Consider the following 56,035-nt stretch of genomic DNA (forward strand, 5'->3'; position numbering starts at 1 on the left):
CGCCTCGGTTTACGTTAGAATTCGCCCCTGATTGCGCCGCCGGCCGCAGCGACGGTTCCCCTATCGTCGCCAAAGTATGTAAGAGACAGAATGAACAAGAAACAAAAGATCATCAAGAAACTGGCAAAGCGCGCCAAAGCCAGACAGAACAAGGTCGAGGTCACCAGTGTCGGTGTCTCAGGCAAAGAGCGCTACATCTCCAAGGCCGAGCGGGCGCGTTTAGCCGCGCAGGCCGACGCTGCGGAAGTCAACGCTGCGGAAGCCAATGCCCCTGAAACCGAAGCCGCGGAAAGCCCGGGCACAGAAGCCGTTCCGGCAACTGCCACAGGCGACAACCAAGCCTGATATCCCCGCTCCGAGTCCCGGAGTGTTTGCCAAGTTGAACCCGGCCCTGTCCGGGTTCAGTCTTATTTATCCCCATATGCTTCATCATGCCCAGAGCACTCTCGGTAGTGCTTGCGATAGCGCTCTCAGCATCAGGGCTCGCCGCTCCGCTACTTCTCAGGCTCCTGCGGCCGGCTGAAGCCTACCAGCTCGGGGACGGAATCATCCAGGGCTTCCTCCGCCAACTGCGCCATCTGAGTGCATGACGAAGACAGGGGATTGGGGCTTATCGGACTCATCTCGGCTTCCGCCTCGGCCCCGCCAGGCTCTGAGCCGAGCATGACGCCGGGGGCAAGCGTACTGACCCGCTCAACCAAGCGATAGGCCATCATCACGGCGAGGACGCCGAACAGCACTGATCCCAGCACCTGGCCGATCAAGACCCCGTGGACGCCGCCCCATAGCGCACCGAAATACACGAATGGTATGGTCCCCAGCGTCGCCTTGCCCACATTGAAGAAACTGGAATACTTCGCCTTACCCAGGTTGTTGAAGGAAGCGTTGGCGACGAACAGTATGCCGGAAAAGATGAAGAATACCGCTATGTAGCTGCAGAAAAACAACACCAGCTCGGCACTGTCCCCCTTAAGATCGAATACCCGAATGACTTGAGACTTGAGGGCGAACAACAACAGGGACACCAGCAAGACATAAAAAGTGCAGAACTGGATGGCTCGGGTCAGGCTTTCGCGCACCCTGGCATATTCCCCGGCGCCATAGTTCTGCCCCACTATGGGGCCTATGGCACCGGATAAGGCGAATATCATCCCGAAACAGACGGGAATGAGGCGGCCAAGCACGGCCCAGCCCGCTACATAGGCGTCGCCGAAGTCGGCGATGGCGCGGGTCACCACGGCATTGCCTATGGGGGTCGCGACATTGGTCAGCATGGCCGGCGCGGCAATGGCAAATACCGGCCGGAGATCTTGCTTGAACGCCTGCCAATCGAAGCGGCCGAACAACTTATGCTTGAAGATGATCCCCCGGCCGGCCACCAGCAACACAGCCAGCCGCGCCAGCACGGACGCCAGCGCCGCACCTTCGATCCCCATGGCAAACATGAAGATTAAGATGGGATCGAAGATCGCATTGACCCCGCCACCCGTCAGGGTCGAGAACATGGATAACTTGGCATCGCCGACGGCCCGCAGCGCCCCGCCCAGCGCCATTGCCAGGCAGATCAGAGGCAATGAGGGCACCAGTATGTAGAGATAATCGGCGGCAAGCTCGGCCGTATGTCCCGTCGCCCCGACCAGGGAGACCAATTCGGGAATGAAGCAGGTCACCAGGGTCGCTACCAGCAAGCTGACCACCAGGGTCACCACGGCGCTGTTGAGCAGCAACCGCCTGGCGAGCTTGAGATCTTTGGCCCCTATAGCACGGGAAACCAGGGCGCCCAAGGCGATGGACAGACCTATGCCTATCGAAGTGGTGAAAAAGGAGATGCTGCCGGCATAGCCCACCGCCGCCGCCAACTCCTGCTCCCCCAATAGACTGAGGAAGAAGATATCCAGCAGGTCGACCACAAACAGCGCCGAGATGCCGACGGCGGCCGTCGAACTCATCACCAAAATATGGTTCAGTATGGGTCCCTGTACAAACTTAGCCTTGGTCATGGTTATCCTTGTTTCCAAATGAGTTTTCAGATGAGTTTCCAGATGAGATTCGGTCCAGGTGGCCATCGCCTTCTCAGGCATCCGACTCCAGTTCGCTGCCACAATGATTGCAGTATAATGCATTGTTTTCATGGCCTATCTTCAAACAATTACTGCAACGTCGCAGGTCACGGCTGCGATTCATTTCCTGGGAAATTTCCACCGTCAATATCCCTGTGGGGATAGCTATGATGGAATAGCCGAGCAACATGGTAAAGGCGGCGATCGCCTGACCCAGGTTGGTCTTGGGGGTGATATCGCCATAACCTACTGTGGTGATGGTCACCACAGTCCAGTAGATAGACTTGGGGATGGAGCTGAAGCCATTCACTGGCCCTTCGACCACATACATGATGGCGCCGAGCACCATGATGATCAGGCTGACGGAAAAGAAGAAGATGAACACCTTACGCCCCGACTGCAATATCGCCTTGAGCAAAACATTGCCTTCACTCAGGTAGCGCAACAACTTGAGCACCCGGAAGATACGGAATAAACGCAATACCCTGATAACCAAGGTGACGTTGGCGCCGGGAATAAAGATCGCCAGGTAGCTGGGCAATATGGACAAGAGATCCACCACCCCATAGAAACTGCGGGCATACGCCAGCGGCTTGGTCGAGCTATAGAGGCGCAAGCCATATTCCAGGGTAAAGATGACGGTGAACACCCACTCAAGCCCCCGGATCAGCTGGCTATACTCCTGATTGATACTGCGTATGGTATCGAGAAACACCAGGGCGACACTCAAGACGATACATAAGATGAGGGCTAAATCGAAATAGCGCCCGGCCGGAGTATCTGTGCCGAATATCACTACCCTGAGCCTATGCCTAAGGCCATGGTCATCATTGTTTTCTTTGGACATATATCAGCTAACTTCCATTATCAAGCATTCACGGGACCACTGGCTGGCAGTCGTCAGGGTGCCAGTCTGCCATGCATTGGCACCCGGCTCAAAAATAATCTAGTCAACAAGGCTTATAATTTCGGGTATCATCCCGGCAACATGGCGCGTCACCCATGCGCATCTATATGCTTGAATCACTGCTTAAACCACTTGCCGACTGTTTGAGGGAATTATGCGTTTTACTTTGTTATCGGCCGCCGTCTTGCTGAGCCAGCTATTGTCTTTGCCACTGCAAGCCTCATCGTCCCCCGCCGCAGTGAAAGTCGATCTGGTGGTGGTCACCAAATCCGAGAATAGCCTGGTGTTGTTGCGTAACGGGGAGATAGTCAAAAAATATCACATCGCCATGGGGGACACGCCAGCCGGCCATAAGCTCAAGGAAGGCGATCAACGCACTCCCCAGGGGCGCTATCTATTAGACTACAAAAAGTCCGACAGCGCCTTTTATAAGTCCATCCACATATCCTATCCCAATGAAGAAGACAAGCTGCGGGCCCAGGCACTGGGGTTAAGCCCAGGCGGCATGATCATGATCCATGGCCAGAATCCCAGATCTTCCCTGCCGGCGGAAGAGGCACAGAGATACAACTGGACCAATGGCTGTATCGCAGTCACCAACAAGGAAATGGATGAGATCTGGCAGGCCATAGACGCAGGCACCCCGATAGAGATCTGGCCCTGAGCCCCTCGCCCGCATTGGCACTATAGCCTTAGCAGCATTAGCACAAGCAGGATTAACGAGACACACAATGACAGCACTCCCCCTCAGTCTTGACGCCCTGGATGCCGGCTGGCCGGCATTCGTCCAGGCCACACAAGAGTTCATCGCCCGTTTGGGACTGACCCAGCTGCAGCTGGAATGCGATCACGTGGCCCTCAGGGTCAACAGTGTCGCCGCCGCCGATGCCCTGCGCCTCGCCTTTAGCCGCCGGGGACAGGTTATTTCCGAGGCCAAGATCAACGGCAGGCCCATATTGATCATTAAGCTGGATGAGCCACTGCAGCTGGGCCCCATGTCTGTCGAGTGCATAGAGCTGCCCTACCCTGGCGACAAACACTACCCCAAGGAAGGCTGGGAACACATAGAGCTGGTGCTGCCATCACAGGCCAGGGACTGCCAGACCCTGGCAGCCGAACTGCTCGCACGCGTGCCCGCTTTGACCCCGGTGCTCGCCGGCGGCACGGACATAGAAGTTAAGCTCAGCTCCCCCAAGGGAGCTGGCGAACGCCTCGCCAACCCGACCATAGCCTTCAAGGCCGGGCCCCTGTGTATCAAGCTGCACCCCCACTCAATCCAGGCCATAGTCGCCAGCGAAGCCCAGGCACAAACACAGACACAGACACAGACCGAGCTGTATAGGCCGGGCTAGCTAAACAGCTGAGGCGGCGCCATCCCGTATCTCCCATGTCCGCGACCGAATAGGCTTGCCCATTCGGTTTTTTCGGGCGATAAATAGGCTTAAGTAACACAGGATTAGGGAGAGGTCAGCGATGAAACAGATGAAGCATGAGCCGCAGCTGCTGAAATTGGCACTGGAGATAGGTGTAGGTTACGCCAAGAAACGCGGTTTCGCCGACTTCGACAAGGGGGTGTCACCGAAAGACAAGGTCGAATGTATCTACCGCTTATTGGTCAACGACAACTTGATCCAGCCTCTGGCCAAAGACAAGGAAGACGGCCCCAACATGAAACATAAACTCATACTCTGGATCAGCCGGCAATTGCCGACCGAACACCCACTGCTGAACGATTAACGCCGCCGATCAGCGCTCAGCCTTGGCGCTGGTCTTGCGCCGCTTGGCGGCCAGTACCTGGTCCATGGCGGGCACCAGGCTGCCGGCATCGAGGCGCATCTGGTACCAATTGAGCCGCCAGTCAAGATGTGGCCCGGTGGCCCGACCGGTGGACCCCACTTCGGCCACCGCCTGGCCTTGCTTCACAGCATCACCCGCCTTGAGGTACAGCTTGCTCAGATGCAGGAAGCTGGAGCTCACCCCATAGCCATGATCTATGATCACTGTGCCACCCGAGTAAAACATGTCGGGCACCGCCAGGCTTATCACCCCATCGGCGGGAGCCACCACCACAGTGCCTGTCTTGGCCGCCACGTCGACGCCGAAGTGCGGATTGCCGGGGACGCCATTATAGACTCTCTGGCTGCCGTAGACCCCGGAGACTCTGCCCGTCAGTGGCCAGATGAAGTCACTCAAGAATGCCGTCTGCGCCGAGTCTGTGGCCCTTGCGGCCTTGACCGCGGCGCTGTCTTTGGCTGCCCGCGCCAATGCCTTGGGGTCCGGCTGCATTATCTGCTTGCTGATCCCTTTCACCTGCTGAATATCGTACTGCCGCTTGGCGACTTTGAGGGGTTTAATCTCGGTCAGCCCGTCCGGGTACACCAGGCTAAGGCTCTGCTCCGCCTCGGCATCGCGATCGAAACCGAAGGCAAACTGCCCCCCGGGTGTCACCCTGAGTGGCTCGCCGTTGAGGCTGACCCGAGTTCCCGCCGGCGCCGCCGCCCGGATCAAAGCGCCCTGGCGAAACTCGCCCTGAAAACTCACCTCGGCCATCACATCCACGGCGGTAACGCCACTCAGCAGCCCGGTTGCCAGAGGGATCCAACTCAACAAATGCCGCACATTTGCCTCCTTAAAGCTCATTAACAAAAAGCCTGAGCTATGCTCAGGCCTGAATACTGGTGCTAGCCATGACTGGCGATGGCCCCCTTGCCGACACCCTCGAAGGCAATCACCTTGAAGTGACTGCCGGGCACTTTGGCCGCCAGGGTGCTGGCCATGAAGTCGGCCAGCAATTCGACCGTAGTGTCATGGGGAATGAGATCACAATTACCCTTGGGCATGGCGAGCTGAAAATCCCCCTGGGGCGCCTGGTAATGGAAGCCGTAGTGACTGTCATCGCTGATCTGGGTCTGAGGCGACAGGGTCAGCTCGGTGACAGACACAAGATCTTCCTCACTGCCCAGATAAATATCCTGCCAGCGTCTGGCCCAGTACTCATCCCAGAAGAGGGCCGCCTCGCCGTTTTCAAACACGGTCACAGGGCTGCGATGCCCATGGGCGATGCGCTGACAATTGCCGTCATGTTTACGCAGCCCGTGGCTGTAATGGTAATAAGGAGTATCCAACTGTTCGTTGCGCAGGGTCAGGTAGATGCCTTCGACATTGGCGGGCAGAACCTCACGCAGCGCCTGTTGCAGGAACAGATTCACGCTGGCAAAGTCTATCACTTCGCTCGGCACCAGGGCGAAAGCCTGGGCGGGACAAGCCAGGTGGATCCCCCCCTGCTCGCTGTCGAAATCCATCCAGACTCTGTCGCCCTGCTGCTGCCAGCGCACCTGGTTACAGGCGGTGGGCACCAATAAACGGTGATCGGCCACCGCATCTATGGTTTGCTTTATGGTGCGCTTCACCTTGGCGAAATCGAGCACCATATTCTGCTCGTCCAGACCACCATCGAGCAACACATCTATTATCCAACTTTCCCCTACCATGCCGCGCTGCGGACACAGGTAGGAAAAGTCCAATACGGTTAAATCTTTGACAAACAGTTGCATGTAAACTCCCAGGCGGAAAAACAGTCCACCTCTTGACCCAAAATGGTTCCTGCCGGCAGTGGCCGGTGGAACCCAGATGCCCGTAAGCACGGATACTCATGTAGTGTCGGACATTCTAATCAATTGTGCCCATATCGGCGAGGAATGATTCGCCCATGACCATTATTCCGCTGGTTTTATCGGCCCGGCGCCGCGGCCCATGAAACAAAAAGCGCATCCGGGGATGCGCTTGGCAGCTCAAGACGGTGGCCCAGGCTTGGCGCTTAGGCCTGAGGCTTAAGCCAGGCGCTCATTCTGTGACGCTTGGCTCAGGATGTAATCCAGCGCCCCCGTGATGGCGGCCACCTGGGCGTCGTTGCATTCGCGCTCGCTCACCCTGGGGCTATCCGGGTACACCTCTGTGGTGGTGCCATAGGTGCAATGGGTCAGGCTGCTGCAGAGTCCCAGCGTCTTCACCGGATAGTTGATCACCCCCGGCTGCGACAGGGGTTCGCCGATGATCTTGCCGGCGGCGTCGGCCGGGGCTATGTGGGTCACGGCACTCACGGCGGCTATGATGGCTTCCTGGAACGCCGGCTGCGGATTCTCACTGTCCCCCACCAGGTAGAAGCCGTCCGGCACTGTGTCTGCCACATAGTCCTGACCGTCACGGGCCGCCAGTGCCGGTCTGAACTCCTGCTCGTCCGAGTCTGTGGTTTCATGCAGATCTATGTGCGCCAGGATGTCACACTCCAGGGATGCAACCAGACGCATCAAGGCAGCCGACTCTTCGGCCGGACTCTGGGCGTAGAAGGAGCGATTGGGATCCACGGCATTGGGGTTCCAGCGATTGATGGTTTCATAACCCCAGGGGCTGACGCAGGGGGCCACCAGGATATTGAAGTGTTCAGCGTAATTTTCGGCCTGGGTATCGAGGAACTTGATCGCCCCCTGCACCCCGCTGGTCTCATAGCCATGCACTCCGCCGGTGATCAGGATTGTGGGCTTGTTGCTGTCCCATCCCAGGGTTTTCAGCGCCAGCAGCGGATAGCGCGCGGCATCATAGGACAGAGCGCCGTATTGCAGCCGCTCGAAGCGCGTCCCGAGCGATTCAAGCTTGTCGAGCACTTCTTCCCGGTAGGAGCGCTTGATGCCGGCTCTCGCCAGCCAAGTCGCCTTCTCTACGTCTCCCCAAGGTTCGCCTGGGGTGCCTATGGGATAAGAATTTGAACTTTGCATGAGTCTGCCTTTTGTCATTATTGATTCAGATTGGGGCCAAAAATAGCGGCTATTGCCTGGCCGTGCAAGTGAGCGAATAGCCGTGTGAGTGAGCCAAGTAACACCCGCATCCCCGTCCGAGGCCGGAAAGCATAGATCGTTGCCATGACCCATGGCAACGGTACCAGTCAAAGAGATAAGGCAAAGAGGCTAATCAAGGATACCAGGCAAAGGGAGCAGGCAAAAGATAAGGCCAAAATAGCCACTTCACGCCCTGGGGTTGCAGGCCCAGGCTTATCCTGCCCTATATAACCTCAAACTTCCTATGGCCTCGAATTTCCCACAGCCCAGGTTTTGGTTAGCCCTTAGCCAAACCATAGCTCTTACTGAAGGCTTGCAGACCACTGGCGGTAAATAGCATGGCCCTGGAGTCGAGTGCCCTCTCTGCCCAGCCCTTCGCCAGAATATCCTCGAGGATCCAATTGCCCAAGACCCCGGCGAGATGGCTGCGCCTCTCGCTCCAATCCAGGCATGACTTGCACAGCGGGCGCCGACGCTTGCCCTGGCGCCCCTTGAGTTCCTCGATATCCAGCCCCAAGGCGGCGAAAAAGGCCCTGCCATCGGGCGTCAAGCGGGTTTCATCCTGCTCCCGGGTGAGCAGGTTTTGCGCCCCCAGGGCATCATAGAGCGCCACCCCAAGTTCGCCGGCCAAATGGTCGTAACAGACCCGTGCCCGTCTGAGCCCGGGATCCGCCGGCCCATGGACACTCTTGGGATTAAGGCTGCCGGCGCTGATATTGAGCAAGCTTTCCAGCAGCTCGGCGACTTGCGGACTCTGCAGCTGAAAATATTTATGCCGCCCCTGCTTGCGGACCCGCAGCAGCTCGCCCTCCACCAGCTTGCTCAGGTGACTGCTGGCGGTTTGCGCCGTGATATCGGCTTCCACTGCCAGTTCTGTCGCCGTCAGCGCCTGGCCTCCCAGCAGGGCGACCAAGATGCGGGAGCGGGCGGTGTCGCCGATAAGGGCGGCGATAAAGGCGATGTTGGGTTCCATGTATTGTCTTCTATCCTGGGGGCGACTCGATTTACGGGCTCTCGCCTGCAGCCGATACGGTTCGATGGCCGTCGAAGCATAGGTTTTTCCGGCCGTTACTATGCCTAGAAGCTACCTAAAGGCGTCAATGAATACAAGCCAATGAATACAAGCAATGGAGACCTGCGAGATGAAAATCACCTGTTTTATCGAATACCAACTCAACCCCTTTAAGATCGAGCAGTTTCGGGAGTATGCCGAAAACTGGGGCGAACTCATTCCCGCCTGCGGCGGCGAACTGCTCGGCTACTTCCTGCCCCATGAGGGCACCAATGACAGGGCATTTGGCCTGATTAGTTTCGACAGCCTGGCCGACTATGAAACATACCGCCACAGGTTGCAAACGACCGAGGCCGGCAAGGCTAACTTCATGCTGGCCAAACAGGGGGAGTTCATCGTCTCGGAGAAACGCAGCTTCCTGACCCCGGTCCCCAATACCTATCAACGCCCGGCGCAGGAGGCATGATGCTAGCGGTTATCTTTGAAGTGACACCCAAAAATGCCACTAAGGAGGCGTACCTGGCGCTCGCGACCGAGTTGAAGGCGACCCTGGTGGAGATGCCCGGCTTCATCTCCATAGAGAGGTTTCAGAGCCTGGCGGATCCTGAACGCCTGCTGTCGCTGTCATTCTGGGAAGATGAGACCGCGGTGCGCGCCTGGCGCGAACAGCTATGCCATCGCCATGCCCAAACCCAGGGCCGCGAACACATCTTCGCCGACTATCGGCTGAGGGTCGCAGAAGTGGTCCGTGATTACGGCATGTTTGACCGGGCTCAGGTGCCGCAATCCTCGCCGCAATCCTCGCCGCAATCATGCCCTGACAGCATTTGCTGACACCATTTCCTGATACCATTTCCTAACACCTGGAGCCGCTGACATGGAACTGCTCGACTACCTCGATCGCCATTTTTACACCCTACAGCAACTGCTGGAGATCACCCAGGTCACGGAGCAGGCGCTGCGACGTTACCAAAACCAGGGCGCCATGCCGCTATGCTCCTACCGGCTGCGGCTGGATATCGGCTGCGATTCCTTCTTCGGCCCCCACAGGGAACAAGATGAGATAGAGTACTACGCCAGGGGCTATGCCGCCTGGCTGGCGCTGCTGCACTCGCTGGAGACTCACCCGGTGCAGGCAAGCAGAGCCGCGGCTGGCGCAAACGGTTACCCGATATTTTATCGGCGTTACCGCGATGCCATGGAACGGCTGCAGGCCCATGGCCAGTTATGCCACAATTTGACCTCGGGCCCGACGCTGGATGCACATATTGAGCGGGAATGGACGCATTTCCTGGCGGGGACCTATGGCCTCTGCACCAGGTCAGGCCTGCCGGAAGATATCGCGGCCAAGGAACTCGCCATCTCGGCCATCAACGCCATGACCACAGAAGACGAACTGGATAGTGAACTGGATGAGCAGCAGCGACTTAAGCTGACCAGGGCAGTGAACCTGTTGGATGAGGTCAGCGCCGGGTTTGCGCCACACGAAAGACAGCGCAGCTCCCGACATAGGTTGGTGGATGAGATGCGCCGCCGCTATCGTTTGCAGGCCCAGGACGCATGAGCCGGCAGCCTGTTACCTCACTCCCCGCTCACCCCCCGCCCGCTAGCCGGCGGGCGCTTGCTTCGGCGCTTGAGTTTCCGCGGCCACTCTCAGACTTATCGGCTGATCCTCTGCCGGCAGCTCTATGTAGATCACGCTGCCAGGGCCACACTGATTGCCGACTATCATGGCGGCTATGGGGTTCTCCAGCTGCCTTTCTATCTCGCGCCTCAGTGGCCGGGCACCGTAGGCGGGCTCGAAACCGTCCTTGGCCAATTTGGCGATGACGGCCTCGGCAATCACCAGGCGTATGCCTATGGCCTGCATCTGCTGACACAGGCTCTTGAGCAAGAGCCTGGCTATCTGCTGTACATCCTCCCGGGTCAGGTAATGGAACACTATGATGTCGTCGAGGCGGTTGAGAAATTCGGGTTTGAAAAACTTCTTCACCTCCTGCATCACCGAGTGGCGTGCCGTTTCATAATCGGGATCTTTACTGAAGATGAAGCCCACCGGCGGCCTGTCGGTGATCAGCGCCTCCGACCCCAGGTTGGAGGTGCCTATCAGCAAGGTGTTGCGAAAGGACACGGTACGGCCCTGGGCGTCGGTCAGACGCCCGTCTTCGAGGATTTGCAGCAGTATGTTGAACACATCCGGATGAGCCTTCTCCAGTTCGTCCAGCAAAATAATGCTGTAGGGATTGCGGCGTACCTTCTCCGTCAGCTGGCCGCCCTCACCGTAACCCACGTAACCCGGCGGGGCGCCTATCATCTTGGACACCTCATGGCGCTCCATGTATTCGGACATGTCCAGGCGAATGATCTTGCTCTCGTCATCGAGCATGAATTCCGCCAAGGCCTTGGCCAGCTCCGTCTTGCCTACGCCCGTGGGGCCGAGAAACAGGAAGGAGCCTATGGGCCTATGGCCACGGTCTATGCCGGTGCGATTGCGGCGTATGGCATTGGCCACCGCCGACACTGCATCCTGCTGCCCGACGATGCGCTGATGCAGTTTGTCTTCCATATGCGACAGCTTGTCGCTCTCTGACTCTGCCAGCCGGGCGACGGGGATCCCCGTCAGGCGGGAAACCACCCGCGCTATGTCTTCGGCCGTCACCCACCTGTCTTCGGCGCTCCTGTCGTTCAGCAGCTGATTGCGCTCCGCATCCAGCTGCTGTTCCAGATTGATGATCTGCGTCTGCAGCGCGGCGACCCGCTCAAACTCCTGCGCATTGAAGGCATCTTGCTTATCGGCCAGCAGTGACTGACGTTGACGTTCCAATTCCTGCATCGGCCTGGACAGGGCCAACAGGTGCAACCTGCGGTCGGCCCCCGCCTCATCCATCAGATCCACCGCCTTGTCCGGCAAGTGACGGTCGGTAATATAACGCTCCGACAATCTGGCGGCGGCCTCCAGCGCCTGGGGCCGATAATGGATATCATGGTGACTCTCAAACTTGGGGGCCAGGCCCTCGAGGATGGCGATGGTTTCCTCGACGCTGGGTTCGCGCACCATTATGGGCTGAAAGCGCCGCTCCAGCGCCTTATCGGCCTCGACATACCTGTGATACTCCTCCAGGGTGTCGGCCCCTATGACCTGCAGCGCCCCTTGAGCCAAGGCACTCTTGAGCAGCGCCGGCGCATCCAGGCCGCCGGCACCGGCACCTGCGCCAACCACGGTATGCAACTCGTCGATGAAGAGGATGATCTGCCCCTGAGAGGCTATGACGGCATCGCGTACCCCCTTGATGCGCTCCTCGAACTCGCCGCGCATGCTGGCACCCGCGATGATTTCCGCCAGATCCAGCGACAGCACACGCTTACCCCTGAGGATGTCGGGCACCCTGGCCTCGGCGATGCGCTGGGCCAGCCCCTCGACTATCACTGTCTTGCCGACCCCGGGTTCGCCTATCAGCACAGGGTTGTTTTTCTTGCGCCGCGACAGGGTCTGGATCACCCTGGCGATTTCATCTTCCCTGCCTATGACGGGATCCAACTCGCCGCTGCGAGCCATCTTGGTCAGATCCTGGGTATATTCATCCAGCGGATCCTTGCGCCCCTCGGCATCCTGGGCGTCGAGCGTCTTACCGTTTCTAAGCTGGATCAACACCTTGCGCAACGGTTCGGCCTTAATGCCATGATTGCTCAGGTGGATGGCGACGGCACCGGCACGCTCGTGACAGAGTCCCAGCAGCAGGGCGCCTGTGCCCGTGAAGGCATCGCCGAGTTTTTTGGCCTCTTTCAGTGCGATACGAAAGACTTCTTCGACCTCGGGAGAGGCGACGACCTGGTTGGCCTGTTGTTGCAGCGGCAGCTGCTCCAGGGAGAGGTAGATGTCCTGGGTGAGATCCCTCAGGGCTTGCTGGGGATTGTCCAGCACTTGCTGCAACATCTGCACAGCTTCCGAGTCCGGCAAGGAGATCAGCCCCAGCAGCAGATGTTCGGGGGTGAGCACATTCTGGTGGGCGCTGGCCAGTTCGGCGATGGCAACATTCAGGCTCTTGTGCACTTCCTGGCTGCATTGGCGGATATATTGCTGAAACACCTTCTGCCCCCTGCGACGGTCAAAGATATTCCTGATTATAGTCCATTCGCCCCAGCCGGGATGGTCAACCCGGGCGCTGCAACGCATTCAATTCAGTGCGCCTATGTCCGGCTTGAGGCCCTGAGTCGCTTCGATCACCCTTTGCCCCTCCAACGCTTCGCCGAAGCTCGCGAGCCTATGGGGTCGACCTGCCATCATACTGGCCACTTCAGTCAGTTGCAGCGCCACAGAGCCGGCTTCGGCATCGAACACCACGGGCCGCCAGCCGGCCTCGTTGCCGAACATGAGCCTATGCCATTCAGCTTGGCGACAGCTTTGATAGCTTGAGGTAACCCAAGGTTAAGACGGAGTGAAGAAAGTCGCCAGGCTGCAACGCCCGTGTTGCATGCCTGGGTGCACCGGCCCCCGAACGGGCCTTTATTTGCTGCGCCAACTGGCGAGCCATTGCCAGCTGGATGGCGACTGTATTAGTCTCTGCCCGATTGCGGTTTCCGCTGTCGCAAGGGTGAACCCAAGCCCATTGCGCTTTTTAAGTCGTTCCGTCAGTGCCTCAGCCTTCCCGCTCTTTGTTTCATGGCACCGAATGGCGGAACTCATTTCGACTCCAATGTTTAGAGGAAGTAACATGAAAATCATACCCACAGGCATCGCAGCACTCCTGCTCATCTGCACTCTCACCGCCTGCAACGACAAGCAGGCCGAAGAAACGGGTGTCATAAAGACCAGTGCCGAGATGCAGGCAATGGACAAGACCATGGATGACGTCGCCACAGAGGCGGATGACAAGCCGAACAAGACGCTGGAATTGAGCGACCAGGCCCTGGAAGAGATGGGCGATAAGCTGGATGCGGCGGCGACCGAATTGGGCAACAAGGTTGAGGATGCATGCAAAGAAGTGCAAGCCGGCCTGAAAACAGCAACGCCCAAGTGCTGACAGGGCTGAGCCGGTAAAGGCAAAGCCTGAGCCGCTGCCTAAGTCCTGCTGATATGACTGTCAGGCACACAAAAAAAGCGCTTCATAGCGCTTTTTTTGTGTCTGCGGGTTGTTAGCCAACAGGGCCCGAGGCTATTCGCCCTTGAGACGACGGTCGAGCTGATCCTTGAGGTTGGCCGGCACGCCCTTGATCATTATGGTGTCGGACACAGGATCATAGATCACCCGCTGGCCCAGATGACCGCCGTCGAAACTCAGGGTCACGCCGCCGCCCGTGCCGGAGAACTTCTTCAACTGCCTCAGGGTCGACTTGTCGGCGGGAAACTCCTCGTCCAGCTCGTAGGCGCCGCCGCGGGCGAAGTCATAGAAGGAATCCATGCCCTGATCCGCCAGCTCGTCGGCCAGATCTTTGATCTCTATGTCGGCGCCGCTGTCGAAACGCTCGCTGCAATACTCGAATACCTTGTCACGGCATTGCTGACGCTCGTCCTTGGTCAGCTCGCTGCCGGCGACGAAGTCTTCCACCGCATTCATCAGTGTCTTGTTCTGTGCCTTGGTGTTGACCCCTTCGACACAGCCCATGAAGTCGAGGAAGAAATCGGCGACCTTGCGACCGGCGCGGCCACGGATGAAGGAAATATACTTGCGAGAGTCCTTATCGGCCTGCCATTCGGTCAGATCGATACGCGCCGCCAGCTGGATGTTGTTCAGGTCCAGGTGGTTATTCTGCGACAGCTCCATGTCATCCAGTACCGTCATCGACGATTTGGCGTTCAGCAGCGCCACGAACAGATAATCGCTGGTCATGGAGGTGTAGCAGGACATCAGCAGGAATCCGCCCTGGCTGAAATCGTATTTCGCCAGCTCATCCTGCAGCAGCTTGCTGGCGCGGCCGGAAAACTCGACGAACCCCAGCTCACCCTCACGGTACTGCCCCAGGGCATCCGCAAACGCCGGGTTGGCTTCGCCATCGTCGCCGGCAATGCCAAAGTAACCGAAGCCCTTGCCCGCCTTGCCGGTATAGGTCTGGTGCAGCTCTTCGAGCATGGTCTCGACAGCCTGACTGTTCAGCAGAGGTTGAGGACGCAAACGGCAGCGCAGCTGGCCTTGGCTGTCCTGGGAAATCTCGTGAATAATTGCTTGTTCGATGTTAATACTCATAAGCCCTGATAGTGATACTGGAATAAATCCGCTATTATATGCCGCTAATCCATTCCAAAGTGAAACATTTTTTGATCATGGCTATCCAATCCAAATACTCTAATACCCAAGTAGAATCCCTGATCGCCGAATTGCTGGCGGTACTGGAAAAACATCAGTCACCGACCGATCTCAGCCTCATGGTATTGGGCAATTGCATTTCCCACCTGTTGCAGACCAAGGTACCGGATGCCTCGCGTCAGGCGGTCGCCGAGCAGTTTGCCAAGGCGTTGGCGCAATCGGTTAAGACCAAGTAACTCGGTCAAGATCAAGCAACGGGGATGGCATCGGGGCGATGTTGACGCATTAATCCGCCGCGGCATGTGCAGCGGCATTGGTATATTGCAAAAAAGCACTTAAGATACCTAAGTCTTTCAGGAATAAACGGATCCATATGGTCGAGCGCAAAAAGCAGATGGGACGGGACAAGGTTTCACGCCTGGTCAACTGGGGTCATTGGTTTGCCTTCTTCAATGGGCTGCTGGCCATGATAGTGGGCAGCCGCTACCTGGCCAGCGTCGGCTACCCGGAGACCTGGATAGGCTGGGGCTACCTGGCCATCAGCACCATAGGTCAGTTCAGCTTCCTGGCCTTCATGGTCTACCTGGTGTGTTTATTCCCCATTACCTTGCTCTTGCCCTATTCCAAGATTTTGCGCGGCTTTGCCGCCCTGGTCGCGACCCTGGGGCTATGTCTGCTCCTGTATGACACCATAGTCTATGACGACTATGGGTTGCACCTTAGCCCCTTCGCCTTCGATCTGGCCTGGGCCGATCTCAATGCCCTGTTGCAGAGCACTTCTTACATAGTCACGCCACTGGCGATCATCACCCTGGAACTGACGCTGGCCAATGCCCTGTGGAAGCGCATAGAAAAACTCCAAAAATACCACCTGGGCAATAAGGTGGTCGCCTTCATCGGCGTCTGCTTCATCAGCAGCCACCTGGTGCATATCTGGGCCGATGCCGCCGACATCACAGAGATCACCGGCTTCGACGAGACGTATCCCCTGTCCTACCCGGCCACGGCACGCTCCTTCATGGAAAGCCATGGCATAGAAGGCACAGGGCCGCGCCGCTCCAAAGCCGCCCTCAGGAGCACGCTCAATTATCCGGCCCAGCCGCTGCAATGCCAGAGCGACAGCCTACCCAATGTCCTGCTCATCAGCATAGACAGCCTGAGGGCGGACATGCTCGACGCCAAGACCATGCCGTTTCTGAGCCGGTACAGCGCCCAAAACCTGTCCTTCGGCCAGCACTACAGCGGCGGCAACCAATTCAAGACAGGCATCTTCTCCCTGCTCTACGGTTTGCAGGGCAGCTATGGCGATGCCGTGGGCCTGAGTGAAACCAGCCCGGTGCTGACCCAGACCCTGGCCGCCCAGGGCTACCGGCTTGGCCTCTTCAGCACCCAGACGAATCTGGAGCTGGTGAGCCCCAAGGCCACCTTCAAGGACTTCAGCATAGAAACGGCCAGCGAGACCAACGGCAGTGCCGAGGCTGACATCCAGTCGGTACAGCATTTTCAGGCATGGCATGCGGCCCAGTCTGCGCCTTGGTTCGCCCTGCTCAACCTCAAGGCGCCGGACAACTATGACACCCCGGTCGGTTTCCTCGGCATAGAAACCGTCAGGGCGGCGAGCACGCTCAAGCCGGCCGAAAAAGTCCTGTTTAACCAATATCGCCAGTCGCTCAACTTCATCGACCAGCAGCTGCAAGCCACCCTTGCCGGCGTGTCACCCGACACCCTGGTGATCATCACAGGGGTCAGCGGCAAGCTATTCACCAGCAACCTGACCGAAGCCAGCCGGGACATGTCCCCCGCCAGCGTCAGAGTGCCCATGATAATCCACTGGCCCAACATGGGCAGCGGCAACAAGGTGAAGTACCGCACCAGTCATTACGGTCTGGTGCCTACCCTGATGAGCCAAGTGTTGGGCTGTACCAACCAGAGCACGGACTACAGCGCCGGCCGCAGCCTGCTGCAACCCAGCAAGGAAAACTGGGTCTACATAGGCGACAGCCGCATCTTCGCCATCTATCAGGAAAATGAAATAACCGTGATAGACAGGCATGGCAAGTACCGCATCTTCGATGAACACTATGAGAAACACCTGCATAAGAAGATGAGTGCTCCCGAGCTTATCCAGGTGATGCGTGAAGGCCGCAGGCTCTACAACCATTAATTGGTGTTAAGGTGGGCAGCAGGCGCGGGGCCGATTTTTCAGCCCCAGCTTGAGCATAAGCATGAGCCCAGGCTCCCCACAGGCGCGGCTCAGGGGGTGCCAACAAAATCAGATTAGAAACTAAGCAGTTAAACACCAAGTGATGACATATCGCTTGCAGAAGCCCCGAGGGCTTGATAAAGTTCTGCCTCGTTGAGACATACCCCACATGAGTGTCTCGATACAGGTTAATCCCAGTCTAAGCGCTGTATTGACCAAAACAATTTCGGTATGTAGCGCAGCCCGGTAGCGCACTGTCATGGGGTGTCAGGGGTCGGAGGTTCGAATCCTCTCATACCGACCAAATTAAACGAGAAAGCCCGTAGTTCTTAGTGACTTACGGGCTTTTTTGTATCTGAAAGTCCTTCGTGTGAACGGCTTGAGTGTAGCGCGCCGCGCGGTTTGGTAATTCGCGCCGCCAGGTATGGGAAGTTTTGGATTTCCCAAACCAGCCGACTCCTTCTTCGCTGCTGGGGTTATATCCCCTTTCTTTAATTGCCTTAAATACGCCTTCTGCCAAACAAGAGCCTCAATGCCGCGCAGGGCAGGACGCCAGAGAGCGGCCCTGGCTCCCGTTCGCCGCATATCGCTATGCAAAGCGACAGACAATAAATGATTGCTTGCCCTGCTGCCCCAATGACACGCCAGCTCTTGATCTCAAATGAATCGTCCCTGAGGGCTCGACGACGGCAACATGCCTCCATGCACAAAAGCCAGCTCACCTTCTGCCAGACAGGAGTCTCAATGCCGCGCAGGGCAGGACGTCCGAGAGCAGCCCTGGCTCCCGTTCGCTGCATATCGCTACGCGATGCTCACCCTGCCGCCAAGGGTCTTTGGTGCAACAATGCCAATCCAGAAGTGAACCCTCAGTCTTCAGCCCACTTCAAAACATTAGTCTCAAGGCGAGTTAGCAAGGGCTATCAGTCCGAAACTGAGTATACAGTGCGACAACGCCTAAGTCGGCGAGACATTGGGCGTTGTAATCCTGCAGGCTCAGTTTCGGGCTGATGAGCTGCTTATAACGGTACATGGCCGTTTCCGACAGTGAGCGTTGGTGATAGTCATTGTCTTTCTTCCATTGCTGTAGCACATTACTTTTCAGCGCCTTGACGGCCTCATTTCTTGGGTGACCTTCTTCCCAGTAACCCGCATTTTTCCTGGGCGGGATAGTGGGCTTGCTGCCTTTGCGTTGCAGCAGTTTATGACAGGCTTGGGTGTCATAAGCGCCATCGGCTGACACTTACACTTTCTGCACAGGGAGTCTTGCGTCTCAGTGGATTCAATAAGGTAGGCAGGACCTCATTTTTTACCCGTCGAGAGTGGCCACACTTTCCAAGCTGACCTCGGCAGCTATCACTTCATGCGTAGCGGCATCCACCGCCAGATGCAGTTTACGCCAGGTACGGCGCTTTTCCTTGCCGTGCTTACGGGTTTTCCACTCGCCTTCGCCGTATACTTTCAGGCCCGTGGCATCGACAACCAAGTGAGCAATCGCACCACGGCTGGGATTGCGGTAGTTAATCTCGACAGTCTTGGCGCGCTTGCTGATGCAGCTGTAACCGGGTGACGCCAGGGGAACGTTCATTAAGCCAAATACCGAGTTGATGAAACCTTCCAGTGCCCGCAAGGGGAGATTGAACAGGCCTTTGAGCATCAATGCGGTTTCAATCGCCTATCCAGCTAGTGAAGAATGCTGTACTGAAATCCCCGACCTCGACCACCATGATGTTCGGTGCAGCACCAGTGGCTCATAGCCTGCTCGTCTATCTAAAAAGTCAGTGAGCCTCGTTTGGTCAAGGCACTGTTATATTTCGGCCAATTGGTGATGCGATGCTTGGATTTGCCCATCTTGTATCGGTTCCTGTGTGCTATTCACAGGATCTGATCGCATCAGGAGCAGAAGGTTCACCTATTTAGGCAACAACGCCGTTTGCCATGTAAAAAGTATGCACCCCAACCTTTTACAACACAATGTTGATTGTATAGAATAAATATCAACAAAACATTCTTAACTGAGATGTGTATGGATCTTATTGATGGGCTCAAAGCATTCGTGGCAACTGCACAGACAGGTTCTTTTACAGACGCAGCCGAGCAACTAGGGATATCTAATCGGTTAACGTCTAAATATGTTGGTCAACTTGAAGAAAAGTTAGGTGTACTGCTACTACAAAGGACAACACGAAAAGTTGGGGTAACGCCCAGTGGACAAGAGTTATTAGCAAAAGCGCCCGCAATACTCGATGAACTGGATGAGCTTCTTGGCGCTATGTCAGATGATTCTCAAGGCTTAACAGGCGTTTTAAGAATAGCTGCACCTGTTACATTTGGGGAAATGTTTATTAGTGATATTTTAAGTCGCTTTTCTACACTGCACCCCAAGCTTTCTATTGATTTGCGCTTAAGTGATGAACATGTAGATCTTGCTAAGGAAGGCTTTGATTTAGCATTTAGAATTGGAGAGCCTGAAATAGTAACTTTGAAGGCACGAAAGCTTGGGGAAGTTACGAGCTTATTGGTTGCCAGTGCAGACTACCTCTCAAAGAATAAAGCACCTGAAACGCCATTGGACTTGAAAATGCATCAATGTATTGTTGACACCAATAGAAGAGATGCGAGTCGTTGGTCTTTTTACAAAAATGGCGAAGAGTACACATTTGCGCCAAGCAGAAATTTGTTGGTGAACAGTGCGCGAATAGCAAAAGAATGGGCGCTTAATGGACGAGGCATAGCGTTGTGTCCAAGTTTTGTTTTACAGGAAGAAATTGAATCAAAAATGTTAATACCGCTTCTTAGCGATTATTCAATGAAAACCCACCCACTCTATGTTGTCTATTTATCACATAACATTGTTCCTAAAAAAGTAAGAACATTAATTGATTTTGCTATTGAGGACTTTCGCAAAAAGTAGTGTTCCTGCATATTAGTAGAGATATATTGATGTAACAGCATGATTTAATCATAGACTTCTCCAGAGGTAAAACTAAACTAACTAACGAGATAAAAACCAAAAAAACATTAACGTCATAATATGAAGTAAATTAATAAAAAGTGCCTAAATAAGCCTTTAAGATTATTTAGCTATTACAATTTAGACCCACTAAACTTTTAAACTAACCTCTGTCGATCATGCATGATTGCCATTATTCACTGACTCAACTAATTCAGAAATATAGGATGGACCAATTGGCCTTATACCTGCTGGATTGAGATCTTTAATTGAATAGTAGCCTGCAACAATATGGTCGATATTTACGGTATTGATAACGCCTGGTAATTTCAACACTCTTTCCATAAAAGCGGTCAGATTAGGGTAATCGACAATTTGCTTAATGTTTGTTTTAAACAATCCATGATACGCAACATCAAACCTTATTAAAGTAACAAAAGTACGAATATCGGTTTCCGTTAATTGATCACCAACAAGGTAACTTTTTCCTTCTAAACGAGACTCTAAAGCATCCAGCATTTCAAAAACCTCGCGTGTCGCTTCTTCATATGACGATTGTTCTTTGGTAAAACCAGCTTTATAAACTCCATTATTCAATTTGTCATATATCTGAGCATTTAATTCGTTAATTTCTGATGACAATGCTTCAGGAAACAGTCTAATTTTTGATGGAGCAATATTCTCAAATGCTGTATCTAGCATCCTTAGTATATCCGCACTCTCATTGTTTACCATCATGCTCTGTTTCATATCCCAAAGTACGGGAACCGTAGCGCGACCTGTATAAGTTGCATCGGCTCTGGTATATAACTCATGTAAATATTTTGAATCGAACAATGGGTCAGCATTTGCATTTGGATAATTCCCAAATGCCCAACCTTGAGTTGTTAGTTCAGGGTTGACGACAGTCACTTCAATAATATCTTGTAAGCCTTTTAGCTCTCTAGCCATCAACGTTCTAGATGCCCAAGGGCAAATCAGAGCTACATAAAGCCTGTACCTTCCCGGTTCTGCTTTAAAACCACCAATGCCTGTTGGTCCCGGTTCACCATCAGGTGTTATCCAATTTCGAAACCCAGATGTTTGACGAACAAATCGTCCTTGGTCATCGGACTTTTGCAAAGGTTTCCAATCCTCATTCCATTTACCACTAACTAACATTGTTTAATCCTCATATATTCTATGTGCTGTGAAAAATGAATGAGCGCATAGAGAGTGAACCAAGGTCTATACCTTCAGTGGTATAGAAAAGTTCATCTTTACTATTTGATGCACCTGCAATAGTGATTGCTGGAATGTAATGTTCTAATGTCGGGTTTGACATGTTCATGAGTCTACCCATTGAGTGGATATCAAGAAGTGAACTAAAGTTTCTTTCGTCTAGCTTTTGCTTTACGAAATCATCAAACTCAATTGCCCAATCATACGCTTTACCATCAAACCTTAACGCTCGTAAGTTATGAACAATATTACCAGAACCTAAAATCAGTACTCCTCTGTCACGCAATTCCGATAACTCTTTGCCGATGTTAAAGTGCCATTGCATATCTTTGGTTAAATCTATAGACAGCTGAAATACGGGCACATCAGCTTCTGGAAAAAGTGAATCCAAAACAGACCAAGCTCCATGATCAAGGCCCCAGCTCTCATCAGTTTTAACATTGAAATCTGTCAGAATTCCTGAAACTTCTTTTGCTAAGATAGGATGCCCATTGGCAGGATATTGTTGCTTATTAAGTTGTTCAGGAAATCCATAAAAATCATGAATTGTTTTTGGTACAGAGGATACATCAACAAGCGTTGTCCCTTTTGTCATCCAGTGAGCTGAAATTACCAATATTGCCTGAGGTTTAGGTAGCGAACGACCTAAGTTTTTCCAACTCTGGCTGTATTTATTGTCTTCAATTGCGTTCATTGGACTACCATGCCCCAAGAATAACGTAGGCATTCTTCCAGATAATTTAAGGCGCGACTTTAGTTCTTGAAGAGAAGATTTAAGACTCATAAAATACCAACATTAATCAAACAAATATAAAGGGGTGCTACCTTAAGCAGCCCCCCCCCTGGTTATGCATACTTTCCCAGCAATTTGTTCAGCATTGGAAGTTTTAGAGCGTAAGCACCGTTTCCCAATAGGATTAGTGAAGCTTGTGCTATTACCCAAAATAGGGGATATTCCCATCCTCCACCTTGATTAGCGAACATCCAACCGTTGCTACTATGTGCCCACACAGCGCCCAGCAATACTGGTAAAAGAGCAAGTGAAACAGCCCTGGTTGCAACCCCCAAGATTAAGGCCAATCCTCCACCCAACTCTGCAAAAATCGTCAAATAAGCGACAATTGCAGGAAGGCCAAGACTTTCAAAGTAACCAACTGTGCCCGGAATGGTGAAGACTAAAACTTTCGTTAATCCATGCGCCAAAAATAGGACGCCAGTGGCGATTCTAAGCCACAGTGCTGCATAGGGTGCTGTCTTTAATTCAATCATGGGAATATCCTTCTACTTCACTATGACTATCTAGCTAACCAAGCAGGAGCAATTTGAGTGCCTTGCCCGGCCATATAACCGAAGTAAATGTTGAGATAGGCAAGTGGCTCGATGTAACGTGCATTGATAAGGCCGCCAGCATCGACGGCATCAAAGCCTGCTTCTTTTGCTACAGCCATTACTGTAGCTTTTGCGCCTTCATCATCAGCCGCTACAAAAGCTGGCACCGCGCGACCATTGAAATCTAAACCTTGGTCATAAACTTGAGCAAAAACAGTATTAAATGCCTTTACTACTTTTGCATTTGGCATTAATTTTTGAATTTCTTCTGCTGCTGAAGAATCAAAGCCTACTGTGATACCAGAAAAATCCTCCTTTAGAGGATTTGTAACATCAATGACTACTTTGTCGCTGAAATCTACTGCTGAAGCCAACTCGTTTACGGCACCGTATGGAATGGCTAACATGATAATTTCAGCATTCTTCACTGCTGTTGCAATGTCACTCACTTGAACACGAATGCCATCTTTATCTAATTTCTCTGCGAGACTACGTGCCCCTTCGATATCACGTGACGCAACAACGATACCATGTGAAGTTGCACCAAATGTTCTTGCTAAACCTGAACCAATATTTCCTGAACCAATAATTGCGATATTCATTACTTTTCTCCGACTATGTAAAAATTTATTTAATTGGCGTTTGCCATGTAAAAAGTATGCGCCCCAACCTTTTACAATACAACGTTGATTATATTGAATGTATATCAACAAAACGTTCTTAATGAGGGCGTATATGGATCTTATTGATGGGCTTAAAGCATTCGTGGCAACTGCACAGACTGAATTGCTAGCGGTAAACCAGGCACTTCCCTGTCATTTTGAATGGACGTTACAATATCCACCAATGAAGGACCGCTACTTCTGCAAGCCGCTCTTTCCGGTAGCTGCCAGAAGCGGACCTCTGCAGGCGGCTTTGAGCAGATACATTTCAGCCTGAAGAAGATAATTAAAATCGTTACATCCTGTGCGCTGCAAACCGACTTTCGGGCAAGCCGGAAAATACTGTTGTTTCGGCCTTCAACAACGCACCGTCATGCCGGGATGGCGCGGAGAGGCCCACATTCGCACTGGTGCAATACAGGGTTGTGAATGCCTCACCCGCCAGCGTTGGGCAGGTGGTCTGAATACCTGGGGATGGAAGGATGCAGTCTATTGTTCCGTCCGGGCAATAACGCACAATGCGACTTCCTCCCCATTCTGCATTCCATAAGTAGCCCTGTGAGTCCACGCAGGAACCGTCTGGCGCACCCTTTCCTTCCGTTTCGGTGAACACGCGCTGATTTTCGAAGGAAGGATAATCGCAGCAGAAAATACGCCCTTGCATCGAGTCGCAGTAATACATAGTGCCACCATCCGGGCTGAAACAGATGCTATTAGGGATAGCCACTTCGGGTAGGGGCAGCGTCTCAACTTCCAACGAGGCGGCATTCAGTCGGTGAAATTGGCCGATGGTTTGTACTGAGTCTCCGTCATCCATGGTGCCAAAGACAAAATTGCCTGAGCGATCGCAGCGGCCATCACCTATCCGTGTTCCGGCTGTCCCCGGAGATGACACCACTTCGGTAAAAATGCGAGTATTAAGGTCATAGAAGCCGAGACGGGATGCCAGCCCCATCAGCAGAACTCCTGGCTTTTCGGTGAGTGCGAATGATCCGAGGCGTTCAGGCAGAGACCAGCGCATCACGACGTCATTATCTTCCTCAAAGGCGAGCAGTGCGCTGCCTTCAATGTCCGTCCAGTACAGCCTGCGTGTTCTTTCGCACCACAAGGGGCACTCTCCCAGCCTATTCCTGACATCTACTGCAATTGAAAACATGTTAATCCTCCGGGGGATGAAAGTACGTGTTGCGTTTTTAAGAGATGCTTACGGACGTCACTCTGGGGCAGACGTCCGTAAGGGTCAGGGATCAGAATTCCACTCTGTCAGTGCAGAAAGCGCTCAGTCAGCCTGTCGCCGAACAGCATGATGGCGAGCCCGGCCAGCATGACCAGCATTCCACCCAGCTTCAGCATCGAAACCGGGCGCTTGATGGCACCCAGCAGACCAAAATGGTCAATCATTTGTGACGAGAGTAACTGCCCGACAATCGCCAGCCCGAGCAGGGCTGAAAAACCGATCTTCGGTGCGAGCACGACATAGCTGAACAGCGCACAGGCCCCTATCAGGCCGCCCGCCAGACTCCACAGCGGTTGCGACGGAATGGCCACAAGCGAGGTGATTAATCCGCCGCGCAGCAGCGAGAAAATCCCCAAACTGAATGCCCCGGCCGCGAAGGAAAACAACGCGGCGGTGACCGAGTCTCCCCCCAGCCCTCTTGCCAGTTGGCTGTTCAATGTCGTCTGCAGGGTGATCCCGAGACCTGCGGCAAAAGCGATTAGGTAATATATCGTGCTCATGGGTTTCATACCTGTCAGTGTGCCTGCTCCAGCGGCAGGAAGGCGTCAGCAAACATGTCAGGCTCATATCCGGCGGCAGCAAACAGATGCTCACGCGATTCATCGATGGCGGCGCGAAGACGCGTGCTGTCCACGCCCAGGACTTTGCCGTTCTGCTTGACGATGCGCCCGCCGATCATGACGGTATCTATGTTGCTGCGCTCTGTCGCATGCACCACAGTGCCAAAAGCGTTGCCCGACGGGTAGAGGTTGATGTCGCCGGCGTTAATCAGAATAAGGTCGGCCTGTTTACCCGGTGTCAGGCTACCAATCTTGTCCTGCAGTCCTGCGCAGGCCGCGCCATCGACGGTTGCCGCTTTAAGCAGCTGCGCCGCCGGAAGTGTGGTCAGTGCATGGGAAGCATCGCAGCATTGCTGCCGGTGCATGCCCATCACCCGCTGCAGGTAAAAGGCCACGCGCATTTCCATAAACATGTCAGTGCTGTAAGACGTTTCGTTGTCGACGCTGAGGCCGGGGTTGATGCCATGACGGTGCGCAGCCTGCATGGCAAACATCCCGTCTTCGATGCCGTAGTGCGCATCGGAGCGCGGGCAGACGTTCACCCGGACGCCCGCTTCCCGCAGGATCTTCCATCCCTCATCTGGCAGCGCCGTGCAGTGATTGAAAATATTGTCCTGGCCGAGAAGGCCGTGCCGATGCAGCGATTCAAGTTCAGATGCCATCAGAGAACCAAAGAATTCGGTGACGATCGGCAGGCCCAACCTGCGGGCCTCGGCCCACAGCTCTGGCTCCAGCTGAGCCATGACCGCAAGAGAAACAAGGCTGTCAGGGTTATCCTTGAAATACTTTTCCTGCAGGCGTTGCCAGTTACCCGGCCAGTGAGCCTTGTCCCATTCTCCGGATACCGGTGCGCCCGAGGCATGTATGGCGCGAATGCCCGTATCCAGCAGCGCCTCGACGGCAGCATCTGAATGCGCAGCGGAGCGGCTGTTATGGGAATTGTCGATGATGGTGGTGATACCCGCGTCCATAGCCCCCAGGGCAGTCAGCAGGTTACCGATATAGATATCGGCAGGGCGATAGAATTTGGCGAAAGAGAAGTGCGTGGCGTTGCTGTAGTCGTCCAGACAGGTGGCATTGGGGTTGATGCGGCGCAGTTGTCCTTCCCATGCGTGGCGATGAGAATCCACCATCCCCGGCATGGCAATCATGTTAGTGGCATCAATGACATGGGCACCCTGTGCGTCCAGGTTCTGACCCACGGCGGTAATGATTGAACCAGTGATAAGAATATCACCGCGTTCAATATTACCTACACTCTCATCCATGCTCAGTATCGTTGCGCCACGAATCAGGGTGACATGGGAATTTACCTTCTGATTATTAACAATATTTCTTACGTAATCTGTCATTCCAACACCTCTTTCTTAACCAACAGCAAGAAAGATACGCCACTCTATTAGAGTGAAAAAGACACTAAAAGCGTTTTTACTATTCATAACTTTCGAATAATAAAATTAACTCGCACTTGTTGCCCGCTGGGGGGGGGCCCTGCGAGACACCAGAAACGTTGATGAACAGAAGATTTTCGAAGGAAATACAACAGCCCTAAAGAGGGCTTTCTTTTATAACGACTTAAGAAAAGATAGTCATAAGATGATCGCTGAAACGCTTGATTTCATTTTCTACATCCGGCGCTTTGACCACATCATTTGTGATAAAGGTGGTCAGTGCTTCCATCCCCAAAAACTGATTGGCTTTATGAAAATGTAGGTATACCCCGTCTACCCCCTGACCTTCAAAGAATTGTTCCGGATCATTAAATGCCTCTAAGGGTGCATTCCATGTAAGCGAGAGCATGTATTTTTTATCTTGAAGAAGGCCGCCTGAACCATATTTTTTTGACGTATCAACGCGTGTGCGGCCATCACTTGCATACAGAGATCCATGACCCGCTGTAAACACCTCATCGATCCATTTTTTTACTGTCCATGGTTCACCCATCCACCATCCTGGCATCTGATAAATCAATACATCGCTGTTAAGGATTTTCGCTATCTCGCTCTGAGGATCAAAATCACTGTCAGCGTTCGTAACCGATACCGTGTGTCCAAGCTTGGTTAAAACCTCTCGTGCTGTGTTGACATAGAGCGTGTTTAACTCTCCTTTGGCAAATTCAAAACTTTTGGCACCATTGATAATAAGAATGTTACTCATAAAATTACTTCCTCTAACTGAACCATTGTTTCTTGCTTAATCGACAGCAAAAACGATACACCACTCGATTAGCGTGAAAAAGATGCTTAAAGTGTTTTCATAATTCATAATCTACGAATAATGATGTTAAGCAGATTTATCGACTGGGAAGAAGGACTATGGATCGTATTCAGGCTATGCAAATCTTTATGCGAGTCGCAGAAGCAGGAAGTTTTGTGCGCGCGGCGGAAACGCTTTCACTGCCGTCATCGACGGTAACCAGCACCATTAAAAGCCTTGAAAAATACCTGAAGGTGCGCCTGCTGAACAGGACCACCCGGCGGGTAAGCCTTACCCCAGAGGGACTACAGTATCTTGAGCAATGCCGAGAAATACTCTCCCTCATCGAGCATGCAGAATCCAGTCTGACAGATTCTGTCATGCGGCCACAGGGGCGTTTGCGGGTTGACATGCCTAGCGGGATCGCTCATTTCATCGTCATGCCAAACCTGAAAGACTTTTGCCAACGTTACCCAGATATCTATTTGATGATTGGCGTGAATGATCGACAGATTGATCTCGTTCAGGAGGGCGTGGACTGTGTGATTCGATCAGGGGAGCTGAATAACTCCACCCTTGTTGCCCGACCACTGGGCCGGTTTCGTTGGGCAACCTGTGCATCGCCTGACTACCTCAGGGAATATGGTGTTCCGCAGTCACCTGAAGAATTGACTCAGCACAAGGCGATCCACTATTTTTCAAGCCAAACAAAGCGTGCGAACGAAATGCACTTTGTCCGCGGTTCCGAAACATTCTCGGTTCCTGTAAGTGGAGAAGTTGCCGTTAATGAAACAGGGCTCTACATCAAAATGTGTCTGGAAGGTTTCGGATTGGTGCAGCTTACTGAGCATATTGTGTCAGAGCACCTGCGAGAAGGAAGGTTAATCGAGGTTCTGGCTGATTGGCAGCCGCCGTCAGTGCCGGTAACTTTGCTTTATCCGCATCAGCGCTTCCTTTCTCCTGCCGTGCGCGCGTTTGCTGACTGGATCTCTGAGATTATCTAAAAATATACTCCTGTGCTGTGAATGTCCGCTTCTCGCTGTGAGTTCAATTCAGATAAACCCACGGGCAATGATCTCCTAACCTGGGATCATTGTCTTGGATGATGGCACGCCACTGAACTACTGAATGGTGGCATAGACCCTATTCGATCCCTGCTCCGGGCATCATCTTCTGCCTAGTACAGCACCTGTCTGTGAAGGATGTCTGTCAGAAGCAGCGTAAAAAGTTGATGCGGCGGCTTCATTGATTGTGTTCAACCAGCAGATATGCAGGCCAACCTATGAGAGATGGCCTTGCGATGGTTTTAGGCATTAATCATCCTCAAACTCAAATTTCCATAACTTGAAATTTTTTGAATTATTGGACGTTACCGCTGAAACCGGCTAGCCACTGCTGTGCCTGACACTCTTATGGCCGGGAGAGGTGATACTCGTAGAATGCGACTTGACTATCTATAGCTGACGGCTCGGTGGCTGACGGCTCAACGGCTGGCCGCTCAACAAACCCCAGTTTACGCAACAAGTTGGAGGAAGCCTGATTCGTTTTATCGACACCGCCGATCAACTTGCTCCACTCTTGCGCTTGCATCGCCAGTGCTATTAGCCCCCTTATCAGCTCGCTGGCTAAACCTTGGCCCCAATAGGCTTCACCCAGGAGGTAACCTATGTGGGCATCATGCTCATCTTCAATGTAGACGAATAAGAAACCAAGAATGGAGCCGCTGTCCTTATCTTGGACGGCAAATAAACGGCTCTCGGACAGCATGAGTTCAAGCCAGCGCTCGGCATCGGCAAGCGACGCGATACCCTGAAAATATGGCGGCAGGTTTTCGACCACGGCAGGCGTCAGCAGCTCAGTCACCCGCTGCAGAAGTGCATTAAGCTCAAAGGGTTCCGCATCGCGGGCGATTTCCAACACCCTTAATCTCGCTGTTTGATACCTTGAAAGCATGTTTACCCACCCACTCCGACAAAAATCCCGACACGCCATCATCTGCCATCCGGCACCCGGCCCAAGACGGCAGATTATGACGGTAGATTATGACGGTTTAGTCACGGGTTAGAAAGCGCGGCCATCGACAAAGTCCCGCTTGATCGAAGACAGGTCGATATCCTGAAGACACCTGACGTTAATTGCCGCCATCTCGACCCCGTTATTCGTTCCAAATCCAAATGGCGCGCTACCACATGTGGAACAGAAATGGTGCTTTATTTCGTGTTTATTGAAGGTATAGGTAGACAATGAATTGTCTTCCGCTTTGACAGAAACATCGGCTCGGGGGACAAACCACAATAGATAGCCTTTGCTGCTGCAGTGAGAACAATTGCACTCCAGCACCGACTCAAAGTCTCCCTCTACTTCAAAGCTAATTTTTCCGCAATGACAACGTCCTGTATGGCTCATATTCACTCCTCATCCGCTCATCTTTCGTCTTGGTACGCCTGGCTTTATGGTACGCATGATTTTATGGTACGCCTGCGCTTTTACTTCATAAAAACAGCAGAAATGAGCATAGCTAGTTGATTGTATTTTATCAACTTACCAAATTCAGAGCGGATCCCCCCTAACAGCGCTGGTTTCAAGCTTAAGCAGCCTCACTCGCCAGCGAGGCTTCGTATCGCAAAGCTACAGCAAGTACACAGATCCCTGGGACCGGCGTTCACGCCTAGCCCTTGCCTTGGGTGCGGTTGCGGTTGGGCCTGGCGTTCTTCTCTATGAAGGCGATGATCATCTGCGCCACGTCCTTGCCGGTGGCGGTTTCTATGCCCTGCAGCCCGGGGGAGGAGTTGACTTCCATCACCACAGGGCCCGTGTTTGAGCGCAGCAAGTCGACGCCACACATGTTGAGCCCCATGATGTTGGCCGCCGCCACGGCGGTGGCCCGCTCCACCGGGGTCAACTTGACTATCTCGGCCGTGCCGCCGCGGTGCAGGTTGGATCTGAACTCACCTTTCTGGGCCTGACGTTTCATGGCCGCCACCACCCTGTCCCCCACCACCAGGCAACGTATGTCGGCGCCGCCGGCTTCTTTTATGTATTGCTGCACCAGAATGTTGGCATTGAGCCCCATGAAAGCCTCGATCACGCTCTCGGCCGCCTTGATGGTTTCCCCCAGCACCACCCCTATCCCCTGGGTGCCTTCCAGCAGCTTGATCACCACAGGCGCGCCGCCCACAGTGTCTATCAGTTCGCGGATATTATCCGGGCGATTGGCGAAACCGGTTCGCGGCAAGCCTATGCCCTTGCGCGACAGCAACTGCAGGGAGCGCAGCTTATCCCGGGAGCGGCTGATGGCCACGGATTCGTTGATGCTGTAAGTGCCCATCATCTCGAACTGGCGCACCACGGCCGTGCCGTAGAAAGTGACAGAGGCGCCTATGCGCGGGATCACGGCATCGTAGCGCTCCAGGTCCCTGCCCTTATAACGCAACGCCGGGTGGCTGCTGGCGATGTCTATGTCACAGTGCAGGGTATTGATAACCTCTATCTCGTGTCCCCGTTCCTTACCCGCCTGCAGGAGGCGCGAGGTGGAATAGAGGTTTTTGTTGCGGGAAAGAATAGCAATCTTCATCTTGTTAATCCTGGTTGATGGGCCTGGGCCTGCTATGCCTCAGGCCACTAGCCGCGCGGCAACATGTCGGACAATAACAAGGCGATACCAAGGAACGACAGAAAACCGGCGATATCTGTAATAGTAGTCAAGACTATGGATGATGACTGCGCCGGATCCAGGCCAAACTTCTTCAGCATGATGGGCACTATGGCGCCGGCGCTGCAGGCGATGGCCAGGGACAGCACCATGGCGATGGCGATCACCAACGCCAGGCCGAAGGAATGGCTCCAGAAATAGACGGCTATCGAGCAGGTGACGGCGATGGCGAGTCCATTCAACAGCCCGGCAAACAACTCCTTGAGCAAGACCCTGAGCCAGTGGCGGGTGCTGATCTCCCTCAGGGTAAGGCCACGCATGGTGACCGCCAGGGCCTGGGCACCGGCATTGCCCGACTGCCCCGCCGCCACCGGCAGCAATATGGCCAGGGCGGTGATTTGCGAGATGAGTCCTTCGAAGGAGCCGACGACAGCGGCGGCGAAGGCGGTCAGGAGGTTGATCTGTAACCAGGGCTGGCGCTTGCGCACCGCAAACCAACTGCTGGACAGGGCCCGTTCCTCCTTGCTGGCACCCACCATGGTTTGCATGTCACTGGTCAGATCTTCCTTGGTGCTTTGATAGACATCGAAGAAATGTATCACGCCCAGGATCTGCTCATGGAGATCCAGCACAGGAATGGCGCTGCATCTATGGCCTTCGAACACTTCTATCACCCGCTCCTTGCTGTCGAGTGCGTTCAGCACCGCCTTGAGCGGTTCGGCGATGACCCCCAGCTGCTCGCCGGCATCGGCGGCGAGCAGCTGCGCCAGGCCTATCTCCCCCACCAGCGCCAGGTTGCTGTCTTGCACATAGATGACCTCCTGGCCCGGCAATTTACGCTGCCTGAGCTGCCTGAGGGCATCGGCGACGCTCAGTTCATCGTAGAAGACATTGACCCTGGTGGTCATCAGCCGCGCCGCGGTGTCCTCCGGGTAACCGAGCAGCTCGGTAAATTCCTGGGCCAATCCCGGCTCGGATTGGGCCAGCCGGGCCATCAGGGCGGTTCGGGTGTCCATGGGCAAACGGCTGAGCAAGGCGATGGCGATATGGGTATCGAGCCGGGTGATGAGGGTCAGGGCGAAATCGAGCGGGAAATGCACGAAGATGCTGTCCGCCGTCCCCGCAGGCAGGAAGCGCCACAGGGCCATGACCACCCCGGGCGCCTGGCTCTGCAACAATTCGGCTCCTTCGATGGCCGGAATGCGCGCCAGGTGCCGGGCGCTCCTGGCGGGGTAGCGGGTGAAGAAATCCTGGTTCAGGCTGAGTGAGGTTTCAGCCAGCTGTTGTTGTTCGAGTGACATACACGCCTCGGCATTCGCTATCTGTGCTGCCACCCGGGGTGACAGGGTGAGACTCGCCTCAGTTGAGCGACTCCCGTGTCTTGGATGATGAAAACAGCTCGGCCAGGGATACCAGGGTATCGCCGTACAGCTCGAGTAATTCGGCCGGGATGGCGTCGGCCCGGGTGTCGGCCCGCTGTTGGCGGCGGACCAGGTTACGCAAATGATGGTGATGCAAGACGCCGATAAACTCCTGCCTGCGGTTGATCACCGCCACTGTGTCCTGGCCTTGCCAGATATCCAGCGCCAGGGCGGTCTGCAGTTCGGTCGCGGCGTTGAGTCTGGGGCCCGGCTTGGACATGATGCCGGCGATGAGGGTCATCGGCGGATGGCGGAACAAGTCGCCTATGCCGACCCTGCCCTCCAGTCGCCTGGAGGCATTGACCAGATACAGCCACTGGAGGTAGGCGTAGTTGCGCCGCTTCAGCCGCAGCAGGGCCTCGGCTATGCTCATCTTGCTGTCGAGCATCAGCACGTCGGTTTCCACCAGGGCACCCACTGTATATTCAGGGTAATTGAGCAGCATCTTGCAGAGGGCCTGCTTGCCCTGGGGCAAGAATGGCAGCAGATGCCGCCTGGCATCCCCGGGCAAATACCTGAAGATAGCGGCCACATCTGTCAAGCTAAGCTCTTGTATCAGTTTGCTGTTTTGTCCATCTGTCAGTAGCGGCAGAATTTTTGCCGCAAAATCGGGCAGCATGGCTTGCAGCACTCTGGCCGCAACCCCGGTCGGGGCCTGTTGCAACAGCAAGCCCCCTTGCCCTGCGGGCAACAGCTCCAGTTGACGGGCGGCGGCCTGGGGTTCGATCGTCATATAATGAATGCTGAGCCTAAGATTGGCAGAGTTCATCTTGCCTCCCGTGCGGCGGCTCCAGCGCCGTCCCCAAGCCCGCAAAGACCTCGCCCACAAAGGTCATGGCCAGGAGCGGACCACATGGCGGCGCCACTATTGAGTCTCCTCGTCAGCCACTATGCTGGCCTGGGCCTCCAGGCACAGCTTGGCCGGCACCACTGCCCGTCCCTGGCTGGTATCCAGGATCAACATGGTGGCGGAGATCTCGACCAACTCGCCGCGGATGCCGGCGATGGCGATGCATTCCCCCAGACGAAAATGTTTCCTGGCCTGCTTGGCACCCACCAGGTTCTTCACCAGTTCGGCGCAGCCTAAACCATAGGCCAGGGCGATGCCGGCGCTCAGGGCCGACAGCAGCACCAACACCAGGGTAGTGAAAAACTGGATGTTGATCCCCAGCTGTTCTATGCCTATCACTATGGCGATGGACACTATGACTATCTTAATGACGGTGCCGATACGATAAGTCTGTCTGAATCCGCTGGGCCCGGCGTTTGCCATCGCCATGGTCCCGGCCATGCTGCCGATGAAATAGCCACTGATGATGATGATCCCCGCCGCCAACAAACGGGGTACATAACCGAGTAGCAGCTGCAGCCAGGTCGCGATGAAATCCATTCCCAGGCTCGAGGTTGCCGCCGCAAAGAAAAACAGCATCACCACCCAAAACACGCTTTTCCCCATGATCCGAATTTGCCTTGGTTTGATGTCCAGGGTCTTCGCCGGGATGAGCTTGGTCAGTAAGCCATCGAGGAACTTACGCAACAACAGCAGCAGGGAAGTCGTCAGCCTGGAGAGCCCCCAGGCGATGAGCCAGCCCAACAGCAGCAAGAACAAGGCACCGACGACTTGCGGCACATAGGCGACAAGGTAGCCGAGCAGTTGTTCATAACTGACGGCCAGGGCGTTATGCCATCCGCCCGCTGCGGCTTCACTCATGAATAACCCCTAATAAGCTGCTGGTTTAAATAAGGTAGTTGCTGGAACAAGAATCTGCCATTCGCTACCCCCGACTTGGGGTAGCAGACAAGCCCACTCCGGCATGCTTTACTTAAAACAACGATCGCCTGTTACATTCGGTAACGAGCCTGGCCAGCGTCAGGTTAAATAAATGTATAAAACATTGAATATGAGCAGGTTAGCTAATAGCATGGCTAAAGATAATCACACCCATGGGTCGGTACTTTGAAGGCATTGCCATTCAACTTAGCCTCGGTCGAGGTTCATAAACTGAGCTTTGCCCTGTTGCTGGGCGCCTTGGGGCTGCTGAGTAATCTCTATCCCCTGCCGCTGTTTGCCAATGTCCAGCTCATACTGGGAAACATGGCTTATGTCATAGTGGCTGTGCTGTTGGGTCCCTGGTATGCCTTGGTCTCGGCCCTGTTATGTGCCACGGGGCTGATGCTTTCCTGGTCGAGCCCGCACGCTTACCCCATCTTTATCGCCGAGGCCCTGTGGCTGGGCTTTGCCAAACGCCGGGATATTTATGCCCTGTATGCCGGCATCTGTTACTGGTTGCTACTCGGGATGCCACTGACCTACCTCTATATCGGTCAGTTTACCGATCTGCCCAGGGAGCATATGCTGTTTGCCGTCATCAAACAGGGCGTCAACGGCCTCATCTACATCAGCCTGGGGGCCGTTGCCATACTCCTGGTGCCCGGGTTCTGGCATTTCAAGGGCAGGCTCAAAGAGAAGCGCAGGCGTAACTTCAGCACCCAGCTGACCTATATATTCACCCTGTTGCTCACCTCGAGCCTGCTGATTTCCATCTTGGTCTCCAATCATTTTTTCCTGGATAAACAACAAGTCTTACTCAAGCAAAACCTGCAGGATTCGGCGAATCATCTGGGACAGGCGACCCAGAATTATTTGGATAACCACCAAACAGTGATAGCCAATGCCGCTCACTGGCTCAGCCAGACGGGAGCGGATGAGGCGCTGAGACAACAACTGCTGTCCGGCCTGCATGACAGGTATCCCAGTTTCATCACCATGCTGATCGCCAACAGGCAAGGACAATTAGTGGCCGCCAGCCCTGAGTCGCACATGCAGGATGTCTCGATGCGGGACAAACAGTATTCGATTCAGGACAGGCCCTATTTCACCGAGGCCCTGTACAACAGGAAGACCTATCTGTCGTCGGTATTTCTCGGTCGGGGGTTCGGCAGCGATCCCATAGTCGCCATCAGCGCCCCCTTCTATCTCGGGGGCGAGCAGCAAGCGGCGGGGATCATCGAAGGCTCACTGGACGTGAGCCATTTTATCTCGATAGAGAAACAGAATATCGATCATCAACAGCAATCCATAGTGCTCATAGACGACAAGCACAAGGTCATCTACGCCTCCAAGCCACTGAAGCTCGCCCCCCTGAGCGAGTTTAACTATGCCCCGAGTGGCAAGTCTTATCAGACCAAGCTGGACATGCTGAACCTTGAAGATCTGAGTAGAGACAGTCCCGAGTATATTTTTTCCCGCCATAGGCTCGACAATGGCTGGCAGCTCTATGTGCTTGAGCCCTTCTCGCCCCTGCTGCAACTGGCGCAGCGGCTCTACCTGAATACCTTCCTGATCCTGATTGTTTCCCTGTTGTTCGCCTTCTACGTCACTAAGGTGGTGAGTAAACTGCTCACAGGGCCACTGGAAGTCATCGCCAGCAAGTTCAATAAGCTGAATAAGGAAGAGATCCAGGAGCAATTGCTCGATGAGCACTCGCCCTTGGAGGTCTTTCGCCTGTACCAGAAGCTAGTCAACAGCAAACAACAATTGCTCCGCCATCAACTCGAATTGGAAGAAAAGGTCGCCATCAGGACCCATGAGCTGGAGCTGGCCAACGCCAAGCTCAAGCACCTGGCCGAGAAAGACTCACTCACAGGCCTGTATAATCGCCGCTATGCCGAGCAACGCTTCGGCGGGATCCAGGACTTTTGTGAACGTAACGATCAACCCATAGCCATCGCCATCCTGGACTTGGACCTGTTCAAGCAAGTCAACGACAACTACGGCCATGAGGGCGGCGATGAATGCCTGCGGGCGGTGGCCGAGCTGCTCAGGCATCATTTTTGCCGTGACATAGACATAATCGCCAGATACGGTGGCGAAGAATTCATTCTGATACTGCCCCAATGCAATGTATTGAACATCGAGGAACACTTGGAGAAGTTCAGGGTAAAACTGACCCAATTGGTCATCACCTGTCCCCAGGGGAAACGCAGCTTCAGCATCACCACCAGCATTGGCGCCATCGTCGCCAGCGCCTGCTTCAGCGAGAACCTGGAAGACTGGGTGCGCCAGGCGGATATCAATCTCTACCGGGCCAAAAATGCCGGCCGTAACAGGATCAGCCTCAGCATACTGACGCCGGCGACGGAAACCGGCACTCAGGAGCAGATCTGATTTATACTGCGGCCATTGCCTCAACCTAAAGTAACCCAAATGCCATCAGCGGACTCCCATTCAAAGCTATCACCAACGCCCCCTGCCCCCCCTGAGGCGGCATGGCTTGGCAGGCCTTCGGCCAAGGTCGCCTTCTACCTGCCCAATCCGCCGCTGCTGGACCCGGGCTGGCAGCATACGGATGCGGATGCTGTGCCACGCCTCATCGCCCTCAACGGCAATCACTGGCGCAAGATCCTCACCATAATGGCGAAAATCTGTGCCCCGGATGATGATTGGCGCGCCTATCGCGACACCCAACTGCTGAAGCAAGATGAGCAAATTCGCATAGGGGCCGAGGCCCTGGTCGATGCCGACCGCCACCTGGTATGCGGCGGTGTCGCCAGTCAGGCGCTGGGGCTCCATGGCACTCTGGGCCAAGCCTTGGATGACGCAGGCAAGCTGCTGCGAATCGACACCCAGGGAGGGCAGCGGGTGCTGCTGAGCCCCTACCCGGACTACCGCCAATATCCCAATCTGCTGCTAGCCAAGAGCCGTGACTGGCTCAGGGCGCAGCCCTGAAAACCGGCCAATAAAAAAGGCGCCGGGTATGACTACCGGGCGCCTCGCTGTCTATGCCAAAAGCATTTGCCAGAAGCATTAGTCGTACAAGGTAGGGATCGGCTGACGCTTATGTTGGGTCGCCCGGTAGATGCCGATCAGCTTATCTTCGACCGCCTTATCCACTACCCTGCCTTCGAGGAAATCGTCTATCTGGTCATAACTCAGCCCCAGCGCGACTTCGTCTTCCAGCTGGGGCCTGTCACATTCCAGATCCGCCGTCGGTGCCTTATGCACCAGGATGTCGGGGGCGCCGAGGAACTTGGCGAGCTGACGTACCTGACGTTTGTTGAGACCGAACAGGGGCGCCAAGTCGCAGGCGCCATCGCCCCACTTGGTATAAAACCCGGTGAGATTCTCGGCGCTGTGATCCGTGCCCACCACCAGCCCACCCAGGAGGCCGGCGATTTCATACTGGGCCACCATACGCATCCTGGCCTTGACGTTGCCTTTGACGAAATCTATCTTCTCGGTCCCGGGCAAGCCGACGGCGGCCTCCCTGAGCCCCAACAGGGTCGATTCGTGGATGCTGTCGACCCCCGGATGTACATTGACAGTCACCAGCCTGGATGGCTGGATGAAGCGGCAGGCCATCTGGGCCTCGTCTTCATCCTTCTGTTCCCGGTAAGGTAATCTGACGGCGATGAATTGGTATTCGCCGGTCGCCGGCTCCTGGTTCAGGGACGTCACCGCCAACTGACACAGACGGCCGGCCAGCGAGGAATCGACACCGCCGCTGATCCCCAGCACCAGGGTATGGGTATGGGATGCCTGCAGCTTAGCCTTGATGAAGTCGACACGCCTCTGCACTTCATACTCGGCATCGATCGCCTTGAGCACCTTCATTTCTTTCAGGATTTGTCCTTTCACGAGCCACTCCACTAGGTTTGTTCTGTCTGTTTTACCGGCAACTGGATCAGGCCGCGGGCCATTCCTGTCTGCCGTCTCGAATGCTCCAAATTTAGCATTTATTTGCCCGGGCCTGAACTGCTAATTACCTGCCGGGGAAGGACAAATAAAAAAAGACGATCATCAAGGATCGTCTCAGTCTCTGCGCCTGGCTAACGGCGGCGGCTATCTTTCCCAGTATGCCTCTTCCAGGCTGTCTTCCCGCTCCGGCAGGCCACGGGATAACCTGGGGCTATGCTGGGCCAGCACTTCGTAGGCGACCCGGTTGGCATATTTGCAGATCTGTGAGAAGGAGGAATAGCACAGGCCGTCGCGCTTATGTTTGCTCGAGCCGGGCACATTGGTCTTGTGGAAGGTGTTGGCGGCCAAATCATGCAGCAAGGCAGACAGGGCACCATCGCCGGCGCCGTTGGTGTTGCGGATCTGCTCGGGACCACCCATGTAAGGCGAAATATGGGCGTACACCTTGAGCGGCGTCTGGCAGTCCTGCTTCAATTGCGGGCGCGAGAACTCGTAACGGTTGAACTCTGGGATGGCGCCCGGCAACAGGGTATGGCTGGTGCTGCGCTTTTCTGACTCTTCGGTATAGCCCGCGGTATACAGGCCTATGGGGCCGGCAGTCGTCAGCACCATGTCGCACCACTCGAGCGCGGCTTCGCTGGCCAACAGGGGATCGCTGAAGCCGGTCAGGGCCTCGCCTTCATCTTCGTTCATCGCCAGCACTGTGACGTTTTCCTTGATGAAATTCTGCCACCACTTGGGATCTTCTTCGATGAGAAAACGTGTGCCCAGGGTCAGTACCACGGGCACCTCGGCTTGCTTGGCGTATTCTATGGCACACATGGCCGCCTCTGTGATGCGATCGCCACCGCTGGCACGCATCAGGTAGGCCGTCAGTACCAGGGCCGAGCTGCCTTTGACCACGGTCTCGTCGATATACTCAGGGGTCAGTTTATCCATGGCGCCCTTGCTGATGGCGAAGGTGCGTTCGCCACAGGCAGAGATCAGGGTGAAACAACGCCCTATGGGACCATCGACGGGCTGCAGGTAGTTGAGATCGACCTTGGACGAGGTATGGCACAGGTAACGATAGGCATAGCTGCCCACTTCGATATTCTGGCTCATCACCCCGAACAGCACTGACTTGTCGTCGGCCAGTATCGAGTAGTTGTGTACCGTGTTGCCTATGGTGCCGCCGGCAAACTCATCGCTGATCAGCTCCTGACGCTTGAGCTCCTGGTAGAGCGCATGGGCTTGCTCGTCATCTATCAGGGTGGAGTTGCCCTTGGGCAAGCCATAGCGAGCCAGCAGCTCGTCTTCGACCTTGGCTTCGATATCCACCAGCGTCTGATCTATGCCACAGACATAGGCGGAGAAGGCCTGGGGTTGCTGGGTCAATTGCTCAAGCAAGGGATCACGGGTTTTGACGGGAAAGTAATGCTTGGACTTACGCTGACCGGGAAACTTCATACTGGGTTCTCTCTCGCTGGCATCCATGCAAACCGGACTCCGAACAGGCAAGCACAGCCTCGAAGTCCCTGATAATTGTGATTGTAGACCAAACGCTGTAACCACTGCGGCCGGTCGAATGGCGGCAGATTCTATCACAAAAATCCGCCGGCGCCAGACTAACCCAGGCCTTGGCGACAATTATCCACGGCGATTGTGCCTGAGTGTGAGCCAGAGTTTATTATTCAGGCTTATTCAGGCTTATTCAGGCTGAGTGGCGGCCAAGCGGGCACGATCAGCCCGGGTGGCGAGTGCCCAGCGCTACGAGCGCCCATAAAAAAAGCCTGCAACTGAGGCAGGCTTTCGACAGACTTATCGGTGGGACGCTTAGCTCAGCGCCGCCTCTATCTGCTCGCTCACGGCGGCGACGGCTTGGGTACCGTCGAACTTGCTGTATTGGGTCTGGCCTGCGGCGGCCACCTTGCCATAGTAATCCACCAACGGCTTGGTCTGCTCGTGGTAGATGGCCAGGCGCTTGCGCACCGTGCTTTCTTCGTCATCGGGACGGATGGCCAGGTCTTCGCCCGTGACGTCATCCTTGCCTGCCACTTTAGGTGGATTAAATACCACATGGTAGACACGGCCCGAACCCGGGTGCACCCGGCGACCGCTCATGCGCTTGACGATTTCCTCGTCCGGCACATCGATTTCGATCACATGATCTATGCTGATGCCATTCGCCGCCATCGCATCCGCCTGGGGAATGGTGCGCGGGAAACCATCGAGCAGGAAGCCCTTGGCACAGTCGTCCTGAGTAATACGCTCTTTCACCAGGCCAATGATCAATTCGTCGGACACCAACTGTCCGGCATCCATGACTTTCTTGGCTTCCAATCCCAGCGGCGTGCCGGCTTTGACGGCGGCGCGCAACATATCGCCGGTAGAAATTTGTGGAATGCCGTACTGTTCCATGATGAATTGAGCCTGGGTACCTTTACCGGCACCTGGGGCGCCCAATAGGATAATGCGCATTTCAAGAGTCCTCTTTTCGCATTGATATTCTTCTTAGGGCGGCGATCTTCGCACAATTGGCCGCCATTTAGAAGGGGATGAGCTCGACTTTAGCTCGAGGATGGGAGCCAGCCCACCCTCGACGGGCCCGGCGGAGCCTCAATAAAGCAAGCTGTAGAACTGACGCCGATACTGATTGGCGACGCCATGGCCCTGACCCAAGGCGGTCAGGATTTCCATAAACACTTGTTTAACATCGCCATTGAGTGCCGTCATGTCCTGCCTGAGCACGGCCAGCAGAGAACCCAGCGCCTCATCGTCCCTATGGGCCTGGTGCAGCGCCCGCGCCAATGCGATCAAGAGCGTCAAATCGTCCGGTGTCTGCGCCAGCTTCTGTTGCAGCTCGCGGATTTCCGGCGTATCGGCCGCCTCCAGTGCCAAAGCCAGCTTGGCCTTCAGGCTCTGATAGTAGCCGTCCTGATCCGCCAGGCCTATCTTGTCGAGCAAGGCCGCGGCGGCGGTGTAATCTTCCTGCTGCAGGTACACATCGGCAAGCACCAGGCTGATTTCGGCGGTCGTCGACTGGCTCTGGGCCTCCTTGAGCAGCACCTGTGCCGTCGACAGCATCTCGTCGCTGACCTCGGGCTGCGCCAGCAGGGCCTTGGCCTCGTCCAGCTGCAATTGCCATACCGGCGGCAGATACTTGTCCAGCATTATGCCTATCTGCTGCTCGTCCTGCAGCCCGGCGAAACCGTCTACCGGCTGGCCCTTGTCCAGTACCAGGGTCGTAGGCAGACTCTGAATGCGGAAGTAGCTGGCGATCTCCATTTCCGCTTCGCAGTCGACCTTCGCCAGCAGGAAACGTCCGGCATGCTGCTGCGCCAGGGCTTCCAACCTGTGGGCCATGGCCAGGCTGTCGGCTTGTTGTTCGGCCCAAAACACCAGCACTACCACCTGCTGCATCGAGGCATCGACGACTTGCTGTATGTTGTCTTTGGTGAGATTAAGGACGTTTTCCATAGCCTTTCCTAAAAAGAATGGCGGTAACAGGTACCGCCATGTTGATCCCCGGGCAGGAGGCCAAGCGCCTCCATGCCCTGTTACTTAATGCTAGCCAACAACATCTGATTCATCAGCTTGATGAAGGCAGAAGGATCCGCCAGGCTGCCCTTTTCAGACAATTGTGCCTGCTGCAGCATGAGTTCGGCCCAGTCTTTGAACAGGCTTTCGTCCTGCTGCCCATCCAGATGCGCCATCAGAGGATGGCTCGGGTTGATCTCGAAGGTAGGCTTGACCTCGGGCACGGCTTGACCCGCGGCCTGCATCAGTTTGATCATCTGGGTCGACATCTCGCCTTCACCTGCAACCACACAGGCCGGTGTGTCTGTCAGGCGACTGGTGACCTTGACGTCGGCCACCTTGTCGGCCAGCGCCGTCTTCAAACGTTCGACCAGGGAAGCTGACTCGCTCGCCAGCTTCTCGGCCGCTTCTTTCTCGGCCGCATCTTCCAGCTCGCCCAGTTCCAGATCGCCTCGGGTAACAGAGTGGAGTTTCTTCTCCTTGTATTCGGTCAGGTGGTTGATCAACCACTCGTCGATGCGCTCGGACATCAGCAGCACTTCTATGCCTTTCTTGCGCAGCAGCTCCAGATGCGGGCTGTTGGCGGCGGCTTCATAACTGTCGGCGACTATGTAGTAGATCTTGTCCTGGCCTTCCTTCATGCGGCCGATATAGTCATCCAGCGACACTGTGGTGGCCGCAGAATCCGTATGGGTCGAGGCGAAGCGCAGCAGACCCGAGATGCGTTCACGGTTGGCGAAGTCTTCCGCCGGGCCTTCTTTCAGTACCTGGCCAAACTCGGCCCAGAATTGCTGGTACTTGTCGGCATCGTCTTTGGCCAGCTTCTCCAGCATGCCCAGCACCCGCTTGGTGATACCGACACGCATCGCCTTGGTCACCTGGTTGTCCTGGAGGATTTCCCGCGACACGTTCAGCGGCAGATCGTTGGAGTCGATCAGGCCGTGGACGAATCTCAGGTAAGATGGCATGAACTGCTCAGCGTCGTCCATGATGAATACCCGCTGGACGAAGAGTTTCAGCCCATGTTTGCGATCCCGGTTCCACATGTCCCAGGGCGCCTTGGCAGGAATGTACAACATGCTGGTGTATTCCTGCTTGCCTTCGACCCTGTTGTGGCTCCACAGCAGGGGATCTGTGAAGTCATGGGAGATATGCTTGTAAAACTCCCGGTATTCTTCGTCGCTGATGTCGGACTTGCTGCGGGTCCACAGGGCGGTAGCCTTGTTCATCACCTGCCACTCACCTTCGGTGGCCGGGATCTTCTCGCCATCTTCACCCTCGCGCTCCGGGGTGCCGGGCTGGAACATCTCGACTGGCACTGAGATGTGATCCGAGTACTTGGTGATGATGGAGCGCAGGCGCCAATCATCGGCAAATTCTTTTTCTTCGTCGCGCAGGTACAGGGTGATTTCGGTGCCGCGGCTCGCCTTGGTGATGGTCTCGACCGTGAAGTTGCCCTCGCCTTCGGATTCCCACAACACGCCTTCGTCGGCGTCGTGTCCGGCCGCACGGGTACGCACAGAGACTTTCTTGGCTACGATAAAGGCGGAATAGAAACCGACACCGAATTGACCTATCAGCTGGGAATCCTTGGAGGCTTCACCCGAGAGGTTCTTGAAGAACTCGGCGGTGCCCGACTTGGCTATGGTACCCAAGTGCTCGATCACGGCATCACGTGTCATGCCGACGCCGTTGTCTTCTATGGTGACAGTGCCCTTGTCCTTGTCTGTGCTGATCCTGACTCTCAGCTCGCCTTCGCCTTCGTATAAAGCATCATTGGTCAGAGCCAGATAACGCAACTTGTCCGCCGCATCGGCAGCATTGGACACGAGTTCACGCAAGAAAATTTCTTTGTTGGAATACAAAGAGTGGATCATCAACTGTAACAGCTGTTTGACTTCAGTTTGAAAACCATGAGTTTCTTGATGTGACATGAAATTTTCCCTTGTTGTTACCAAAATAAGTATTACCCAAGCGCCGTAAATCAGTCGCCGATGTTACAGAAATGGGGCTCAAAATGGCTTTTTCAAGGGGAGAAAATGAATCTCTGCCCAACTGACTAAAAAGGCAACAAAAAGCCCGGTATTACCCGGGCTTGGATGTCACTCATGACTCGGCGCAGCCGCAGTCAGCTCAGAGTGGCAGACGGCCGTTGAAAGACAGCGCCAGGGTGGTGCTGTCGACATACTCCAACTCGCCCCCCACAGGCACCCCATGGGCGATGCGGCTGATGCTGACCTCATAGCGCCTGGCGATGTCTGCGATGAAGTGGGCCGTGGCATCGCCTTCGACCGTAGGGTTGGTGGCCAAAATAAGTTCAGTCACCTCGCCCTCGGCCAGGTGTTGCTCCAGCCGTGCCAACCCAAGTTCCTCCGGGCCGACCCCATCCAGGGGGGACAGATGCCCCAGCAGCACGAAGTAACGGCCGTTGAAATGGCCGCCGGCTTCTATCGCCAGCACATCCGCCGGGGTCTCGACCACGCAGATGATGCCGGCCCGGCCGCGCTTGGCGCTGGCACAGATGGGGCATAGGCTTTCTTCGGTAAAAGTGCGGCAGGACTGGCAATGGCCCACATCACTCATGGCACTGCCCAGGGCCGTAGCCAGCTTGAGTCCGGCACGTCTGTCCCGCTCCAGCAGTTGGAAAGCCATGCGCTGCGCCGACTTGGGGCCGACGCCGGGTAAACAACGCAACGACTGAATGAGCTCATCGACCAGGGGACTGAATTTCATGGACAGCCTCGATTAGAAAGGCATTTTCATGCCGGGTGGCAACTGCATGCCGCCGGTCACTTCGGCCATCTTGGCCTTCTGGTTTTCTTCGATACGGCGCGTGGCATCGTTACAGGCGGCGGCGATCAGGTCTTCCAGCATTTCCTTGTCATCTTCCATCAGGCTGGGATCGATTTCGACCTTACGCACTGTGTGGCTGCCGGTCATGGTCACTTTCACCAGGCCGGCACCGGATTCGCCCGTCATTTCCATGCGGGCGATTTCTTCCTGCACCTTGGCCATTTTATCTTGCATCATTTGGGCTTGCTTCATCAGATTGCCCATTCCGCCTTTTCCAAACATAGTCATATCTCTTCAATTAGGGTTGTTAGCAACCGGTCAAAGTTGGCTAATCTTACTTAAAAAAAATGGATTGGCAACGACTGCCGCCATCCAGGCTTATTTCACATGCATCATTTAACACGGGTAAGCTAACCCAGGCTGACTCGAACATCAGCCTGCTGCAGATTAACTCACGGCCGGCACCCTATCATGGGTCAGCGAGGCAATCGCCTGGCTGCGCTGGCTCAGGTGTTCCGGCGGATAACTCAGGCTATCCGGATCCAATTGGGCCCCCAGCTTAGTCATCAGCCACTGGATCTTGTCATCGCCGAGCAAGGCGGCCTGGGCCTCTTGCAACAACTCGCGGTGAAAACGCTTGCGCAGTTCCAACGGGGTCTCCCGCTCGCCATCCTGACCGACGAGGATAGTCACCTGCTGCGGCTCACCCAGGGCCTGGCTCAAGGCCTGCTGTAACTGTTCTATGGCGATATCCGCCGCCAGGTGTTTCTGATCCGGCTTCAGCAGCAAAGGCAGAGGCGACTCGAGTCGCTGGCATACGGAATTGACCGCCAGCTGCCTGACCCGGCCACCTATCTCCAAACTGGACATCAGCTTATACCAGTGCAGGTCGAGCGGATGGCCGCTGATCGCCGTGCTTGGTGCGGCCAATGCCCTGGCTGGCGCCATAGTCGGCGCCTCGGGCTCGGACACCCGCTCTCGTGGCGCAGCCGCGGCGACAGGCTCGAGTGGCTCAGGCGTCCGAGGCTCTGCCTCGGCAGGAGCCTCCCAGGGCGGCCTGTCATCATCTGCCCGAGCCGCGACCTGTGTCTCCATGCCGGGCGCTGCTGCAATGTCTCTTTCGGCCTTGGCCGGCACTTGGGCTGGCATTTGAGCAGGCACTTGCTCAGGGACTTGTTCAGGCACTAGGGCCAGCTCCTGGACCACAGACTCAGACTTATCTGCCGCCTGCTGGCCTCTTGGCTGCGGAGCCAATTTGGGCGCCAGTTGGGGCTTTTTTGCTTCACCGTCCTTAGCGGCCAAGGCGTCTATGTCCGACAGCAGTGAATTTCTCGCGGCCAATACAGCGTCGAGAATATCGTCGTCAAACAGGGAAGCCTCTGTGGCTGACTCGTCGCCCTGCCCGGCCGTCTGTGCATGGCTCTGCTCATGACTTTGATCATGACTTTGATCATGGCTCTGAGCATAGCTCTTATCGTAGCTCTGCTCGGACGCGGCAAGGTTGTCGGAATAGTCCATGGCATAAGTGGCATCATCCGGATAATAGCCGCCATCGTCCGGGCCGGCCTGTGCCGCCATGGCCTGCGGATAGTCGGCATAGGATGCCTCTTCCTCGGCGCCGGACGCAGCTGGCTGTGCCGCTCCCGTCTCAGTTTGGGTCTCTGTTTGTGTTTCTGGCAGGAGCTCTGTCAGGGGCCCTGTTTCAGCCTCGGTTGGCGCTGTTTGCCCGGCATCCGCAGCTACGGCGGCGGACTCTGGCTGGGACTTGGGTTCGAGCTGGGGCTGAAGCTCTGACTGGGGCTGGGGCGCGAAACCCTGGCTCTGAGCCTGACTGAGGATCAGTGACTGCTCGGCCAACAGGGCGCTGTCTGGCGCCTCATCCTCATCTTCATCTGCTACCGCCTGCTGTCCTGGCGTTACCTCTGGGCTCGCTTGCGCCTGCGCTGTCGGGCCTGTTTGCTCCCCTGTCGGCTCCCCGGCCTGGGGCGCTGCGGGTTTCACTTCGGGCAAGGAGACTGTCGCCTTGGCGTCGACAGTCCAACGCTGCACGGGTTTCTCCGGCACGAAGGCCACCGCCCGCAGCAATGCCATTTCCAGGCCGGACTTGGGATCCGGCGCATGGGGCAGATCTTTACGACCAGTGAGTAAGATTTGGTAGTAGAGCTGCACCTGCTCGGCACTCAATTGCTCGGCGAAGGCCGTTATCTGGAGGCTGTAGCGCGACTGCTGCGCCGCCGCGCTGGCGAATTGGGTCAGGGTTATCTGATGCAGCAACTCCAGCAGACTGCGCAGCACCTGGTCGGCATCTGCGCCATAGGCGAGCACCTGGGCCGTGGTCTGCATCAAGTTGGCAATATCGCCCGAGGTCAGCGCCTGCAGCAGCGCCAACACCTGCTGTTCATCTATGCTGCCCAGCATGGTCTGCACCTGGGTCAGCAATACCTTGCCGCCACCGAAGGCTATCGCCTGATCCGTCAGGCTGAGGGCATCGCGCATGCTGCCATTGGCGGCCTTGGCCAACAGCGTCAACGCCTGAGGTTCGAAGCTCAGTTGCTCCTGGGTCAACACATGGGTCAGCTGGGCACAGATTTCACTCTGGCTCAGGCTCTTCAGGTTGAACTGCAGACAGCGGGACAGGACTGTCACCGGGAGTTTTTGCGGATCTGTGGTCGCCAGCAAAAATTTCACATGCTCGGGCGGCTCTTCCAGCGTCTTGAGCAAGGCATTGAAACTGCTGCGGGACAACATATGCACTTCGTCTATCAGATAGACCTTGAAGCGGCCGCGGGTCGGCCGGTACTGCACATTGTCCAGCAGTTCCCGGGTGTCATCTACCTTGGTGCGGGATGCCGCATCCACTTCGATGAGATCGACGAAGCGGCCCTCGGCAATCTCGACGCAACTGGCACACTGACCACAGGGACTGGCGGTCACCCCGAGATCACAATTGAGTCCCTTGGCGAACAGGCGTGCCAGGCTGGTCTTACCCACACCCCGGGTGCCGGTAAACAGATAGGCATGATGCAAACGCTGCTGGCTCAAGGCATTGGTCAAGGCCTGCAACACATGAGACTGTCCTACCATCTGCTCGAACTTGGCAGGACGCCACTTTCTGGCCAACACCTGATAAGACATGGAACTCCCCAAAGTAGCTGTTATCTGAAGCGGGTTAATCCCGGGATTTTTGGCACAATAACATGCAATGCCGACACTGGCTATATTGGCCGCCAGGGCGCTTCCCGGGGTGGCGTTTTATTCGCCTTCAAACTCACAAAGTTTAACCAACTCAAGGCCTAACTGAGTCAAACGCACCTCACCGCCCAAATCGGGCAGGGAAATGACGAAGGCGGCATCTTTCACTTCACCGCCCAGCTGGCGGATCAGTTTTACCGTGGCTTCTATGGTACCGCCCGTTGCCAGCAGATCGTCGACCACCAGCACCTTGTCACCGGCGCCAATGGCGTCGCTATGGATCTCCAGCACATCTTCACCGTACTCCAGGGCATAGCTTTGGCTCAGTGTCGCCCGCGGCAGTTTGCCCGGTTTGCGCACCGGCACGAAACCTACGCCTAACCTGAGTGCCAGAGGGGCGCCGAAGAAGAAGCCACGGGCCTCGGTGCCGACAACTTTGGTGAAACCCCGTCCCAGGTAATGTTCTGCCAGCAGATCTATGGTCGCCTGATAAGCCTCGTGGCTCTCGAGCAAGCTGGTAACATCACGAAACAAAATGCCCGCCTTGGGGTAATCGGGGATGGCTTTGATGCTCTGCTTAATCAAGGATAAGCGTGCTGTGTTCATTGTCATAATAAATGAGATCTCAAATGTCTGGATATGCCGGACCAACGCCAGGACTTATACAACAAAAAAGTCCACCCGAAGTGGACCTCTGCAAAATCAGGCTCAAGCTTAAGCCGCTTTAAATCCGGTTGCAAGACGGCCATCGCCAGGATGTGAAACCGCACGCCTTCTGTTTAGGTGCTAGTCATCGATTTCGGGGATACTCTGTATAAACAGCAATACTCCACAGGCTATCCCAAAGACGACGGCCTTGAGCCACCAGAGGGGCACCAAGATCAAACTGACGCAGAAACTGAGCCCGGTCAACCACAAGGCCCTGCGCTTCAAGCTGCGCCGCATTGCCCTGTGATGCTCCCAATGATCCAGGCTGTCGACAAACCAGGGATGGTGTCGCAGCCAAAGATGCAGTTTCTTGCTCGAGCGCGCGAAACAAAAGAGCGCCAACAGAATAAAGGGCACAGTGGGCAGCAGTGGCAGGAAGATCCCGACCAGGCCCAGCGCTAAACTGCATAGCCCACAGAAAAGAAAGAATCCGCGTTTTAATCTCATCCAAGCCCCTTTAACACAAAAGCCACCCCGGAGAGTGGCTTGAAAGTGACTGAACCTTGTCCTAGATCAAGCCGGCAATTTTTAACCATGTCATAGTAGTCGGCAAGGTAGGCAACAGCAGAACTAAAATAAAGCCAATAAAATACAGTACATTAAATGGGTCTTTAAACGGCGCGCTCATTACGGCTCCTATGGATTCTCAGTAAGGTTCAGTGAGTCAGATCATAAATGGCCGTCATTGTAACGGTTTGCCTTGCCAATAAAAACCAACTTTTTTGTAGGGTTATTCGGCTGGGCTGCGTATTATTCCCAGCGCCGCCAACTGCCGCAATAACTGCGAACTCCCCTGTATTATGGCCTCGGTCGTCATCTGCGGATAGAGTCGTTCCAACCAGGCGACTATCTCCGTCAGCACCACCTCCCCTCGCTGCGCCATATAAGCCAACACCTGGGCACTCAGGGGATTGAGTTGCAGGAAGGCCACTTCATCTTCCCTGTCACGATAGACACAAAAAAATAAGGGACTGGCGGCCGGCGCTGCGGGGCGGTAATCCTGACTGATGCGCTGCACCTCATAAGTATACTGCGCCACCCTGGCGGTCGCCGCCAGGCTCAAGGGCCGGCATGTCACCTCGGCATCACTCAGCCAAGCCTGTGTCGGTTCATCCTGGGCTATGGCCACGGCCAATTCCAGCCATTCGTAATGGGCCAGCTCCAGCATGAAGGGGGCATCCTGGCCCTTGGGTACATACTCCTGCTGCAGAAAATCCAGGAACTCTTGGGCAATGTTGACGAAAATCGGCGTCCGGCAGTCATGATGGGCGAAGAAGTCCTGCACCAATGCCAACCAAGATGCCTCAGCATACAGGCTCTTGAGCACGGGAAAGGCACTGGCGATAAACCCCTGGATGTTATTGAAGAATAACTCGCGGTAGACCCCCATACGCCTGCTGTCCGTCCCCTGTGGCAAGGGGTTGGCAGGATCGCGGACATAGTTCATGAAGGCGATTTGTAATTCGGTAAATGACATCAGGCACTCCTGCCGCTACTGGTGGCCGCGGCATCCTGAAAACGATGGATCCGGGTTATCTCCCGCAACAAGTCCTGGGTGGCGGGAATGTTGAAGTCCCGCTCCAACAGGGTGGGAAATACCCCATGCACAGCGTAGCATTCGCGCAGCAACTGCCACACGGGATCTATGATCTCGGCGCCATGGGTGTCGATCAACAGATCGTCCGCTTCCCTATGATGTCCGGCGATGTGCAGGTAAGCGATACGCTCGGTCGGCATGGCACGCAAGAATGCCTGCGCATCGTAGCCATGGTTCACCGAATTGACATAGATGTTGTTTACATCCAGCAACAAACGGCAATCGGCCTCGGCGAGCACCGCGGTGACAAACTCTTGCTCCGACATCTGTGCCCCAGGGGCGGCATAGAAAGACACATTCTCCAGGATGAAGCTGCGCTCCAGTATGTCCTCCACCCGCTTGATCCTCTCGGCCACATAACGCACGGCTTCCTCGGTGAAGGGGATAGGCATCAAGTCATACATATGGCCCTCCCCCGAACAGTAACTCAGGTGCTCCGAATAGGCCGTTATCTTATGGCTATCGAGAAAGGTTTTGATGCGCTTGACGAACTCGACATCCAGCGGCGCCAGGCTACCGATAGACAGGGACAAACCATGACAGAAGAAGGGCCGACGCTCGACCAGGGCCGCGAACTTGTTGCCATAGCTGCCACCCAGGGTCATCCAATTCTCGGGCGCGACCTCGAAAAAATCTATGCTCTCGGGAATGTGCGCCATGAAGCCATCGAGCATCTCACGTCGCAATCCCAACCCCACCTTGGCGTTGGCCGCCATATCGGTTCCAGCCATGTTTCCTTCTGCCATGCTCCACCCGCCCTTATGCTTTAGCGCCTCTCGCGGCGCTGCCATACAGAAAGGCCAGCAGAGGCTGGCCAGAACGACTACTGCCGAACCTGGGGCCATTCGCGCCCCTGGCTAACAGTGGTATGGGTTACTTACCTTTCTTGGCCGTTTCACCCTCATGGGCTTGCTTCATGTCGGCACCACACTTGGCTTCACCGCATTTGCCTTCTTTGGCCTTACCCATGGTGGCCGTTTTCTTCATCTCGGCGCCGCATTTGGCTTCACCGCACTTGCCTTCTTTGGCCTTGGCCATGGCGGCCGTTTTCTTCATCTCGGCGCCGCACTTGGCTTCACCGCACTTGCCTTCTTTGGCCTTGGCCATGGCGGCCGTTTTCTTCATCTCGGCGCCACACTTGGCTTCACCGCACTTGCCTTCTTTGGCCTTCTTATCTGCACCACACTTGCCTTCCTCGGCTTTCTTGTCGGCACCACAGTTACCTTCACCGCCATCCAGTTGGTAACCTGCGTTCATTTTTTCGAAGCCAAATGGGTTCACCTGCGCCTCGGCGGCAAAGGCTGAACTGATGACGACTGCGCCCAAGGCGACGGCTACTGCGGTTTTTTTCACTGAACTCATAATGATTTCCTTCATCTATTTGTTATTGTATGACAGACACTCGCCAACAATGTGTGAGTGCTGGCTTGCCTTAAGAGACCCTGAGATAAGACATTTTATTTCAACCAAAATATTCTTGTGCACCTCAAATCCATACCCTCAGATTACACCCCAGCAAATTAGCCTATTTTTGCAATGAAAATCAAACTATTAAATTTGCGTCGATCTGATATCCCCTGGTACTCGGCCGTCAGACGGCGATTTTGTAACTGCGGCCCCATGGGGTAGAATGCTCGCCCTTTATTTAGCTGTTCAGGTAGTTCTCAGTGCGTATCATTCTGGCCCCTATGGAGGGCGTGGTTGACGATTTAATGCGTGACATCTTATCCGAGATCAATCCGTTCGATCTCCTGGTCACCGAATTTGTCCGTGTGGTCGACCAACTCCTGCCGGAAAAGGTGTTTCATCGCCTCTGCCCCGAGCTGCTCAATCAGGGGAACACCCCTTCTGGTACCCCGGTCAGAGTCCAACTGCTGGGGCAAGAACCCGGCTGGATGGCAGAAAATGCCATGCGTGCCATAGCGTTGGGCTCCAATGGCGTCGACGCCAACTTCGGCTGTCCGGCCAAAACAGTCAACCGCAGCAAGGGCGGCGCCGTCCTGCTCCAGTACCCAGACAGCATACACGACATCGTCAGGGCCATGCGCCAGGCGGTCCCGGAAAGTCAGCCGGTCACCGCCAAGATCCGCCTGGGATACGAAGATAAGTCACTGTTTATGGAGAATGCCCTGGCCGTGTATGAAGCCGGTGCCAGCGAGCTGGCCATCCATGCCCGCAGCAAGACAGACGGCTATCGCCCACCGGCCTACTGGGAATACATAACGGAAGTGAGGCAGCGGCTGCCGATCCCGGTTATCGCCAACGGGGAGATCTGGAACAGTGAAGACGCAGAGCGTTGCATGACGGTCACAGGTTGCGACAGCCTGATGATAGGCCGCGGCGCCATATCCTTGCCGAATCTGGCCGATACCATAAAAACCGGCGCCACGCCTTACACTTGGCTACAAACCCTGGATCTTATGCTCGGCTATACCCAGAGAGAACTCAGCGGCCGCAAGAGCGATTACTACCCGGCACGGATCAAGCAATGGTTCAGTTACCTCAACCGTCAATACCCGGAGGCCGACGAGTTATTCAGAAGCCTGAGGGTGCATAAGACCACCCAGGACATAGTCAGGGCGCTGGAGCAGGCCAGATTGGCGATGGACTGAGCCAGGCCCGGGACGCAAGCAGCCAATTTAATCACAATCTCACCCTGAATTGATCTTCATCAACACCGCCTCCCGCCTGTCGATGGCATCCTTATACTCTAGGAGCATAAACACAGGCGGATCCCGTGAGCAGAGAAAGAACCCATATAGAACAGGCATTATCCTCGCTCGACAGCCGGCTGAGGCAGGAGCTGGCCAGCCTACTCCAGTTGCAGGAACAAAGCAGTGAGCTGACTCACAAGACACTGTCTGAACTCATTGAACTGCTGCTGGCACTGCAACTCAGCCACCACGACTTGTATGCCAGGCTCGCCAGGCTGGATGCTGCCTTATGTCAACTGGAGTTGGGGCTCTATGGTCTCTGCGCCGACTGTGAAGCCGAGATTGAAGCCGAACGGCTCGGCGCCGATCCCACGGAGCAGAGATGCGAGCGCTGCAATGCCCGCTATCAACAGCAGCATAGGCAAGAACTCAGACTGGATCATTGATATCGCCGGCCGTGGATACGGGGCGAACCTCGGTTTGAAAAACAAAAAAGGAGCCTAGGCTCCTTTTTTTAGCAACTCATTCAGTCATCTGGATTAGCGAGTGCGTGGGCACAGCTCATCGGCGCTGAAGAAGTAAGCGATTTCACGGGCAGCAGATTCAACCGCGTCTGAACCGTGAGCGGCGTTTTCGTCGATGCTTTCGGCGAAATCGGCACGGATAGTACCAGGAGCCGCATCCGCTGGGTTGGTAGCACCCAGGATGTCACGGTGAGCCAGAACGGCGTTTTCGCCTTCCAGAACCTGAACCATGATAGGACCTGAAGTCATGAATTCAACCAGGGCACCGAAGAAACCGCGCTCGCTGTGCTCAGCGTAGAAGCCTTCGGCTTGTTCTTTGGTCAGGTGAAGCATTTTAGCTGCAACGATCTTCAGACCGGCAGTTTCAAAACGATTGTAGATAGCACCGATGTGGTTTTTTGCAACAGCATCAGGTTTGATAATAGAAAAAGTGCGTTCGATCGCCATAACTAGCTTCCTTTGTCAGCAAGTTTGAAAAATTCGCGCGGATTATACGAGATTTAAACCACAAATCCTATCTTTTAAACAAACTTAACCGCCCAGAAGCCGGGAGTCAGGCGCCATAACCACAGACGCCATGGGACGACAGGCTAAGTTCGCAGCCATTGACTCATGTTCAGGCAGAAAGGAATAGTGTTAAGCCATTGTTTATCATGAATATGACAGCCAGATGACATGAAAAGCCGCAGCTGGGTGACGACTCGGTTTCCCAGGGATGCCGGCCGCTGACGCCGAGAGAGCGGCGCAGGCTATTTCTCCGCTATCCAACATTGCTGTATCGCTTCCAGCACCCGCTCGCCGCAGTGCGCCGGATCGTCATCGAAATCTTCCAGTTCAAGCACCCAGTCTCGCAGATCGACAAACAACACCTTTTGGGGATCTACCTCAGGATGTTTTTCGAGCAATTCCAGTGCCACATCCAACGAATCTATCCACTTGAGTCCCATAATCTGTCCTCGGATCTTGGCCAGGCAAGCCGCGGGCGCAGCTCAGGCCCTTGGGTTACAGGCAAGTAGATACAACATAAAGCTTGCCAATCTATCCCAGTTTAGTCTCAACCCTGAGCCAGGGCAGGCTTTTTCATTTTGGCGGCATTTTTCTCGACAAATTCTATGATGGCACCGGCCACGTCCTTGCTGGTGGCACCTTCTATGCCTTCCAGCCCGGGAGAAGAGTTAACTTCCATGACCACTGGGCCGTGATTGGAGCGCAGCAGATCGACCCCGGCGACATTCAGCCCCATGGTCTTGGCCGCACGGATGGCGACCGAACGCTCTTCCGGTGACAACTTCACCAGGCTGGCGCTACCGCCACGGTGCAGGTTGGAGCGGAACTCGCCCGGCATCGCCTGGCGTTTCATTGCCGCGACCACCTTGTCGCCGAGCACGAAACAGCGGATGTCGGCACCGTTGGCTTCCTTGATATATTCCTGCACCATGATGTTGGCCTTGAGTCCCATGAAGGCTTCGATGACGCTTTCCGCCGCCTTGCGGGTTTCCGCCAACACCACACCTATGCCCTGGGTGCCTTCCAACAGCTTAATTACCAGGGGGGCGCCGCCGACCATCTCGATCAGATCCGGAATATCGCTGGGCTTGTTGGCAAAACCTGTGATGGGCAGGCCTATGCCACGGCGCGACATCAGCTGCATGGAGCGCAGCTTATCCCGTGAACGGGAGATCCCCACAGAGTCGTTGAGGGCATAGACGCCCATCATCTCGAACTGCCGCAGCACGGCCGAACCATAGAAGGTAATGGACGCGCCGATGCGCGGGATCACCGCATCGAACTGCGGCAACTCGACACCGCCACTGTGGATGCTGGATTGGCGCATGTTGATATTCATGTAACATTCGAGCGGGTTGATCACCTGCACTTGATGACCGCGCAATTCGGCCGCTTCCACCAAACGTTTCGTCGAATACAGCTCAGGCCCTTGCGATAGGATCGCGATTCTCATTCAGGTCTCCGGCACCCATTAAAATTGAGCGCATAATACGCCTGCGGCAACAGAAATCAATCCATCCCGGCGCAGATAGCTGGCGACAAGGCAAAAAAAAAGCCCGTCTCTGTGACTGGCTTTCTCTGAGCTAAGATACTGGCTAGCGGCGAGGGGCTCCTTCCCCTCCCACACACCCGCTTCTCGACGCCAGGCCCGGCGCCCTAACGCACGCCCAGGGCGCGTCTGGCCCTTGGAGCTGGCGGCAGCAATGCTGACATTACCTGTGGGCGCGTCGTTGACGTTGGCCACTGTGATATCGAAGGCCGCCAGGCTGGTGCCGAGCTTGCCGTCGCTGACCGAAATAACGATATTGCTGGCAGTGCCAACGTCAGCCTGGCCAAAGCTAACCCCTAATAGGCTTTCAGACATGTTGACCATAAAAAAGGGCAATAACATCAATTTGTTATTACCCTTTTTTACTTGGTTGCAGCCAAGCCGACTAGTTGTTTTCAGAGACCATGTTGATGGTGTACTTGGGAATGTCGATCACCATGTCGCTGTCGACCACCTTGGCCTGGCAAGACAGGCGACTCTCAGGTTCCAGGCCCCAGGCCTTGTCCAGCATGTCGTCTTCGAGCTCTTCGCTGGGCTCCAGTTCATCGAAACCCTCGCGCACTATCACATGGCAGGTAGTGCAGGCGCAGGACTTCTCACAGGCATGTTCTATGTTGATACCGCTGCGCAGGGCGACATCCAGTATGGTCTCCCCGACCTTGGCTTCGATGACGGCGCCATCCGGACATAGCTCTGCATGGGGAAGAAAGACTAATTGTGGCATACTTGATTCACCTATATATTGTCGACCGACTGCCCTTTTAGCGCGGCTCGAATAGAATTGTCCATACGTTTGGAGGCAAACTCCTG

59 protein-coding genes, 1 tRNA gene and 1 pseudogene (1 of these 61 cut by a window edge) are annotated in these 56,035 nt (G+C 55.2%); 18 read left to right on the plus strand and 43 right to left on the minus strand.

Going from position 1 to position 56,035, the window contains the following annotated elements; translation table 11 throughout:
* Positions 1-90: 90 nt before the first annotated feature.
* Positions 91-345, plus strand: coding sequence for a DUF2986 domain-containing protein (locus HC757_RS03965; protein WP_169563008.1), 255 nt, complete (start codon positions 91-93; stop codon positions 343-345).
* A gap of 149 nt (positions 346-494) precedes the next feature.
* Here HC757_RS03965 and HC757_RS03970 read toward each other — a convergent pair whose 3' ends face one another.
* Complete coding sequence (locus HC757_RS03970; RefSeq protein WP_169563009.1) at positions 495-2,000, minus strand: MATE family efflux transporter; 1,506 nt, start codon at positions 1,998-2,000, stop codon at positions 495-497.
* A gap of 73 nt (positions 2,001-2,073) precedes the next feature.
* Positions 2,074-2,907 (minus strand): ion transporter, encoded by an 834-nt coding sequence (locus HC757_RS03975; RefSeq protein WP_169563010.1) that lies wholly within the window; start codon positions 2,905-2,907, stop codon positions 2,074-2,076.
* Between the two features lie 214 nt (positions 2,908-3,121).
* On the opposite strand from HC757_RS03975, the gene HC757_RS03980 reads away from it, so the two are divergent.
* The 3 genes from HC757_RS03980 to HC757_RS03990 all read left to right on the plus strand — a co-directional run bounded on the left by HC757_RS03980 (position 3,122) and on the right by HC757_RS03990 (position 4,704).
* Positions 3,122-3,631, plus strand: coding sequence for a L,D-transpeptidase family protein (locus tag HC757_RS03980; protein ID WP_169563011.1), 510 nt, complete (start codon positions 3,122-3,124; stop codon positions 3,629-3,631).
* A gap of 67 nt (positions 3,632-3,698) precedes the next feature.
* Positions 3,699-4,319, plus strand: coding sequence for a VOC family protein (locus HC757_RS03985; RefSeq protein WP_169563012.1), 621 nt, complete (start codon positions 3,699-3,701; stop codon positions 4,317-4,319).
* A gap of 121 nt (positions 4,320-4,440) precedes the next feature.
* The gene (locus HC757_RS03990; protein WP_169563013.1) at positions 4,441-4,704 is read left to right on the plus strand and encodes a DUF5062 family protein; all 264 of its coding nucleotides are present in this window, start codon (positions 4,441-4,443) and stop codon (positions 4,702-4,704) included.
* A gap of 9 nt (positions 4,705-4,713) precedes the next feature.
* Here HC757_RS03990 and HC757_RS03995 read toward each other — a convergent pair whose 3' ends face one another.
* The 4 genes from HC757_RS03995 to HC757_RS04010 all read right to left on the minus strand — a co-directional run bounded on the left by HC757_RS03995 (position 4,714) and on the right by HC757_RS04010 (position 8,772).
* Positions 4,714-5,517 carry a M23 family metallopeptidase gene (locus tag HC757_RS03995; RefSeq protein WP_244623181.1) on the minus strand — a complete coding sequence of 268 codons (804 nt, stop codon included), beginning with the start codon at positions 5,515-5,517 and terminating at the stop codon, positions 4,714-4,716.
* Positions 5,518-5,648: 131 nt separating this feature from the next.
* Entirely contained in the window at positions 5,649-6,521 is an 873-nt protein-coding gene (locus HC757_RS04000; protein WP_169563015.1) for a 6-carboxytetrahydropterin synthase, read from the minus strand.
* Positions 6,522-6,797: 276 nt separating this feature from the next.
* Entirely contained in the window at positions 6,798-7,739 is a 942-nt protein-coding gene (locus tag HC757_RS04005) for a M14 family metallopeptidase (RefSeq protein ID WP_169563016.1), read from the minus strand.
* A gap of 337 nt (positions 7,740-8,076) precedes the next feature.
* Positions 8,077-8,772, minus strand: a complete 696-nt coding sequence (locus HC757_RS04010; protein WP_169563017.1) for an ArsR/SmtB family transcription factor — start codon at positions 8,770-8,772, stop codon at positions 8,077-8,079.
* Between the two features lie 169 nt (positions 8,773-8,941).
* On the opposite strand from HC757_RS04010, the gene HC757_RS04015 reads away from it, so the two are divergent.
* From HC757_RS04015 to HC757_RS04025, 3 genes are read left to right on the plus strand one after another with little or no spacing between them, the layout of a single operon-like run.
* The gene (locus HC757_RS04015) at positions 8,942-9,277 is read left to right on the plus strand and encodes an NIPSNAP family protein (RefSeq protein WP_169563018.1); all 336 of its coding nucleotides are present in this window, start codon (positions 8,942-8,944) and stop codon (positions 9,275-9,277) included.
* On the plus strand, positions 9,277-9,645 hold the full coding sequence (locus HC757_RS04020; RefSeq protein WP_169563019.1) for an antibiotic biosynthesis monooxygenase family protein: 369 nt from the start codon (positions 9,277-9,279) through the stop codon (positions 9,643-9,645). The genes HC757_RS04015 and HC757_RS04020 overlap by 1 nt, the downstream gene beginning before the upstream one ends.
* 43 nt (positions 9,646-9,688) lie before the next feature.
* The gene (locus tag HC757_RS04025; RefSeq protein ID WP_169563020.1) at positions 9,689-10,375 is read left to right on the plus strand and encodes a DUF6058 family natural product biosynthesis protein; all 687 of its coding nucleotides are present in this window, start codon (positions 9,689-9,691) and stop codon (positions 10,373-10,375) included.
* 42 nt (positions 10,376-10,417) lie between these two features.
* On the opposite strand, the gene HC757_RS04030 is transcribed toward HC757_RS04025, so the two are convergent.
* Together HC757_RS04030 and HC757_RS04035 are read right to left on the minus strand one after the other, a co-directional pair.
* Positions 10,418-12,898, minus strand: a complete 2,481-nt coding sequence (locus tag HC757_RS04030; protein ID WP_169563021.1) for an AAA family ATPase — start codon at positions 12,896-12,898, stop codon at positions 10,418-10,420.
* An 87-nt stretch (positions 12,899-12,985) separates the two neighbouring features.
* Positions 12,986-13,183, minus strand: coding sequence for a hypothetical protein (locus HC757_RS04035; protein ID WP_169563022.1), 198 nt, complete (start codon positions 13,181-13,183; stop codon positions 12,986-12,988).
* Positions 13,184-13,523: 340 nt separating this feature from the next.
* On the opposite strand from HC757_RS04035, the gene HC757_RS04040 reads away from it, so the two are divergent.
* A complete protein-coding gene (locus HC757_RS04040) occupies positions 13,524-13,832 on the plus strand; it encodes a hypothetical protein (protein ID WP_169563023.1) in 309 nt (102 codons plus the stop codon).
* Between the two features lie 132 nt (positions 13,833-13,964).
* Here the strand turns inward: HC757_RS04040 and yejK are convergent, their stop codons facing one another.
* Entirely contained in the window at positions 13,965-14,993 is a 1,029-nt protein-coding gene (gene yejK / locus HC757_RS04045) for a nucleoid-associated protein YejK (protein WP_169563024.1), read from the minus strand.
* 77 nt (positions 14,994-15,070) lie between these two features.
* Here yejK and HC757_RS04050 point away from each other — a divergent pair, with 77 nt between their 5' ends.
* The 3 genes from HC757_RS04050 to HC757_RS04060 all read left to right on the plus strand — a co-directional run bounded on the left by HC757_RS04050 (position 15,071) and on the right by HC757_RS04060 (position 17,560).
* Complete coding sequence (locus HC757_RS04050; RefSeq protein WP_211164267.1) at positions 15,071-15,289, plus strand: YejL family protein; 219 nt, start codon at positions 15,071-15,073, stop codon at positions 15,287-15,289.
* Positions 15,290-15,426: 137 nt separating this feature from the next.
* A complete protein-coding gene (locus HC757_RS04055) occupies positions 15,427-17,217 on the plus strand; it encodes a DUF3413 domain-containing protein (RefSeq protein WP_169563026.1) in 1,791 nt (596 codons plus the stop codon).
* A 266-nt stretch (positions 17,218-17,483) separates the two neighbouring features.
* A tRNA-Pro gene (locus tag HC757_RS04060) sits at positions 17,484-17,560 on the plus strand.
* A gap of 603 nt (positions 17,561-18,163) precedes the next feature.
* Here the strand turns inward: HC757_RS04060 and HC757_RS04065 are convergent.
* Positions 18,164-18,910, minus strand: a pseudogene (locus HC757_RS04065) (IS5 family transposase).
* Positions 18,911-19,279: 369 nt separating this feature from the next.
* Here HC757_RS04065 and HC757_RS04070 point away from each other — a divergent pair.
* Positions 19,280-20,167, plus strand: a complete 888-nt coding sequence (locus HC757_RS04070; protein WP_169563027.1) for a LysR family transcriptional regulator — start codon at positions 19,280-19,282, stop codon at positions 20,165-20,167.
* A gap of 216 nt (positions 20,168-20,383) precedes the next feature.
* On the opposite strand, the gene HC757_RS04075 is transcribed toward HC757_RS04070, so the two are convergent.
* From HC757_RS04075 to HC757_RS04090, 4 genes are all read right to left on the minus strand, one after another.
* Positions 20,384-21,367 (minus strand): glutathione S-transferase family protein, encoded by a 984-nt coding sequence (locus tag HC757_RS04075; RefSeq protein ID WP_169563028.1) that lies wholly within the window; start codon positions 21,365-21,367, stop codon positions 20,384-20,386.
* A gap of 19 nt (positions 21,368-21,386) precedes the next feature.
* The gene (gene ygiD / locus HC757_RS04080; RefSeq protein WP_169563029.1) at positions 21,387-22,211 is read right to left on the minus strand and encodes a 4,5-DOPA-extradiol-dioxygenase; all 825 of its coding nucleotides are present in this window, start codon (positions 22,209-22,211) and stop codon (positions 21,387-21,389) included.
* A gap of 62 nt (positions 22,212-22,273) precedes the next feature.
* Positions 22,274-22,696, minus strand: coding sequence for a DoxX family protein (locus HC757_RS04085; protein WP_169563030.1), 423 nt, complete (start codon positions 22,694-22,696; stop codon positions 22,274-22,276).
* Between the two features lie 26 nt (positions 22,697-22,722).
* Positions 22,723-23,358: an NADPH-dependent F420 reductase gene (locus tag HC757_RS04090; RefSeq protein WP_169563031.1), complete on the minus strand. Its 636-nt coding sequence runs from the start codon at positions 23,356-23,358 to the stop codon at positions 22,723-22,725.
* 133 nt (positions 23,359-23,491) lie between these two features.
* On the opposite strand from HC757_RS04090, the gene HC757_RS04095 reads away from it, so the two are divergent.
* Complete coding sequence (locus HC757_RS04095; RefSeq protein ID WP_169563032.1) at positions 23,492-23,695, plus strand: hypothetical protein; 204 nt, start codon at positions 23,492-23,494, stop codon at positions 23,693-23,695.
* 18 nt (positions 23,696-23,713) lie between these two features.
* On the opposite strand, the gene HC757_RS04100 is transcribed toward HC757_RS04095, so the two are convergent.
* The 4 genes from HC757_RS04100 to HC757_RS04115 form a co-directional block, all read right to left on the minus strand.
* Positions 23,714-24,574 (minus strand): SMP-30/gluconolactonase/LRE family protein, encoded by an 861-nt coding sequence (locus tag HC757_RS04100; RefSeq protein ID WP_169563033.1) that lies wholly within the window; start codon positions 24,572-24,574, stop codon positions 23,714-23,716.
* Between the two features lie 107 nt (positions 24,575-24,681).
* Positions 24,682-25,155, minus strand: coding sequence for a DMT family transporter (locus HC757_RS04105; RefSeq protein ID WP_169563034.1), 474 nt, complete (start codon positions 25,153-25,155; stop codon positions 24,682-24,684).
* Between the two features lie 14 nt (positions 25,156-25,169).
* The gene (locus HC757_RS04110) at positions 25,170-26,567 is read right to left on the minus strand and encodes an amidohydrolase family protein (RefSeq protein ID WP_169563035.1); all 1,398 of its coding nucleotides are present in this window, start codon (positions 26,565-26,567) and stop codon (positions 25,170-25,172) included.
* A 223-nt stretch (positions 26,568-26,790) separates the two neighbouring features.
* Positions 26,791-27,372 carry an NAD(P)H-dependent oxidoreductase gene (locus HC757_RS04115; protein WP_169563036.1) on the minus strand — a complete coding sequence of 194 codons (582 nt, stop codon included), beginning with the start codon at positions 27,370-27,372 and terminating at the stop codon, positions 26,791-26,793.
* Positions 27,373-27,530: 158 nt separating this feature from the next.
* Here HC757_RS04115 and HC757_RS04120 point away from each other — a divergent pair, with 158 nt between their 5' ends.
* Complete coding sequence (locus tag HC757_RS04120; RefSeq protein ID WP_169563037.1) at positions 27,531-28,415, plus strand: LysR family transcriptional regulator; 885 nt, start codon at positions 27,531-27,533, stop codon at positions 28,413-28,415.
* 406 nt (positions 28,416-28,821) lie between these two features.
* Here the strand turns inward: HC757_RS04120 and HC757_RS04125 are convergent, their stop codons facing one another.
* The 6 genes from HC757_RS04125 to HC757_RS04150 form a co-directional block, all read right to left on the minus strand.
* Positions 28,822-29,331 carry a GNAT family N-acetyltransferase gene (locus tag HC757_RS04125; protein WP_342343036.1) on the minus strand — a complete coding sequence of 170 codons (510 nt, stop codon included), beginning with the start codon at positions 29,329-29,331 and terminating at the stop codon, positions 28,822-28,824.
* A 141-nt stretch (positions 29,332-29,472) separates the two neighbouring features.
* The gene (locus tag HC757_RS04130) at positions 29,473-29,817 is read right to left on the minus strand and encodes a GFA family protein (protein WP_169563039.1); all 345 of its coding nucleotides are present in this window, start codon (positions 29,815-29,817) and stop codon (positions 29,473-29,475) included.
* Between the two features lie 262 nt (positions 29,818-30,079).
* Positions 30,080-30,985: a 30S ribosomal protein S6--L-glutamate ligase gene (gene rimK / locus HC757_RS04135; RefSeq protein WP_169563040.1), complete on the minus strand. Its 906-nt coding sequence runs from the start codon at positions 30,983-30,985 to the stop codon at positions 30,080-30,082.
* Positions 30,986-31,032: 47 nt separating this feature from the next.
* On the minus strand, positions 31,033-32,364 hold the full coding sequence (locus HC757_RS04140) for a magnesium transporter (protein WP_169563041.1): 1,332 nt from the start codon (positions 32,362-32,364) through the stop codon (positions 31,033-31,035).
* Positions 32,365-32,422: 58 nt separating this feature from the next.
* Complete coding sequence (locus HC757_RS04145; protein WP_169563042.1) at positions 32,423-33,253, minus strand: magnesium transporter; 831 nt, start codon at positions 33,251-33,253, stop codon at positions 32,423-32,425.
* Positions 33,254-33,349: 96 nt separating this feature from the next.
* Positions 33,350-34,195, minus strand: a complete 846-nt coding sequence (locus HC757_RS04150; RefSeq protein ID WP_169563043.1) for a mechanosensitive ion channel family protein — start codon at positions 34,193-34,195, stop codon at positions 33,350-33,352.
* A gap of 246 nt (positions 34,196-34,441) precedes the next feature.
* On the opposite strand from HC757_RS04150, the gene HC757_RS04155 reads away from it, so the two are divergent.
* Positions 34,442-36,652, plus strand: coding sequence for a diguanylate cyclase (locus HC757_RS04155; RefSeq protein WP_244623113.1), 2,211 nt, complete (start codon positions 34,442-34,444; stop codon positions 36,650-36,652).
* Between the two features lie 39 nt (positions 36,653-36,691).
* Positions 36,692-37,213 carry a DUF6942 family protein gene (locus HC757_RS04160; protein WP_244623115.1) on the plus strand — a complete coding sequence of 174 codons (522 nt, stop codon included), beginning with the start codon at positions 36,692-36,694 and terminating at the stop codon, positions 37,211-37,213.
* A gap of 78 nt (positions 37,214-37,291) precedes the next feature.
* Here the strand turns inward: HC757_RS04160 and nadE are convergent, their stop codons facing one another.
* The 13 genes from nadE to HC757_RS04225 all read right to left on the minus strand — a co-directional run bounded on the left by nadE (position 37,292) and on the right by HC757_RS04225 (position 51,353).
* A complete protein-coding gene (gene nadE / locus HC757_RS04165) occupies positions 37,292-38,122 on the minus strand; it encodes an ammonia-dependent NAD(+) synthetase (protein ID WP_169563044.1) in 831 nt (276 codons plus the stop codon).
* A gap of 204 nt (positions 38,123-38,326) precedes the next feature.
* Positions 38,327-39,631, minus strand: a complete 1,305-nt coding sequence (locus HC757_RS04170) for an inosine/guanosine kinase (protein ID WP_169563045.1) — start codon at positions 39,629-39,631, stop codon at positions 38,327-38,329.
* A 366-nt stretch (positions 39,632-39,997) separates the two neighbouring features.
* Positions 39,998-40,642, minus strand: coding sequence for an adenylate kinase (gene adk, locus HC757_RS04175; protein WP_169563046.1), 645 nt, complete (start codon positions 40,640-40,642; stop codon positions 39,998-40,000).
* Positions 40,643-40,780: 138 nt separating this feature from the next.
* A complete protein-coding gene (locus HC757_RS04180; protein WP_169563047.1) occupies positions 40,781-41,641 on the minus strand; it encodes a tetratricopeptide repeat protein in 861 nt (286 codons plus the stop codon).
* An 80-nt stretch (positions 41,642-41,721) separates the two neighbouring features.
* Positions 41,722-43,635: a molecular chaperone HtpG gene (htpG, locus tag HC757_RS04185; protein WP_169563048.1), complete on the minus strand. Its 1,914-nt coding sequence runs from the start codon at positions 43,633-43,635 to the stop codon at positions 41,722-41,724.
* Between the two features lie 199 nt (positions 43,636-43,834).
* Positions 43,835-44,434 (minus strand): recombination mediator RecR, encoded by a 600-nt coding sequence (gene recR, locus HC757_RS04190; RefSeq protein WP_169563049.1) that lies wholly within the window; start codon positions 44,432-44,434, stop codon positions 43,835-43,837.
* 12 nt (positions 44,435-44,446) lie between these two features.
* Complete coding sequence (locus HC757_RS04195; RefSeq protein ID WP_169563050.1) at positions 44,447-44,776, minus strand: YbaB/EbfC family nucleoid-associated protein; 330 nt, start codon at positions 44,774-44,776, stop codon at positions 44,447-44,449.
* A 165-nt stretch (positions 44,777-44,941) separates the two neighbouring features.
* A complete protein-coding gene (dnaX, locus tag HC757_RS04200) occupies positions 44,942-47,629 on the minus strand; it encodes a DNA polymerase III subunit gamma/tau (RefSeq protein ID WP_169563051.1) in 2,688 nt (895 codons plus the stop codon).
* A gap of 117 nt (positions 47,630-47,746) precedes the next feature.
* The gene (apt, locus tag HC757_RS04205) at positions 47,747-48,298 is read right to left on the minus strand and encodes an adenine phosphoribosyltransferase (RefSeq protein WP_169563052.1); all 552 of its coding nucleotides are present in this window, start codon (positions 48,296-48,298) and stop codon (positions 47,747-47,749) included.
* Positions 48,299-48,472: 174 nt separating this feature from the next.
* On the minus strand, positions 48,473-48,841 hold the full coding sequence (locus HC757_RS04210; protein WP_169563053.1) for a YbaN family protein: 369 nt from the start codon (positions 48,839-48,841) through the stop codon (positions 48,473-48,475).
* Positions 48,842-49,124: 283 nt separating this feature from the next.
* Positions 49,125-49,871 carry an HvfC family RiPP maturation protein gene (locus HC757_RS04215; protein WP_169563054.1) on the minus strand — a complete coding sequence of 249 codons (747 nt, stop codon included), beginning with the start codon at positions 49,869-49,871 and terminating at the stop codon, positions 49,125-49,127.
* Positions 49,871-50,707 carry an HvfB family MNIO-type RiPP peptide maturase gene (locus HC757_RS04220; RefSeq protein WP_169563330.1) on the minus strand — a complete coding sequence of 279 codons (837 nt, stop codon included), beginning with the start codon at positions 50,705-50,707 and terminating at the stop codon, positions 49,871-49,873. The genes HC757_RS04215 and HC757_RS04220 overlap by 1 nt, the downstream gene beginning before the upstream one ends.
* A gap of 157 nt (positions 50,708-50,864) precedes the next feature.
* Positions 50,865-51,353, minus strand: a complete 489-nt coding sequence (locus HC757_RS04225; protein ID WP_169563055.1) for an HvfA family oxazolone/thioamide-modified RiPP metallophore — start codon at positions 51,351-51,353, stop codon at positions 50,865-50,867.
* A gap of 305 nt (positions 51,354-51,658) precedes the next feature.
* Between HC757_RS04225 and dusC the strand changes: the two genes are divergently transcribed.
* Positions 51,659-52,603 carry a tRNA dihydrouridine(16) synthase DusC gene (dusC, locus tag HC757_RS04230; protein ID WP_169563056.1) on the plus strand — a complete coding sequence of 315 codons (945 nt, stop codon included), beginning with the start codon at positions 51,659-51,661 and terminating at the stop codon, positions 52,601-52,603.
* A 125-nt stretch (positions 52,604-52,728) separates the two neighbouring features.
* Positions 52,729-53,091: a TraR/DksA C4-type zinc finger protein gene (locus tag HC757_RS04235; RefSeq protein WP_169563057.1), complete on the plus strand. Its 363-nt coding sequence runs from the start codon at positions 52,729-52,731 to the stop codon at positions 53,089-53,091.
* 93 nt (positions 53,092-53,184) lie between these two features.
* On the opposite strand, the gene ndk is transcribed toward HC757_RS04235, so the two are convergent.
* The 6 genes from ndk to hscA form a co-directional block, all read right to left on the minus strand.
* The gene (gene ndk, locus HC757_RS04240; protein ID WP_169563058.1) at positions 53,185-53,616 is read right to left on the minus strand and encodes a nucleoside-diphosphate kinase; all 432 of its coding nucleotides are present in this window, start codon (positions 53,614-53,616) and stop codon (positions 53,185-53,187) included.
* A 302-nt stretch (positions 53,617-53,918) separates the two neighbouring features.
* Entirely contained in the window at positions 53,919-54,116 is a 198-nt protein-coding gene (iscX, locus tag HC757_RS04245) for a Fe-S cluster assembly protein IscX (protein WP_169563059.1), read from the minus strand.
* A gap of 107 nt (positions 54,117-54,223) precedes the next feature.
* Positions 54,224-55,129 (minus strand): 30S ribosomal protein S6--L-glutamate ligase, encoded by a 906-nt coding sequence (gene rimK / locus HC757_RS04250; protein ID WP_169563060.1) that lies wholly within the window; start codon positions 55,127-55,129, stop codon positions 54,224-54,226.
* A gap of 18 nt (positions 55,130-55,147) precedes the next feature.
* On the minus strand, positions 55,148-55,567 hold the full coding sequence (locus tag HC757_RS04255; RefSeq protein ID WP_169563061.1) for a hypothetical protein: 420 nt from the start codon (positions 55,565-55,567) through the stop codon (positions 55,148-55,150).
* 43 nt (positions 55,568-55,610) lie between these two features.
* A complete protein-coding gene (gene fdx, locus HC757_RS04260) occupies positions 55,611-55,949 on the minus strand; it encodes an ISC system 2Fe-2S type ferredoxin (protein ID WP_169563062.1) in 339 nt (112 codons plus the stop codon).
* Positions 55,950-55,960: 11 nt separating this feature from the next.
* Positions 55,961-56,035, minus strand: partial view of a Fe-S protein assembly chaperone HscA gene (gene hscA, locus HC757_RS04265; RefSeq protein ID WP_169563063.1) — the 3' end only. The gene runs 1,788 nt beyond the window's last position; 75 of the gene's 1,863 nt are visible here — the last part of the coding sequence; its start codon lies off the right edge, out of view; the stop codon is at positions 55,961-55,963.

This window comes from Shewanella salipaludis (assembly GCF_012911865.1).
GTDB classification, from domain to species: Bacteria; Pseudomonadota; Gammaproteobacteria; order Enterobacterales; family Shewanellaceae; genus Shewanella; species Shewanella salipaludis.

Excerpts from the sequence above, each read along its gene's own strand:
- HC757_RS03965 (WP_169563008.1), top strand. The coding sequence starts at position 91 with ATGAACAAGAAACAAAAGATCATCAAGAAACTGGCAAAGCGCGCCAAA.
- HC757_RS03970 (WP_169563009.1), bottom strand. The coding sequence starts at position 2,000 with ATGACCAAGGCTAAGTTTGTACAGGGACCCATACTGAACCATATTTTG.
- HC757_RS03975 (WP_169563010.1), bottom strand. The coding sequence starts at position 2,907 with ATGTCCAAAGAAAACAATGATGACCATGGCCTTAGGCATAGGCTCAGG.
- HC757_RS03980 (WP_169563011.1), top strand. The coding sequence starts at position 3,122 with ATGCGTTTTACTTTGTTATCGGCCGCCGTCTTGCTGAGCCAGCTATTG.
- HC757_RS03985 (WP_169563012.1), top strand. The coding sequence starts at position 3,699 with ATGACAGCACTCCCCCTCAGTCTTGACGCCCTGGATGCCGGCTGGCCG.
- HC757_RS03990 (WP_169563013.1), top strand. The coding sequence starts at position 4,441 with ATGAAACAGATGAAGCATGAGCCGCAGCTGCTGAAATTGGCACTGGAG.
- HC757_RS03995 (WP_244623181.1), bottom strand. The coding sequence starts at position 5,517 with ATGGCCGAGGTGAGTTTTCAGGGCGAGTTTCGCCAGGGCGCTTTGATC.
- HC757_RS04000 (WP_169563015.1), bottom strand. The coding sequence starts at position 6,521 with ATGCAACTGTTTGTCAAAGATTTAACCGTATTGGACTTTTCCTACCTG.
- HC757_RS04005 (WP_169563016.1), bottom strand. The coding sequence starts at position 7,739 with ATGCAAAGTTCAAATTCTTATCCCATAGGCACCCCAGGCGAACCTTGG.
- HC757_RS04010 (WP_169563017.1), bottom strand. The coding sequence starts at position 8,772 with ATGGAACCCAACATCGCCTTTATCGCCGCCCTTATCGGCGACACCGCC.
- HC757_RS04015 (WP_169563018.1), top strand. The coding sequence starts at position 8,942 with ATGAAAATCACCTGTTTTATCGAATACCAACTCAACCCCTTTAAGATC.
- HC757_RS04020 (WP_169563019.1), top strand. The coding sequence starts at position 9,277 with ATGCTAGCGGTTATCTTTGAAGTGACACCCAAAAATGCCACTAAGGAG.
- HC757_RS04025 (WP_169563020.1), top strand. The coding sequence starts at position 9,689 with ATGGAACTGCTCGACTACCTCGATCGCCATTTTTACACCCTACAGCAA.
- HC757_RS04035 (WP_169563022.1), bottom strand. The coding sequence starts at position 13,183 with ATGTTCGGCAACGAGGCCGGCTGGCGGCCCGTGGTGTTCGATGCCGAA.
- HC757_RS04040 (WP_169563023.1), top strand. The coding sequence starts at position 13,524 with ATGAAAATCATACCCACAGGCATCGCAGCACTCCTGCTCATCTGCACT.
- yejK (WP_169563024.1), bottom strand. The coding sequence starts at position 14,993 with ATGAGTATTAACATCGAACAAGCAATTATTCACGAGATTTCCCAGGAC.
- HC757_RS04050 (WP_211164267.1), top strand. The coding sequence starts at position 15,071 with ATGGCTATCCAATCCAAATACTCTAATACCCAAGTAGAATCCCTGATC.
- HC757_RS04055 (WP_169563026.1), top strand. The coding sequence starts at position 15,427 with ATGGTCGAGCGCAAAAAGCAGATGGGACGGGACAAGGTTTCACGCCTG.
- HC757_RS04070 (WP_169563027.1), top strand. The coding sequence starts at position 19,280 with ATGGATCTTATTGATGGGCTCAAAGCATTCGTGGCAACTGCACAGACA.
- HC757_RS04075 (WP_169563028.1), bottom strand. The coding sequence starts at position 21,367 with ATGTTAGTTAGTGGTAAATGGAATGAGGATTGGAAACCTTTGCAAAAG.
- ygiD (WP_169563029.1), bottom strand. The coding sequence starts at position 22,211 with ATGAGTCTTAAATCTTCTCTTCAAGAACTAAAGTCGCGCCTTAAATTA.
- HC757_RS04085 (WP_169563030.1), bottom strand. The coding sequence starts at position 22,696 with ATGATTGAATTAAAGACAGCACCCTATGCAGCACTGTGGCTTAGAATC.
- HC757_RS04090 (WP_169563031.1), bottom strand. The coding sequence starts at position 23,358 with ATGAATATCGCAATTATTGGTTCAGGAAATATTGGTTCAGGTTTAGCA.
- HC757_RS04095 (WP_169563032.1), top strand. The coding sequence starts at position 23,492 with ATGGATCTTATTGATGGGCTTAAAGCATTCGTGGCAACTGCACAGACT.
- HC757_RS04100 (WP_169563033.1), bottom strand. The coding sequence starts at position 24,574 with ATGTTTTCAATTGCAGTAGATGTCAGGAATAGGCTGGGAGAGTGCCCC.
- HC757_RS04105 (WP_169563034.1), bottom strand. The coding sequence starts at position 25,155 with ATGAGCACGATATATTACCTAATCGCTTTTGCCGCAGGTCTCGGGATC.
- HC757_RS04110 (WP_169563035.1), bottom strand. The coding sequence starts at position 26,567 with ATGACAGATTACGTAAGAAATATTGTTAATAATCAGAAGGTAAATTCC.
- HC757_RS04115 (WP_169563036.1), bottom strand. The coding sequence starts at position 27,372 with ATGAGTAACATTCTTATTATCAATGGTGCCAAAAGTTTTGAATTTGCC.
- HC757_RS04120 (WP_169563037.1), top strand. The coding sequence starts at position 27,531 with ATGGATCGTATTCAGGCTATGCAAATCTTTATGCGAGTCGCAGAAGCA.
- HC757_RS04130 (WP_169563039.1), bottom strand. The coding sequence starts at position 29,817 with ATGAGCCATACAGGACGTTGTCATTGCGGAAAAATTAGCTTTGAAGTA.
- rimK (WP_169563040.1), bottom strand. The coding sequence starts at position 30,985 with ATGAAGATTGCTATTCTTTCCCGCAACAAAAACCTCTATTCCACCTCG.
- HC757_RS04140 (WP_169563041.1), bottom strand. The coding sequence starts at position 32,364 with ATGTCACTCGAACAACAACAGCTGGCTGAAACCTCACTCAGCCTGAAC.
- HC757_RS04145 (WP_169563042.1), bottom strand. The coding sequence starts at position 33,253 with ATGAACTCTGCCAATCTTAGGCTCAGCATTCATTATATGACGATCGAA.
- HC757_RS04150 (WP_169563043.1), bottom strand. The coding sequence starts at position 34,195 with ATGAGTGAAGCCGCAGCGGGCGGATGGCATAACGCCCTGGCCGTCAGT.
- HC757_RS04160 (WP_244623115.1), top strand. The coding sequence starts at position 36,692 with ATGCCATCAGCGGACTCCCATTCAAAGCTATCACCAACGCCCCCTGCC.
- HC757_RS04170 (WP_169563045.1), bottom strand. The coding sequence starts at position 39,631 with ATGAAGTTTCCCGGTCAGCGTAAGTCCAAGCATTACTTTCCCGTCAAA.
- adk (WP_169563046.1), bottom strand. The coding sequence starts at position 40,642 with ATGCGCATTATCCTATTGGGCGCCCCAGGTGCCGGTAAAGGTACCCAG.
- HC757_RS04180 (WP_169563047.1), bottom strand. The coding sequence starts at position 41,641 with ATGGAAAACGTCCTTAATCTCACCAAAGACAACATACAGCAAGTCGTC.
- htpG (WP_169563048.1), bottom strand. The coding sequence starts at position 43,635 with ATGTCACATCAAGAAACTCATGGTTTTCAAACTGAAGTCAAACAGCTG.
- recR (WP_169563049.1), bottom strand. The coding sequence starts at position 44,434 with ATGAAATTCAGTCCCCTGGTCGATGAGCTCATTCAGTCGTTGCGTTGT.
- HC757_RS04195 (WP_169563050.1), bottom strand. The coding sequence starts at position 44,776 with ATGTTTGGAAAAGGCGGAATGGGCAATCTGATGAAGCAAGCCCAAATG.
- dnaX (WP_169563051.1), bottom strand. The coding sequence starts at position 47,629 with ATGTCTTATCAGGTGTTGGCCAGAAAGTGGCGTCCTGCCAAGTTCGAG.
- apt (WP_169563052.1), bottom strand. The coding sequence starts at position 48,298 with ATGACAATGAACACAGCACGCTTATCCTTGATTAAGCAGAGCATCAAA.
- HC757_RS04210 (WP_169563053.1), bottom strand. The coding sequence starts at position 48,841 with ATGAGATTAAAACGCGGATTCTTTCTTTTCTGTGGGCTATGCAGTTTA.
- HC757_RS04215 (WP_169563054.1), bottom strand. The coding sequence starts at position 49,871 with ATGTCATTTACCGAATTACAAATCGCCTTCATGAACTATGTCCGCGAT.
- HC757_RS04220 (WP_169563330.1), bottom strand. The coding sequence starts at position 50,707 with ATGGCGGCCAACGCCAAGGTGGGGTTGGGATTGCGACGTGAGATGCTC.
- HC757_RS04225 (WP_169563055.1), bottom strand. The coding sequence starts at position 51,353 with ATGAGTTCAGTGAAAAAAACCGCAGTAGCCGTCGCCTTGGGCGCAGTC.
- ndk (WP_169563058.1), bottom strand. The coding sequence starts at position 53,616 with ATGGCGATCGAACGCACTTTTTCTATTATCAAACCTGATGCTGTTGCA.
- iscX (WP_169563059.1), bottom strand. The coding sequence starts at position 54,116 with ATGGGACTCAAGTGGATAGATTCGTTGGATGTGGCACTGGAATTGCTC.
- rimK (WP_169563060.1), bottom strand. The coding sequence starts at position 55,129 with ATGAGAATCGCGATCCTATCGCAAGGGCCTGAGCTGTATTCGACGAAA.
- HC757_RS04255 (WP_169563061.1), bottom strand. The coding sequence starts at position 55,567 with ATGTTATTGCCCTTTTTTATGGTCAACATGTCTGAAAGCCTATTAGGG.
- fdx (WP_169563062.1), bottom strand. The coding sequence starts at position 55,949 with ATGCCACAATTAGTCTTTCTTCCCCATGCAGAGCTATGTCCGGATGGC.